40 protein-coding genes and 1 pseudogene are annotated in these 49,618 nt (G+C 69.2%); 26 read left to right on the forward strand and 15 right to left on the reverse strand.

Features of this window, described 5'->3' with window-relative positions; genetic code table 11:
* The first annotated feature begins 154 nt into the window (after positions 1-154).
* Both rarD and guaB read left to right on the forward strand, forming a co-directional pair.
* A complete protein-coding gene (rarD, locus tag BM287_RS03410) occupies positions 155-1,099 on the forward strand; it encodes an EamA family transporter RarD (RefSeq protein ID WP_244527851.1) in 945 nt (314 codons plus the stop codon).
* Between the two features lie 81 nt (positions 1,100-1,180).
* Positions 1,181-2,683 (forward strand): IMP dehydrogenase, encoded by a 1,503-nt coding sequence (guaB, locus tag BM287_RS03415; RefSeq protein ID WP_090035970.1) that lies wholly within the window; start codon positions 1,181-1,183, stop codon positions 2,681-2,683.
* A 66-nt stretch (positions 2,684-2,749) separates the two neighbouring features.
* On the opposite strand, the gene BM287_RS03420 is transcribed toward guaB, so the two are convergent.
* From BM287_RS03420 to BM287_RS03445, 6 genes are all read right to left on the reverse strand, one after another.
* Positions 2,750-3,907, reverse strand: a complete 1,158-nt coding sequence (locus tag BM287_RS03420; protein WP_090035972.1) for a MalY/PatB family protein — start codon at positions 3,905-3,907, stop codon at positions 2,750-2,752.
* An 83-nt stretch (positions 3,908-3,990) separates the two neighbouring features.
* Positions 3,991-5,067 (reverse strand): hypothetical protein, encoded by a 1,077-nt coding sequence (locus BM287_RS17755; RefSeq protein WP_090035974.1) that lies wholly within the window; start codon positions 5,065-5,067, stop codon positions 3,991-3,993.
* Positions 5,067-5,699 carry an ATP-binding cassette domain-containing protein gene (locus BM287_RS03430; RefSeq protein WP_244527852.1) on the reverse strand — a complete coding sequence of 211 codons (633 nt, stop codon included), beginning with the start codon at positions 5,697-5,699 and terminating at the stop codon, positions 5,067-5,069. Before BM287_RS03430 ends, BM287_RS17755 begins: the two co-directional genes overlap by 1 nt.
* 11 nt (positions 5,700-5,710) lie before the next feature.
* Positions 5,711-6,757, reverse strand: coding sequence for a peptidoglycan-binding domain-containing protein (locus BM287_RS03435; RefSeq protein ID WP_170857415.1), 1,047 nt, complete (start codon positions 6,755-6,757; stop codon positions 5,711-5,713).
* 26 nt (positions 6,758-6,783) lie between these two features.
* Positions 6,784-7,416 carry a hypothetical protein gene (locus BM287_RS17460; RefSeq protein WP_139230611.1) on the reverse strand — a complete coding sequence of 211 codons (633 nt, stop codon included), beginning with the start codon at positions 7,414-7,416 and terminating at the stop codon, positions 6,784-6,786.
* A gap of 13 nt (positions 7,417-7,429) precedes the next feature.
* Positions 7,430-7,714 carry a hypothetical protein gene (locus tag BM287_RS03445; protein WP_139230612.1) on the reverse strand — a complete coding sequence of 95 codons (285 nt, stop codon included), beginning with the start codon at positions 7,712-7,714 and terminating at the stop codon, positions 7,430-7,432.
* A 173-nt stretch (positions 7,715-7,887) separates the two neighbouring features.
* On the opposite strand from BM287_RS03445, the gene BM287_RS03450 reads away from it, so the two are divergent.
* The 7 genes from BM287_RS03450 to guaA all read left to right on the forward strand — a co-directional run bounded on the left by BM287_RS03450 (position 7,888) and on the right by guaA (position 15,791).
* Complete coding sequence (locus BM287_RS03450; protein WP_090035984.1) at positions 7,888-9,006, forward strand: GuaB3 family IMP dehydrogenase-related protein; 1,119 nt, start codon at positions 7,888-7,890, stop codon at positions 9,004-9,006.
* A 55-nt stretch (positions 9,007-9,061) separates the two neighbouring features.
* Entirely contained in the window at positions 9,062-10,855 is a 1,794-nt protein-coding gene (locus tag BM287_RS03455; protein WP_244527853.1) for a glycerol-3-phosphate dehydrogenase/oxidase, read from the forward strand.
* Positions 10,856-10,984: 129 nt separating this feature from the next.
* Entirely contained in the window at positions 10,985-11,518 is a 534-nt protein-coding gene (locus BM287_RS03460; RefSeq protein WP_244527854.1) for a cation:proton antiporter regulatory subunit, read from the forward strand.
* Positions 11,519-11,524: 6 nt separating this feature from the next.
* Entirely contained in the window at positions 11,525-12,838 is a 1,314-nt protein-coding gene (locus BM287_RS03465) for a cation:proton antiporter (RefSeq protein WP_090035988.1), read from the forward strand.
* 56 nt (positions 12,839-12,894) lie between these two features.
* Positions 12,895-13,704 (forward strand): SURF1 family cytochrome oxidase biogenesis protein, encoded by an 810-nt coding sequence (locus BM287_RS03470; RefSeq protein WP_090035991.1) that lies wholly within the window; start codon positions 12,895-12,897, stop codon positions 13,702-13,704.
* Between the two features lie 4 nt (positions 13,705-13,708).
* The gene (locus tag BM287_RS03475) at positions 13,709-14,158 is read left to right on the forward strand and encodes a DUF3817 domain-containing protein (protein WP_090035993.1); all 450 of its coding nucleotides are present in this window, start codon (positions 13,709-13,711) and stop codon (positions 14,156-14,158) included.
* 10 nt (positions 14,159-14,168) lie between these two features.
* On the forward strand, positions 14,169-15,791 hold the full coding sequence (guaA, locus tag BM287_RS03480) for a glutamine-hydrolyzing GMP synthase (RefSeq protein ID WP_244527855.1): 1,623 nt from the start codon (positions 14,169-14,171) through the stop codon (positions 15,789-15,791).
* A gap of 110 nt (positions 15,792-15,901) precedes the next feature.
* On the opposite strand, the gene BM287_RS03485 is transcribed toward guaA, so the two are convergent.
* Both BM287_RS03485 and BM287_RS03490 read right to left on the reverse strand, forming a co-directional pair.
* Positions 15,902-16,693 (reverse strand): Bax inhibitor-1/YccA family protein, encoded by a 792-nt coding sequence (locus tag BM287_RS03485; RefSeq protein WP_090035995.1) that lies wholly within the window; start codon positions 16,691-16,693, stop codon positions 15,902-15,904.
* A 35-nt stretch (positions 16,694-16,728) separates the two neighbouring features.
* Complete coding sequence (locus BM287_RS03490) at positions 16,729-17,280, reverse strand: hypothetical protein (RefSeq protein ID WP_090035997.1); 552 nt, start codon at positions 17,278-17,280, stop codon at positions 16,729-16,731.
* Between the two features lie 63 nt (positions 17,281-17,343).
* Between BM287_RS03490 and BM287_RS03495 the strand changes: the two genes are divergently transcribed.
* The gene (locus BM287_RS03495) at positions 17,344-18,411 is read left to right on the forward strand and encodes a glycerophosphodiester phosphodiesterase family protein (RefSeq protein WP_090035999.1); all 1,068 of its coding nucleotides are present in this window, start codon (positions 17,344-17,346) and stop codon (positions 18,409-18,411) included.
* 71 nt (positions 18,412-18,482) lie between these two features.
* The gene (locus BM287_RS03500; RefSeq protein WP_090036000.1) at positions 18,483-21,008 is read left to right on the forward strand and encodes an ATP-dependent helicase; all 2,526 of its coding nucleotides are present in this window, start codon (positions 18,483-18,485) and stop codon (positions 21,006-21,008) included.
* A 195-nt stretch (positions 21,009-21,203) separates the two neighbouring features.
* Here the strand turns inward: BM287_RS03500 and BM287_RS03505 are convergent, their stop codons facing one another.
* Together BM287_RS03505 and BM287_RS03510 are read right to left on the reverse strand one after the other, a co-directional pair.
* Positions 21,204-22,028, reverse strand: coding sequence for an oxygenase MpaB family protein (locus BM287_RS03505; protein WP_090036002.1), 825 nt, complete (start codon positions 22,026-22,028; stop codon positions 21,204-21,206).
* 63 nt (positions 22,029-22,091) lie between these two features.
* Entirely contained in the window at positions 22,092-23,756 is a 1,665-nt protein-coding gene (locus BM287_RS03510; protein WP_090036004.1) for a hypothetical protein, read from the reverse strand.
* A gap of 233 nt (positions 23,757-23,989) precedes the next feature.
* Here BM287_RS03510 and sucC point away from each other — a divergent pair, with 233 nt between their 5' ends.
* From sucC to BM287_RS03580, 14 genes are all read left to right on the forward strand, one after another.
* Positions 23,990-25,153 carry an ADP-forming succinate--CoA ligase subunit beta gene (sucC, locus tag BM287_RS03515; RefSeq protein WP_090036005.1) on the forward strand — a complete coding sequence of 388 codons (1,164 nt, stop codon included), beginning with the start codon at positions 23,990-23,992 and terminating at the stop codon, positions 25,151-25,153.
* A 17-nt stretch (positions 25,154-25,170) separates the two neighbouring features.
* Positions 25,171-26,058 carry a succinate--CoA ligase subunit alpha gene (gene sucD / locus BM287_RS03520; RefSeq protein WP_090036007.1) on the forward strand — a complete coding sequence of 296 codons (888 nt, stop codon included), beginning with the start codon at positions 25,171-25,173 and terminating at the stop codon, positions 26,056-26,058.
* A gap of 146 nt (positions 26,059-26,204) precedes the next feature.
* The gene (locus BM287_RS03525; protein WP_090036008.1) at positions 26,205-27,593 is read left to right on the forward strand and encodes a hypothetical protein; all 1,389 of its coding nucleotides are present in this window, start codon (positions 26,205-26,207) and stop codon (positions 27,591-27,593) included.
* Between the two features lie 55 nt (positions 27,594-27,648).
* A complete protein-coding gene (locus BM287_RS03530; RefSeq protein WP_090036010.1) occupies positions 27,649-28,866 on the forward strand; it encodes a cell division protein PerM in 1,218 nt (405 codons plus the stop codon).
* A 32-nt stretch (positions 28,867-28,898) separates the two neighbouring features.
* The gene (purN, locus tag BM287_RS03535) at positions 28,899-29,492 is read left to right on the forward strand and encodes a phosphoribosylglycinamide formyltransferase (protein ID WP_090036011.1); all 594 of its coding nucleotides are present in this window, start codon (positions 28,899-28,901) and stop codon (positions 29,490-29,492) included.
* Positions 29,489-31,135: a bifunctional phosphoribosylaminoimidazolecarboxamide formyltransferase/IMP cyclohydrolase gene (gene purH / locus BM287_RS03540; RefSeq protein WP_090036013.1), complete on the forward strand. Its 1,647-nt coding sequence runs from the start codon at positions 29,489-29,491 to the stop codon at positions 31,133-31,135. Before purN ends, purH begins: the two co-directional genes overlap by 4 nt.
* Positions 31,136-31,225: 90 nt before the next feature.
* Positions 31,226-32,293 carry a Glu/Leu/Phe/Val dehydrogenase family protein gene (locus tag BM287_RS03545; RefSeq protein ID WP_090036015.1) on the forward strand — a complete coding sequence of 356 codons (1,068 nt, stop codon included), beginning with the start codon at positions 31,226-31,228 and terminating at the stop codon, positions 32,291-32,293.
* Between the two features lie 25 nt (positions 32,294-32,318).
* Positions 32,319-33,518, forward strand: a complete 1,200-nt coding sequence (ddaH, locus tag BM287_RS03550; protein WP_090036017.1) for a dimethylargininase — start codon at positions 32,319-32,321, stop codon at positions 33,516-33,518.
* A gap of 99 nt (positions 33,519-33,617) precedes the next feature.
* Complete coding sequence (locus tag BM287_RS03555; RefSeq protein ID WP_090036019.1) at positions 33,618-38,057, forward strand: DUF7507 domain-containing protein; 4,440 nt, start codon at positions 33,618-33,620, stop codon at positions 38,055-38,057.
* A gap of 362 nt (positions 38,058-38,419) precedes the next feature.
* The gene (locus BM287_RS03560) at positions 38,420-40,279 is read left to right on the forward strand and encodes an ABC transporter ATP-binding protein (protein WP_090036021.1); all 1,860 of its coding nucleotides are present in this window, start codon (positions 38,420-38,422) and stop codon (positions 40,277-40,279) included.
* Positions 40,276-42,090, forward strand: coding sequence for an ABC transporter ATP-binding protein (locus BM287_RS03565; RefSeq protein ID WP_090036023.1), 1,815 nt, complete (start codon positions 40,276-40,278; stop codon positions 42,088-42,090). The genes BM287_RS03560 and BM287_RS03565 overlap by 4 nt, the downstream gene beginning before the upstream one ends.
* A 695-nt stretch (positions 42,091-42,785) precedes the next feature.
* Complete coding sequence (locus BM287_RS03570; protein WP_244527856.1) at positions 42,786-43,136, forward strand: response regulator; 351 nt, start codon at positions 42,786-42,788, stop codon at positions 43,134-43,136.
* Positions 43,137-43,140: 4 nt separating this feature from the next.
* On the forward strand, positions 43,141-43,824 hold the full coding sequence (locus tag BM287_RS03575; protein ID WP_244527857.1) for a response regulator transcription factor: 684 nt from the start codon (positions 43,141-43,143) through the stop codon (positions 43,822-43,824).
* Between the two features lie 4 nt (positions 43,825-43,828).
* Positions 43,829-45,667 (forward strand): sensor histidine kinase, encoded by a 1,839-nt coding sequence (locus BM287_RS03580; RefSeq protein ID WP_090036026.1) that lies wholly within the window; start codon positions 43,829-43,831, stop codon positions 45,665-45,667.
* A gap of 54 nt (positions 45,668-45,721) precedes the next feature.
* On the opposite strand, the gene BM287_RS03585 is transcribed toward BM287_RS03580, so the two are convergent.
* From BM287_RS03585 to BM287_RS03595, 3 genes are all read right to left on the reverse strand, one after another.
* Positions 45,722-46,069 carry a hypothetical protein gene (locus tag BM287_RS03585; protein ID WP_244527858.1) on the reverse strand — a complete coding sequence of 116 codons (348 nt, stop codon included), beginning with the start codon at positions 46,067-46,069 and terminating at the stop codon, positions 45,722-45,724.
* A gap of 136 nt (positions 46,070-46,205) precedes the next feature.
* A complete protein-coding gene (locus BM287_RS03590; protein WP_090036029.1) occupies positions 46,206-46,634 on the reverse strand; it encodes an MGMT family protein in 429 nt (142 codons plus the stop codon).
* Positions 46,618-47,070 carry a GNAT family N-acetyltransferase gene (locus tag BM287_RS03595; protein WP_090036031.1) on the reverse strand — a complete coding sequence of 151 codons (453 nt, stop codon included), beginning with the start codon at positions 47,068-47,070 and terminating at the stop codon, positions 46,618-46,620. The genes BM287_RS03590 and BM287_RS03595 overlap by 17 nt, the downstream gene beginning before the upstream one ends.
* Positions 47,071-47,215: 145 nt before the next feature.
* Between BM287_RS03595 and BM287_RS03600 the strand changes: the two genes are divergently transcribed.
* On the forward strand, positions 47,216-48,430 hold the full coding sequence (locus BM287_RS03600; RefSeq protein WP_090036033.1) for an NADP-dependent isocitrate dehydrogenase: 1,215 nt from the start codon (positions 47,216-47,218) through the stop codon (positions 48,428-48,430).
* A gap of 113 nt (positions 48,431-48,543) precedes the next feature.
* On the opposite strand, the gene BM287_RS03605 is transcribed toward BM287_RS03600, so the two are convergent.
* Both BM287_RS03605 and BM287_RS17760 read right to left on the reverse strand, forming a co-directional pair.
* Complete coding sequence (locus BM287_RS03605) at positions 48,544-49,026, reverse strand: DUF805 domain-containing protein (protein WP_090036034.1); 483 nt, start codon at positions 49,024-49,026, stop codon at positions 48,544-48,546.
* Positions 49,027-49,332: 306 nt separating this feature from the next.
* Positions 49,333-49,618, reverse strand: a pseudogene (locus BM287_RS17760) (IS3 family transposase); the annotation flags it as partial.

Genomic DNA, 49,618 nt, shown 5'->3' on the forward strand with positions numbered 1-49,618 from the left:
CGTGGGGGCGACATTCGTGACGAATGTGCCGGTGGAGGGTCGTGGGGGCGACATTCGTGACGAACGTGCCGGTGAGAGGGGGCCGCGGGGGCGAGATTCGTGACGAATGTGGTGCCCGGCGCGAGTGTCGGAGGCCGGAGGTAGAGTCAGGCAAGTGACAGCACCACAGCACGACCTCACCGCGCACCGCACCTCGGGGCTGATCTACGCGATCTCCGCGTACCTGCTCTGGGGCATCCTCCCCATCTACTTCCTGGCCCTGGTGCCGTCGGGGGCCTGGGAGATCGTGGCCTGGCGGGTGGTCTTCTCGCTCGGCTTCTGCGTGATCGCCTTGACCGTCATGCGCGCCTGGCGCATCTTCGGCCGGTTGCTGACCGACAGGCGCGTGCTGCTCACGATGGGCCTCGCCGGCGCCTTGATCTACGTCAACTGGCAGACCTACGTCATCGCGACCGTGAGCGGGCACGTCGTCGAGGCCGCGCTCGGCTACTTCATCAACCCCATCGTGACCGTCTTCCTCGGCGTCATCGTGCAGCGCGAGCGCCTCCGGGTCGCCCAGTGGGTGGCGGTCGGCGTCAGCGTGATCGCCGTGGTGGTCCTTGCGATCGGCTACGGTTCGCTGCCGTGGATCGCGCTCATCCTCGCCTTCTCCTTCGGCCTGTACGGCCTGATCAAGAAGCGGGTCGGCGGCCGGGTGGATGCTCTCTCCGGCTTGACTCTGGAAACGATGTGGCTCACGCCCGTGGCCGTCATCCAGCTGATCGTGGTCGGCGTCACGGCGGGACTCACGCTCGGCACGGTGAGCGTCTGGCACACCGTCCTGCTGGCGGGCGCCGGTGTCATCACGGCCGTTCCCCTCCTCTTCTTCGCCGCCGCCTCCCGCCGGCTGCCGCTGGTCTACATGGGGTTCATCCAGTACTTCGCCCCGTTCATCCAGTTCATCGTGGGCGTCGCCATCCTCCACGAAGCGATGCCGCCGGAGCGCTGGCTCGGGTTCGCGATCGTGTGGGTGGCGCTGCTCATCCTCAGCGTCGACCTGATCGTCGCGGCACGTCAGGGCAGGCGCGCGCCGGAGCTCGATCTCGCCGGCGTCGACTAGAGCCGGATCAGGCGGAATACCCGCCCAGGTTCTGCCGTTACCATTGAGCATCCACAGTGGCGCAACCTTGATAGGGGTGAGATGGATCAGGCGGATCCGTTCGGTTTCATCGGTTTGACCTACGACGACGTGATGCTCCTTCCCGGGCACACGGACGTCATCCCGAGCGAGGCTGACACCTCTACTCGCCTGACCAAGCGCATCTCGATGGCGACACCGCTGCTCTCGAGCGCGATGGACACCGTCACCGAGTCGCGCATGGCCGTCGCCATGGCGCGCCAGGGCGGCATCGGCATCATCCACCGCAACCTCTCGATCGAGGACCAGGCGGCGCACGTCGACAAGGTGAAGCGGTCCGAGTCGGGCATGATCACCAACCCGGTGACCACGACGCCCGATGCGACCGTCGAAGAGGTGGATGCGCTGTGCGGCCAGTTCCGCGTCAGCGGCCTGCCCGTGGTCGAGGCCGATGGCACCCTCGTCGGCATCATCACCAACCGCGACATGCGCTTCGTCTCGCCGTTCGAGCGCTCGACGACCGCCGTCCGCGACGTCATGACGCGACAGCCGCTCATCACAGCGCCGGTGGGCATCGATCCCGACTCGGCGGTCGCCATCTTCGCCGAGCACAAGATCGAGAAGCTGCCCCTCGTGGATGCGGACGGCAAGCTCCGCGGCCTCATCACGGTCAAAGACTTCGACAAGAGCGAGAAGTATCCCGACGCCACGAAGGACGAGGAGGGCCGGCTGCGCGTCGGCGCCGCGATCGGCTTCTTCGGCGACGCCTGGGACCGCGCGATGACCCTGGTGGATGCGGGCGTCGACCTCCTCGTCGTCGACACGGCCAATGGCGACAGCGCCGGCGTGCTCGACATCATCCGTCGCCTCAAGGCCGAGCCCCGCGCCTCGCACATCGACGTGATCGGCGGCAACGTGGCCACGCGTTCCGGTGCGCAGGCGCTGATCGATGCGGGAGCGGACGCGATCAAGGTGGGCGTCGGCCCCGGTTCGATCTGCACCACGCGCGTCGTCGCCGGTGTCGGCGTACCCCAGGTCACCGCGGTCTACGAGGCGTCCCTGGCGGCCCGCGAGGCGAACGTCCCGCTCATCGCCGACGGCGGCCTCCAGTACTCCGGCGACATCGCCAAGGCCCTGGTCGCGGGGGCGGACAGTGTCATGCTCGGCTCCCTGCTCGCCGGAACCGCCGAGTCCCCGGGCGACCTGGTCTTCGTCAACGGCAAGCAGTTCAAGAAGTACCGCGGGATGGGCTCGCTCGGCGCGCTGCAGACCCGCGGCAAGAAGACGTCCTACTCGCGCGACCGCTACTTCCAGGCGGATGTGCCGAGCGACGAGCAGCTGATCGCCGAGGGCATCGAGGGTCAGGTGCCGTTCCGCGGCCCGCTCTCCGCCGTCGCGTACCAGCTCGTCGGCGGCCTGCGTCAGTCCATGTTCTACGTGGGCGCGCGCACCATCCCGGAGCTGAAGTCGCGCGGCAAGTTCGTCCGCATCACCGCGGCCGGCCTCAAGGAGTCGCACCCGCACGACGTGCAGATGGTGGTCGAGGCCCCGAACTACCGCCGCTGAGCGGGCGAGGAGCAGACCTCGGCGGGAGGGCGCGGCGACGATCGCCGCGCCCTCCCGCCGTTTCCGTCAGCGGCCGGCGAGGGCTGCAATGCGGTCGATCGCCTCGGTGAGGACTTCCGGCGAGCAGGCGAGGTTGAGGCGGACGAAGCCCGCGCCTTGCGCGCCGAAGTCCTCACCGGCGACGAGCGCGACCCGTGCCTCCTCGAGGATGCGCTTCGCCGGGCGATCGCCCCAGCCGAGCTCGCGCAGGTCGAGCCACGCCAGGTAGCTGGCGTGCGGCTCGCGGTAGCGGACGTGCGGGAGCCGATCGGTCAGGAGCACAGAGAGCAGCATCCGGTTCGCCTCGATCGCATGGAGCGCCCCGTCCAGCCACTCCTGGCCGGAGCGGTACGCGGCTTCGTTCGCGATGCGCCCGAACAGACTGGTGCGCACCTCCACCTCGACGGGCAGGGCATGGATGCGCTCCGCCTGCTCCGCGGAAGCCGTCACGAAGAGTGCGCACTTCAGGCCGGCGAGGTTCCAGGCCTTGCTGGCGGAGTGGGCGGCGATGCCGATGCGCCGCGCCTCCTCCGAGACGGACAGGAACGGGGTGAAGGTCGCATCCGAGTGCGTGAGCGGCGCGTGCACCTCGTCGCTGACGACGGACACGCCGTGGTGCGCGGCCAGCGCCGCCACGGCCTCCAACTCGGCGCGGGGATGCACGAGACCGAGCGGGTTGTGCGGATTGCAGAGCAGGAACGCCTTCGCACCGCCGGCGAACGCGCGCTCCAGGCCGGCGAGGTCGAGAGCCCAGCCCGCGCCGTCCGCGCCGCCCTCGAGCAGCGGGACCTCCTCGACGACGCCGCCGGCCTCCGGGATGAGCTCGAAGAACGGCGGGTAGACGGGAGGCGTGATGACGACCCGGTCGCCCGGCTCGATCAGGGACCGCAGCGCCTCGACGATGACGACGCTGACGTCGGTGGTCGTCCGGGTCCGCGCCGGGTCGACCGTCCAGTCCCAGCGGGTCTGCGCGTAATCGGCGAACGCGCGCTTCACGCGGTCGTCCGGCCCGATGTAGCCGGTGTCGCTGCGATCGATGGCGGCGTGCAGCGCCTGGGCGATCGGAGCCGCGAGCGGATAGTCCATCTCGGCGACGAAGAGCGGCAGGACATCGTCGGGATACTCGCCCCACTTCTCGCTGGTGCGCTGGCGGAGGCGGCTGAGAGGTTCGGCTTCGACGGTCACCCCACCACCTTCCCACGGGTTGCCGGCGCGGGCGAAGGCTTCCGGCCGGCGGGCCTGTGGGCGGGCCGCCGGGCGTGCGGCGTTCAGCGGGAGAGGAAGTAGCTGTACAGCATGCGTCGCCGCAGGGCGAGGACGCTGACGAGCGCGCCGACCATGGTGGCGACGGTGGCGCATCCCATCAGGCGAAGAGCGCCCAGGAAGAGCGACAGCGCCGTCGGGACCTCCTCGGAGGCTGCGACCACCCAGAACGCTGCGCCTGTGAGCGCCACTGCGGCACTCAGCCACGCTGTCGTCTCGATGACGATCTGCGTAGCGAGAGCCGGCTTGCCGACTCCAGCGTGCAGGGCGCCGATCAGCTCGAGCCGCCTGATGCGGACCGTGAGCGCGCCCATCGCCAGGCCGAGGACGACCTCGGCGCTGAGGATCCACTCGCGCAAGAGAGCGCCTCCCGAGCGGTCGAAGGCGATACCGCGTGTTGTGTTGAGAGCTCCGATGGTGGCCTGCGTGCGGTCGTCTCCGGTCGGCGTGTCGGCGACCGCGGAGAGCAGGGCTTGGACCTGCGGATTCTGTGGCCAGACAGTGATCCAGCACTCGTCGAAGGCTCCCGTCACTGGAACCTCGCTCACCATCGCGTAGGCGAGGGCCCTGTCCCTGCCGTCGTCGGGATATGGGAACACGCCCGCGACCGTGGCATCGTCAGCGCCCAGCGGGAGGATTGCTCCTTCGCGTGTCCCGAGGTCGGCGGCGAGCGGGCCCGAGACCCAGGCGCCCATGGGCTGCGGGGTACTCACTCCGAGCACTGCGGCCAGCCCGGTGGTTGCAGCGAAAGCGGATGCCGGAGCCTCGGGCAGTGTGGAGATCACGGCGTCCGGCAGCCGGCGCAGAGCGCCCGCCGCCTGCACTCCCGGAACCTGCGCAAGGAGCGCGCAGCGCTCGCCGTCCACCATTCCGCCTGCTTTGAGCACGAGCGTGCTGGCGCCGGACGCCTGGAAAGCGACCGCTTCGTGCACCGCTGTCTGGGTCAACGACATCCCGGCGAAGGCGAGGCCACCGGCGGTCAGAATGAAGGCTGTCGCGAGTGTCGTAGCCCGGGTCACTCCGGAGCGGAGGTTCAGCCACGCCTCGCGGATCAGACCCGCCAGGGGGAGACCGCGACGCATCAGGCGATCACCACAGCGGGAACATTCGATCGGATGGCCTCGAACTGACCGGGAGCGAACCGGCCGAGGTCGAGTGTGCGCGAACACGCGGCGACGGTATGGGCATCGTGGGAGGCGACCACGACGATACAGCGATCGTCGGCGACATTCCGGAGGACCCGATTCACGCTGGACGCCGCCAGCAGGTCGAGCTGCGCCGTCGGCTCATCGACCAGGAGAAGATCGGGGCGGACCGCGATCGCCCGAGCGAGCATGAGCCGCTGAGCCTGTCCACCCGAGAGGTGCCGGTAGGGCGAATCGGCGACCTCTCCGAGCTCGAACATGACCAGGATCTCCGCTGCGCGTCTCCGAGCGGCCGCGAGCGAGTGACCATTCGCGAGAAGCGGCAGGATGACGTGGTCGAGGGCCGACCGGCGGGCGACTCCGAGTGGATTCTGGAATACCCAGGACACGGTGGCGATGCCGTCGCGTTCGATCTGCCCTGTCGTGGGGAGGCGCCACCCGGCGATGAGGGAGAGCAGCGTGGACTTGCCCGCACCGGAGGGGCCCGTGAGGGCCACCATTTCGCCGGGCCGGAAATCCAAGTCCAGGTTCTCGAACAGGACGTTTCCCGAGCCGAACCGATAGCTCACCCCTGTCGCTCTCAGCCGCACTGCCGCCCCGAAGAGCGGTGGGCGGATTCTCCGTCGAGCTCGACGACGGAGACCGATGCTCCATTCGTCACCCGGACATAGGCCTTGCCGAGGCTCGAGGAAAGGATTCTGACCGGGATCGGGTTTCCGCGAGACATCAGGCAGGCATTCGGATCACGCACCGCGAACAGCGAGCTCGGCGGCACGACGGTTGCCTCGATAGGGTCCTGGAGACGGACAGGCAGAATGACTCCCGCCTTCCTGTCCGAGGCCGCCCAGGCGGAATACTCCGGGCTGGCTTGCAGTGCAGACAAGAACTCCGGGGAGGCGACGCTCCCCGTGGGATCGATGACCCCGGCGACGTCGCCGATGGTGGCCACCCGGGGTCCGAGATCCGCGGAGGCTGATACCGTGTCCGGGAGCGTGACGCGTTCGATGCGGCCGACAGTGGTGGCGAAGCCGCTGCCGCCCGCGACGATATCGCCGAGCCGGAGAGGGCAGCTCTCCGGTACGGCCTGTTCGGCGGGAAGCCAGACGACGTCGGCCTGTGCCAGCCCTCGCGGAGGGTCTGCGCGGCCGGCCTGCGTCCACAGACCAGCGACCGCGGCGTCTGTTGCGGCGTCGAACCGGCCGGTGGGCTCGGGAAGGCTGCCCAGACGTTTCAGCTCCGCTTGCAGCGCCGTCACATCGTCGCCTCGCATTCCCACGCTGAGGTCGCGCCAGAGCGGAAGCGAGGTCGCCAGAAAGAGGACCGGGGTGTTGTCCAGGCTGAGCGCAGAGGCTCCGGAGGCGATCGGGACCCCGGCCTGACAGGTTGCGCTCGTCACCCTCCCGGTGCGCAGCAGCGACAGTTCCGGTCCCGGGGAAAGGTGGGGGGTCAGCTCGACCTGGCGCTCGTCGTCGAAACTCTGGGTGGCCACAGGGACGGCGGTGACCGGTGAACTCGACGCGAGCACAGCGGGTTCCGGCGGGGAGGGTACGAGCACCCCCACGGCGAAGCCGAGAACGAGCACGATCGCGAAGAGCACGACCGCTGCGGATCCAAACGGCAGTCGCATCCGCAGCCATCGAACGTTCCACAGTTTCATTTTTGGACCTGGGGGTTCAGGTTGCACCGATCGACCCGGTGGTCGTTCCGGTTGAAGGAATACACGCCGGTCTTCGACTCCTGATCGAATCGCTCCGGCGTGTAGTCGTTTCCGACAACTCCGAGCCGTCGATAGCAATCGACCATAAGCGTGGCATAGTCCTTGTTCGTCGGATTCTGGATGACCTCCGCGTACAGCGCCTCGATGTAGTCGGTGGTTTCAACACCGCATTCGCCGACAACCGTCCCCGCGGAGTCTTGTGTGTATCCGATGCGTGCCTTTACCGAGTAGCTCCCGGGATTGCCGTAGCTCACAGTTGCGGTGAACCCGCGGCCTGTCATGCAACTCACCCATCGTCTCTGTGCTTCGGACAGTTCCGCCTTGTCGACGACACCATCAGCGAGAACCTCCCTCTGGAAGTCACTCGTCGAGTTCTTGTACGCCTCGGCGAATTCGTTGGCAAAGGGTCCGGAGAATTTCGGAAGGGGACCGGCGTAGGCGGTTGTTCCCGCGGTCGGCGTCTCGTCGTGCTGTGGGTTGGCGGCCTGAGCGCAGCCCGCCAACCCACATGCTGCCAAAAGCACGCCGACACAGAGCCGCAGGGGGGCGGTTTTCCGTATCGTCGTCATTCCTTCCGCGCAATCAGATTGCGTAATTCACGCGCTGATTGGCCGGCTTGGAGTAGCACGCGCTCATCGTCGTCCAATAGCCACGTCCAGCCTTGTTGCCGTAGATCCAATTCCCGTTCGAGGTCAGGGCGCCCTGGATCCATGAACAGCTGTTGTTGTACGCCTGCACGTAGCTGGTGGCGGTCACGTTCGAGAACGCGCAGGACGCAGCCTGGGCGGCGGGCGCGGTGGCCACGCCTCCAATGATCCACCCGGCGGCGACGCCAATCATGCCAAGGGTTGCGGTCAGTTTTCGCATGTTCACTCCTTCGCGTGGACTGCCGAGGTCCCGACAGTGGTGAACAACCTATTCCACCTTAGGTATATTAAGCAACAGTTGAAATACATGTATTAGCGCAAGTAGCCACCACGAGCTGAGCCGGGCGCACCTGTGGCCCGCCACGCGCGCGGCCTAGACTGAACCGCGTGAGTATGGAGATCGAGATCGGCCGCGCCAAGCGCGCCCGCCGTGTGTACGCCTTCGACGACGTCGCCGTGGTTCCGAGCCGGCGCACCCGCGACCCGGAGGACGTCTCGGTCTCGTGGACGATCGACGCGTACCAGTTCGCGATCCCCTTCCTCGCCGCTCCCATGGACTCGGTCGTCTCGCCGACCACCGCGATCATGATGGGCCAGCTCGGCGGCCTCGGCGTCCTCGACCTCGAGGGCCTCTGGACACGGTACGAGGACCCGGAGCCGCTGCTCGCGGAGATCCGGGAGCTTCCGGCCGAGCGCGCGACCAACCGCATGCAGGAGATCTACTCCGAGCCCATCAAGCCGGAGCTCGTCACCCGTCGTCTCGCGGAGATCCGCGAGGGCGGCGTCACGGTGGCCGGGGCGCTGTCGCCGCAGCGCACCCAGGAACTGTACGAGACCGTGGTGGAGGCGGGCGTCGACCTGTTCGTCATCCGCGGCACCACGGTGTCCGCCGAGCACGTCTCGAAGAACGTCGAGCCGCTCAACCTCAAGAAGTTCATCTACGAGCTGGATGTGCCGGTCATCGTGGGAGGCGCGGCCACCTACACCGCTGCGCTGCACCTGATGCGAACCGGTGCGGCCGGTGTGCTCGTCGGCTTCGGCGGGGGAGCCGCCTCCACCACCCGCTCGACCCTGGGCATCCATGCGCCCATGGCCACCGCGGTCGCGGACGTCGCCGGCGCTCGCCGGGATTATATGGACGAGTCCGGCGGCCGCTACGTGCACGTCATCGCCGACGGCGGCCTCGGGAGCTCGGGCGACATCGTCAAGGCGATCGCCTGCGGCGCGGACGCGGTGATGCTCGGGACGACGCTCGCGCGCGCCACGGACGCACCGGGCGGCGGCTGGCACTGGGGCGCTGAGGCGCACCACGCGCAGCTTCCGCGCGGCAATCGCGTCGCGGTGGGCCAGGTCGCGCCGCTCGAGGAGATCCTGTACGGCCCGGCTCCGGTGGCCGAGGGCTCTGCGAATCTCGTGGGAGCCTTGCGCCGCAGCATGGCCACGACGGGATACTCGGATGTGAAGGAGTTCCAGCGCGTCGAGGTCGTCGTCGCGCCCTACACGACGCGGTAGCACAGGGTGCGGTAGGTGCAGTCCGGCCGACGGCGGCCGGGGAGGGAGAGAACGAATGACAGATTCAGCTCCGGGCGGCAACAGGAACGCCACCCCCGCCTCCCACCCGGCCGTGACGTACCCGTCGCGGCTCGGTCCTGCCGAGCGCGCGGCCGCGATCTCGGCGCTCAAGAACACCGAGCTCGACATCCTGGTCGTGGGCGGCGGCATCGTCGGCGCGGGCTCGGCCGTGGACGCCGCGACGCGCGGCCTGACCACGGGCCTCGTCGAGGCGCGCGACTTCGCCTCCGGAACCTCCAGCCGCTCCTCGAAGCTGGTGCACGGCGGCATCCGCTATCTCGAACAGCTCGACTTCCGGCTCGTCCGGGAGGCCCTCATCGAGCGCGGCCTGCTGCTGCAGCGCATCGCGCCGCACCTGGTGAAGCCGGTGCGCTTCCTGTACCCGCTGCACCAGCGCGTGTGGGAGCGCTTCTACGTGGGCGCCGGGATGATGCTGTACGACATCTTCTCCTACACCGGCGGGCGCCCTCCCGGCGTCCCGCACCACCGGCACCTGAGCAGGCGGCAGGTGCTGAACGCCATCCCGTCGCTGAACAAGAACGCGCTCGTGGGCGGGATCACGTACTACGACGCCCAGGTGGATGACGCCCGCTACGTCGCGAACCTGGTCCGCACTGCGGCGCACTACGGCGCGCACGTGGCTCCCCGCGTGCGGGTCGAAGGCTTCATCAAGGTCGGCGAGCGCGTCGTCGGCGTGCGGGCGCACGACCTGGAGACCGACGAGCGGTTCGACATCCGCGCGAAGCAGGTCGTCAACGCGACAGGCGTGTGGACGGACGACACCCAGGCGATGGTGGGCGAGCGCGGCCAGTTCAAGGTGCGCGCATCCAAGGGCATCCACCTCGTCGTGCCGCGCGACCGGTTCCAGTCGAAGATGGGCCTGCTGCTGCGCACGGAGAAGAGCGTGCTGTTCGTCATCCCGTGGGGCCGCCATTGGCTGATCGGTACGACCGACACCGACTGGCACCTCGACAAAGCGCACCCGGCGGCGACCGCGGTCGACATCGACTACCTGCTCGCGCACGTGAACGAGGTGCTGAACGTCCCGCTGACCCGAGAGGATGTGGAGGGCGTCTACGCCGGACTGCGTCCGCTGCTCGCCGGCGAGTCCGAGCAGACGTCGAAGCTCTCGCGCGAGCACCTGGTCGCCCACTCGGTGCCCGGCCTCGTCGTGATCGCCGGCGGCAAGTGGACGACGTACCGCGTGATGGCGAAGGATGCCGTGGATGCCGCGGTGAGCGCGCTCGACGGGCGCATCCCCGAGTCCACCACGATGGAGATCCCGCTGGTCGGCGCGGAGGGCTACCAGGCGGCGTGGAACCGCCGGTACCGGATCGCGCAGGAGTCGGGGCTGCACGTCGCGCGGATCGAGCACCTGCTGAACCGGTACGGAACGTTCGCCGAGGACATCCTCGCGCTCATCCGCGAGGACCCGTCCCTCGCCGACGCGCTGCCCGGCGCCGACGACTACGTCGGGGCGGAGGTCGTCTATGCGGCCACCCACGAGGGCGCCCTGCACCTGGAGGACGTGCTCGCTCGACGGACGCGCATCTCTATCGAGGCGTGGGACCGCGGCGCGTCCGCGGCCCCGGTCGCAGCCTCCCTGATGGCGCGGGTGCTCGGCTGGGACGCCGGCCGGGAGGACCGCGAGGTGCGCACGTACCTCAAGCGCGTCGAGGCCGAACGCGCCAGCCAGCTGCAGCCCGACGACGAGTCCGCCGACCGCATCCGGCTCGAGGCCCCCGACATCGTCGAGGTGGATGCCGCAGCGGCGAAGTCGCAGTCGTAAGCCCCGCGCGGCCGGAGTTCGGAGGCCGGGCGGCCTTCCGCGGAGAGCGATCTCCCGGAGGGCCGCCGCGCGCCTCCGGGTAGACTGGAACCGCACCCCAAGGCCGGCGGACCCGGCGGATGGAGACGGATGATGGTAGACGTTCGACGGGTCAAACTGCCCGGGGTCGGGGTGCTGCACACGTTCGTGACCGACGACGGCGGCAAGGTCGGCGTCATCGCGCACCGCTCCGGTCACAGCGACCTGATCACCTTCTCGGACCACGAGGACGGGGCCGACGTCACCAAGGTCTCCCTGCGGCTCAACGAGGACGAGGCGCACACCCTCGCCGAGCTGCTCGGCGGCACGCAGATCACCGAGGCGCTGACGGCGCTCGATCAGATCCCGGGCCTCAGCATCGACTGGTTCACCGTCGACTACGACGACTACATCGCCGGGCAGCAGCTCGGCGCCCCCGGCGACCGCGGCTTCGTCGGGCTCACGGTCGTCGCGGTGGTGCGCGGCGACTCCGCGAACCCGGCGCCCGCTCCCGACTTCAAGGTCTTCCCGGGGGACACCCTCGTGGTGGCCGGGACGCCGGAGAAGGTCGCGAAGGCGTTCTCGTTCTTCCGCACGGGCGAGGTCGCCCACCGGGTCACCGCCGACGCGCCGCCCGGAGGCTGATCGACGATGCATCTCGGCGCAGACCTCATCGTTCTCGGGATCCTCCTGCTCGTCGCGTACGTGCTCGGGCGCCTCGGCCGGCTGGTGGGTCTCCCCGCGATTCCGATCTACATGATCGTCGGCCTGCTCGCCAGCCCGCACACCGGCTGGTTCCCCCTCAACTTCGACAGCAGCTACATCGAGCTCATCGCGATCTTCGGGCTCATCCTGCTGCTCTTCACCCTGGGCCTGGAGTTCGATCAGGACGAGTTCTTCGGCAATTTCGGCAAGCTGATCGTCTCCGGCGGCTCGTACATCCTCCTCAACATGGGCGTCGGGCTGGCATTCGGCTTCTGGGTCGGGTGGGGGACCCGGGAAGCGCTGATCATCGCCGGGATGACCGCCACATCCTCGTCCGCGATCGTCACCAAGCTGCTCATCGAGCTGCGGCGGCTCGCGAACAGAGAGACGCCGATGATCCTCGGCGTGACCGTCGTCGAGGACATCTTCATCGCGATCTACCTGGCCATCGTGTCGGTGGTGCTGAGCGGCGAGACCGACTTCTGGCCGGTCGTCGGGAAGCTCACGGTCGCGTTCGTCTTCCTGGTGGTGATGTTCGCCCTCGCCCGGTTCGGCGGCCGGTTCGTCTCGCGGCTCTTCCGCACGAAGGACGACGAGCTGTTCACCATCCTGTTCTTCGGCTTCGCGGTGCTGTTCGCCGGCGTCGGCGAGGTCCTCGGCGTCACCGACGCGATCGGCGCGTTCCTGATCGGGCTGGTCCTGGGCGCGACCAGGTTCCGCAACAAGATCGAGCACATCGCGATCCCGCTGCGCGATCTCTTCGCGGCCTTCTTCTTCCTGAACTTCGGGCTGGCGCTGAACCCCGGCCTGTTCCCGTCGGTCCTCGTCCCCGTCCTGCTCGCGGTGCTGATGACGATCGTGCTCAACATCGCCGCCGGGCAGTTCGTGGCGTGGATCAACGGGATGGGCGTCCAGGGCGGCATCAACACCACCGCGATCCTGCAGAACCGTGGAGAGTTCGCGCTCATCCTCGCGACCCTGTCGCTGTCGGCCGGGCTGGATGCGCGCATCCAGCCGTTCGCCGGTCTCTACGTGCTCATCATGGCCGTCGCCGGCCCCATCCTCGCAGCGAACTCCGAGAGGATCGGTGCGATGATCCTACGGGCCGGCCCGAGGCGCCGGCGCGAACGGAAGAAGAGGCACGCCCCCATGATCGACGAGGAGATCGCGCTCGTGGATGCGGCCACGGCCGACGTCGACCGGATGGTCGAGCAGGCGATGCTGCAGCAGGACGCCGGCGGAGAACGGGAACGGGACTGACCATCGAAACGACCACGGGAGCGTCGACGTCCACCGGCGAGACGACCCTCTTCCAGATGATGCTGCGCCCCCGCTGGATCGGCGCGCTGGTGTTCGCGCTGCTGCTCGCGGCGGGATTCGCCGCCCTGGGGCAGTGGCAGCTGCAGCGTGCGGTCGACTCCGGCAAAGCGGTCGAGGCGCCGACCGAGACGGTGCTCCCGCTCGCGCGCGTGGCGACCCCCGGTGCTCCGCTGCACGACATTGCGGTCGGCCAGCTGGTCGAGTTCACGGGTTCCTTCGTGCCCGGCGACTATCAGCTGCTGCACGGCCGGCTCAACAAGGGCAGAAGCGGCTGGTGGGTGGTCGGCCACGTCAACATCGAGCGCGGCGACGGCAGCCGTGCCGCGCTCGCCGTCGCACGCGGCTGGGCTCCCGACGAGGCGTCGGCGAAGGCCGCTGTCGCGCGGCTGGCCGAGGCGCCGGAGACGCCCCAGCGGGTCGTCGGCCGCATCCTCCCCGACGAGCAGCCGGAAGTCCCGACCGACAAGCTGAAGGACCCGACAGGGATGCGGACGCTCGGCATCGGCCAGCTCTACAACCTGTGGACGGGCGTCGACGGGATGGACGTGTACGCCGGCTACGTCGTCGAGCGCGGCGCCCCGGACGGCCTGGTGCAGATCGACTCTCCGCCGCCGATCGCCCAGACCGAGCTGAACTGGCTCAACGTGTTCTACGCCGCCGAGTGGGCCATCTTCGCCGGATTCGCGGTGTTCCTCTGGTTCCGGTTGGTGAAGGACGCCAAGCAGCGCGAGGACGAGGAGCGGGAGCCGGCGGCGCAGGCTGTGCTCTCCGCCAAGAACGGGGCCACCGCAGGGAACGTAGAATAGCTGCATGCCCCTCGCCCCGAAGCTCGAAGACTTCCCGAAGATCCGCAGGGCGCTCCGGTTCTACCAGGTGTTCGCGTACGTCACCGGCATCATGCTGCTCCTCCTCTGCAGCGAGATGGTCGTGAAGTACGGGCTCGGCTACGAGCTCTACGCGTTCAGCAACTACGGCGTCTTCACGTTCGTGCCGGTCAAGAACGCGGTCGCCCCGACCGGTGTGGATCTGAGCACCGGCATCCTGATCGCTCACGGCTGGCTCTACGTCGTGTACCTGTTCTCGGACTTCCGGCTCTGGACGCTGATGCGCTGGCCGTTCGCGAAGTTCGTCATGATCGCCCTCGGCGGCGTGGTGCCGTTCCTCTCGTTCTTCGTGGAGGCGCGCATCACCAAGCAGGTGCGGTCCTACCTGGCCGGCCGGGAGGCCGAAGCCGCGATCCCCGTGGAGGCGACAAATTAGCGGAGAATCCATGAGTGCAGACCCTGCGTTCACCGATGTCCTGAGCGGGGCCGACTCCGCGAACCCGTCCGGGCCCGTCCTCGTCGTCGATTTCGGCGCGCAATACGCGCAGCTGATCGCCCGCCGGGTGCGGGAAGCGAACGTGTACTCCGAGATCGTGCCGCACACGGTGACGGCTGCCGAGATCGCGGCAAAGCGCCCCTCCGGCATCGTGCTGTCCGGCGGACCCTCATCGGTCTACGAGGAGGGCGCACCGCGGCTCGACGAGGCGATCTTCGACCTCGGCGTGCCGGTGCTCGGCATCTGCTACGGCTTCCAGATCATGGCGACCGCCCTGGGCGGAGAGGTCGCGAAGACGGGGCAGCGGGAGTACGGGTCGACGGCCGTGCGCATCGCCGACGGCGCCCGGTCCGGCAGCCTGCTCGACGGGCAGCCGGAGGAGCAGACCGCCTGGATGAGCCACGGCGACTCCGTCGCCCGGGCGCCCGAGGGCTTCGAGGTCCTGGCGTCGACCGAGGGGACGCCGGTCGCGGCGTTCGCCAACGACGCACGCCGCCTGTACGGCGTGCAGTGGCATCCCGAGGTCAAGCACTCGACGTACGGGCAGGCGGTGCTGGAGAACTTCCTGCACCGCGCAGCCGGCATCCCCGCCGACTGGAACAGCGGCAACGTGATCGCCGACCAGGTGGCCGCCATCCGTGCGCAGGTCGGCTCCGGCCGGGTCATCTGCGCGCTCTCCGGCGGCGTCGACTCCGCCGTCGCCGCTGCGCTCGTCCACGAGGCGGTCGGCGACCAGCTGGTGTGCGTCTTCGTCGACCACGGACTGCTCCGCAAGGACGAGGCGCGCCAGGTCGAAGAGGACTACGTCGCGGCCACCGGGGTGCGCCTCGTGACCGTGAACGCGCAGAAGCAGTTCCTGGATGCGCTCGCCGGCGTCAGCGACCCGGAGACCAAGCGGAAGATCATCGGCCGGGAGTTCATCCGCGTCTTCGAGAAGGCCCAGGCCGACCTGATCGCCGAAGCGGCGAGCGAGGGCGACCCGATTCGGTTCCTCGTCCAGGGAACGCTTTACCCGGACGTGGTCGAGTCCGGCGGCGGTGCCGGAACCGCGAACATCAAGAGCCACCACAACGTGGGCGGGCTGCCGGAGGACCTCCAGTTCGAGCTGGTCGAGCCGCTCCGCACCCTGTTCAAGGACGAGGTGCGAGCGATCGGACGCGAGCTGGGACTTCCCGAGGCGATCGTCGGCCGCCAGCCGTTCCCCGGGCCGGGTCTCGGCATCCGCATCGTCGGAGAGGTCACGCAGGAGCGCCTCGACCTGCTGCGCGACGCGGATGCGATCGTGCGGGCCGAGCTGACGGCCGCGGGCCTCGACGCGGAGATCTGGCAGTGCCCCGTGGTGCTGCTCGCGGACGTCCGCTCGGTCGGCGTCCAGGGCGACGGTCGCACCTACGGGCACCCGATCGTCCTGCGGCCGGTGTCGAGCGAGGATGCGATGACCGCGGACTGGACGCGCCTCCCGTACGAGCTGCTCGCGAAGATCTCGAACCGCATCACCAACGAGGTGGACGGTGTGAACCGGGTCGTGCTCGATGTGACGTCGAAGCCGCCGGGAACGATCGAGTGGGAGTGACACTGCGTAGCAGCCGCTCCTGAAGCGACAGAAGGGCCGCCGTGCGATCGCACGGCGGCCCTTCTGTGTCCGGCGCTCTGTCGCGGGTGGGCGACAGTTGCGGGAGAGCGTCAGTTGCGGGAGAGGGCGAAGATGCGCAGCAGCTCCAGGTAGAGCCAGACGACGGTCACCATGATGCCGAAGGCGCCGGCCCAGCCGTAGGCGCGCGGGGCGCGGTTCTTGACCCCGCGCTGGATGGCGTCGAAGTCGAGCACGAGCGAGTACGCGCACATGATGACGACGAGGACACCGATCACGAGCCCGAGCGGGATGCCGAAGATGTGGAACGATCCCCGGAGACCCCACGGGTCGTTCACGGCTCCGGTGACGATCAGCACCAGGTTGATGATCGAGAACAGGAAGTAGCCGATCATGGCGACGAGGAAGATCTTCGTCGCGCGCGCCGACGCCCGGATCTTGCCGCTCGCGAAGAGCGCCAGCGTCACACCGACGACGACGACCGTGCCGATGACCGCCTGGATGACGACTCCGCCGGCGAAGGCCTCGTAGAACCGGGAGATGCCGCCGATGGCGACACCCTCTGCCGCGGCGTACGCCAAGGTCAGGCCGGCCGACGGCAGCTTCTTGCGGTTGCGGAAGATGTTGACGAAGGCGAGCACGAGACCCGCCACGAGGCCGAGGATCCAGAGACCGGGGACGATCCAGCCGACGGCCGCGCCCACGAGGAGGACGGCGAAGGCGGCGACGGTCTTCCGGATGGTGTCCTCGACCGTCATCCGGTCGGTCTCGACCGCGGTCGCCGAGGGGGCTTCGTACAGCTCCTGCAGCTGCTCGGCGGAGGCCGTGGTGGGCGTGTTGCGGAAGGCGGGGCTCTGAGAGAAAGCCGGGTTGGACGTTGCCATGATTCCTCGCTAGGTCGGACGACGGGAGGTCGTGTTCAGTCCAATCTATTCGTTTCTTTTCTGAGCGTTCTGACAGATTGCCATGAATCCCATCGGACGGCGATCCAGCGGGCGAGCCATGCGGACGCGGCGACTACCACGCTGGTGGTCAGGATGGTGACCCAGCCCTCCTGGTAGTCGTGCACGAAGCCCGGCAGGACGACGCTCCACACCACCGGGAGGGCGAGAGCGGCGAACGCGGGGAGGGGACGCAGCCGCACGAGCAGCCAGGCGGCGAGGGCGATCGCGTAGCACCAGGCGAATCCTGAGCCGCCGAGCATCAGCCAGGTGAAGCCGAGGACCGGAACGGGCACCGCCACACGCCGTCCGATGGTGGAGGGCAGGATCGCCCATCCCGCCGGCTGCATCAGCGAGCCGAGGAGGAGCAGGGGGAGGCTGTACGCGGTCGTTCCGAGGATGCAGGCCGTCCCGACGACGATCAGCGTCAGCCCGACGATCAGCCGGGGGCGATACGCGCCCCAGCGCAGGGTGAGCAGCGACGCCGGCTCGACCCAGCGGGTCTGCGTCGCGGGCGGGTCGGCGGGCACGGGTCGATTCTGGCATCCCCCGGGTGCGGTCGGCGGCAGGAACGCGCGGGCTAGGATCGGCCCATGCGTGCGCGAACGGCCCCGATGGTCATCGGACACCGGGGTGCGCCGGGCTACCGGCCGGAGCACACGCGCGGCTCGTACGAGCTCGCGCTGCAGCTGAGGGCGGACGCCGTGGAGCCGGACATCGTCGCCACGAAGGACGGCGTCCTGGTGCTGCGGCACGAGAACGAGATCTCGGGCACCACCGACGTCGCGGGCCATCCCGAGTTCGCGGATCGGCGAACGACCAAGGAGATCGACGGCGTCGCCCTGACCGGCTGGTTCACGGAGGACTTCACCTGGGACGAGTTGTCGACCCTGCGTGCGCGGGAGCGCATCCCGGCGCTGCGGCAGAACAGCTCGACGTTCGACGGCCACTATCCGCTGCTGCGCCTGCGCGACCTGCTGGAGCTGATCGAACGCGCCGGCGAGGCCCCTGGACGCTCTCCGGGCCTTGTCGCCGAGCTGAAGCACGCGACGTACTTCGAAGCCGCAGGGCTCCCGCTCGACGAGCTGCTCCTCGCGGAGTTCGCGGAGGCGGGCTGGTCGGATCGCCCGGGCGTCGTGGTGGAGAGCTTCGAGCGCACGGTCCTCGGGCAGTTGCACGCCCGCGGCTTCCGCGGCCGCCGCGTCTACCTGCTGGAGGGTGCGGGCGCTCCGGCCGACCGGGTCGCCGCGCTCGGCTCCTCCGCGCCCGGCTACGACAGCGATCTGACGCTGCGCGGCCTCTACGCGCTCGGCTCGGCGGCGGCATCCCCCGGCGACCGCGTGGACGGGATCAGCGTCGAGACCTCTCAGGTGCTCTCCTCCGGCTCGGTCTCGGTAGCGCTCTTCGGCGAGGACGATGCCGCGGAGGTCGGCGCGGTGACCTCCGACCTCGTCGATCTCGCGCACTCGGCGGGCCTCGCGGTGTTCTGCTGGACGCTGCGGCCGGAGAACGGGATGCTGCCCCCCGAGTTCCGGACGGGTGGGCCCGAGGCGGAATGGGGCGATTGGCGCCGCTTCTTCTCGATCCTCCTGCACTCCGGTGTGGACGGGGTCTTCGCCGATCATCCCGACCTCGCCGTCTCGGTCCGCGACGGACTCTGAGGCGTGATCCGCCGCCGCTCGGGCGGCTCCCGGCCGAATGACGGTGGCGGCGACTAAAATCGACTGCAGACATGACGAGCCTCCCTGACGCCCCGCAGACCACCCCCTCCTCCGTTCCGATCATCCTGGACGGATGGCAGGGCGACGGCGTCGACGAACGGGCGGGAGCACGAGATACCGGCGCCTCCGGAGCGGATTCCGGGAAGGCCGGCTCCGGCCATTGGGGCCCGAGCGACCGTCTGTTCGCCGGTCTCAACCCGCAGCAGCGGGTGGCGGCCGAGTACCGGGGCCAGGCGCTCCTGATCGTCGCCGGCGCGGGGTCGGGAAAGACGAGCGTCCTCACCCGGCGCATCGCGGGACTCATCGAGGGTCGTGAAGCGTGGCCCAGCGAGATCCTCGCGATCACGTTCACGAACAAGGCAGCCAACGAGATGCGCGAGCGCGTCGAGCAGCTGGTCGGCGGCAAGGCGCAGGGGATGTGGATCTCGACCTTCCACTCGGCCTGCGTCCGCATCCTCCGCCGTGAGGCGGAGACGATCGGCAAGACGTCGAGCTTCACGATCTACGACTCCGGCGATACCCGGGCGCTGCTGAAGCGCATCATAAAAGCGCTCGATGCGGACACCCTCGGCTTCACGGTCGGCAGTGCCGCGAACCGCATCTCCAAGCTCAAGAACGAGCTGACGGATCTGGAGACCTTCGCCCGCTCGGCGAACCTCAGCGATCCGCAGGAGGTGATGTTCCTCGAGATCTTCCGTCAGTACACGCGCGAGCTGCGCCGCGCGAACGCCTTCGACTTCGACGACCTGATCGCCGAGACCGTCTTCCTGTTCCGTGCCTTCCCGCGCGTCGCCGCTCTCTATCAGAGCCGGTTCCGCCACATCCTGGTCGACGAGTACCAGGACACCAACCATGCCCAGTATTCGCTCATCCGCGAGCTGACGATGCCGGTCGCTCCCGACATCGTCGACGACCTGGAAGCCCACGGACGCAATGTCCGGCCGCTGCGTGACGCCGCCGGCGTCATCCCGAGCGCATCCCTCACCGTCGTCGGTGACTCCGACCAGTCGATCTATGCCTTCCGCGGCGCCGACATCCGGAACATCGTCGAGTTCGAGCGGGACTTCCCGGGCGCGAAGGTGGTGCTGCTGGAACAGAACTACCGGTCGACGCAGAACATCCTGAGTGCGGCGAACGCCGTCATCTCGAACAACTTCGACCGCAAGGACAAGAAGCTGTGGACGGCCGTGGGCGACGGCGACAAGATCGTCGGCTACACCGGGTACTCCGGTCACGACGAGGCGCAGTTCGTCGCGGACGAGATCGAGAAGCTGCACTCGGCCGGGATGGACTACAAGGACATCGCGGTCTTCTACCGCACCAACGCCCAGACGCGAGCGCTGGAGGAGATCTTCATCCGCTCGGCGCTGCCGTACAAGGTCATGGGCGGCACGAAGTTCTACGAGCGGGCCGAGATCAAGGACTCGATGGCCTACCTCATCACGGTCGCGAACCCCGACGACATGCTCGCACTCCGCCGCATCCTGAACACGCCGAAGCGCGGTATCGGTCCGGCGACGGAGACGCAGTTGGCGAGCTACGCGGAGGACAACGGATTGACCTTCCGCGCCGCGATGCGCGACGCCGGATCGCTGGGCCTGGGGCCGAAGGTGACCAACGCGATCCTTCAGCTCTCGAACCTTCTCGATGAGGCGGCGGCGAAGATCGATCCGTCCAACCCTGCTGGAGTCTCGTCCGTGGCCGACGTGCTCACGTTCCTGCTCGACGGCAGCGGATACCTGGAGGCGCTGCGCAACAGCCGCGATCCCCAGGACGAGGCCCGCGCCGAGAACGTCGACGAGCTGGTGGCGGTGACGCGCGAGTTCGGCCGCAACAACCCGGACGGGTCGCTGGTGGACTTCCTCACCGAGGTCTCGCTGGTGGCCGCCGCGGACGAGATCGACGATTCCAGCGGATCCGTGTCGCTCATGACCCTCCACACCGCGAAGGGGCTGGAGTACGACGCGGTATTCCTCACGGGAATCGAGGAGGACCTGCTTCCGCATCGCATGTCGGCGAACGAGCCGGGTGGCCCGGCGGAGGAGCGGCGGCTCTTCTATGTCGGCATCACGCGTGCCAAGAAGCGCTTGTTCCTGTCCCTCGCCATGACCCGTGCCCAGTTCGGCGAGACCGCGGTGGCCATGCCCAGTCGCTACCTGCACGAGATCCCCGCCGACCTGATCGATTGGCGGCAGTCGCCGGGTGCGGCCAATGGCCGGGGAGGGACGCAGTCCCGTGCTCTCAACGCCCGCCGTCCCGGCATCGAGGGCGGCTCCGGCTGGAACGACAGTCTCTCGGCCGCGCCCTTCCGCCAGGAGCGCCCGAAGGCCGAATGGCCGAATCGGGTCACCGGCAAGGTCCGCGACAACGGCGACCTCGAGCTCGCACCCGGCGACCGCATCCGGCACGCCGACTTCGGCGAGGGACGCGTCATGCAGGTCACCGGCCAGGGGGCGAAGCGTGTCGCGCACGTGCAGTTCGAGAAGGCGGGCGCCAAGAAGCTCCTGATCAAGATCGCCCCGATCGACAAGCTCTGACGAGACCCGGCCCCGCCTTCTCGGTGGCTTCGGCAGGTGAAGGAGATTCGGACGAATACCGTTCGAATCTCCTTCACTACTGCCATTCGAAGGAGATTCGACGCCCGATCTCCTTCGATAGCCGCACCACTCGCCGGCACCCTCCGCCACCCGCCGGCACCCTCCGCCACCCGCCGGCACCCTCCGGCCGCCTCCCTAACGCTGGGCGGTCCCCTCGCCCGACCCCACGGTGCGGCGAAGCCGCGCCAGGTACCGGTCGCGTGGGAGGTGCCTCAGGCGCAGCGGAAGGCGCGGGTAGACCGCCGCCGTCCAGCGGATCGCCCGGTCGAACCGTCGTTGCCGGCGCTCGCTCCAGGGCAGGTGGAACTCGTGCCGCAAGCGCTCCGGAAGCAGTCCCGCCGTGACCAGCCGCACGACGGGGAGCAGCCAGCGGAGCCACCACGGCGCGTGCCGGGGATGCAGGATCTGCCGCGACACGGCCAGGACCTCCGGTTCCACGCGGAGGCCGGCCATCATCCGCTCCCAGTAGCCGTCGAAGTCCGACCGCGTAGCCGGCCACCGACCCTCCGTCAGCTGGAGACGGGACAGGGCGCGGGCGAACTCCCGATATGCCTCGTCGGCCTGCGCCGCCGTGAGATCGCCGAAGACGCGCCGGTGCAGCTCCATCATCGTCTGGTACAGCGTGGACGCGACCCAGAGCTGCAGCTCGGGGTCGTACGCGCTGTAGGCGGGCCGGCCCGGAGTCGCGTCGCCGTGCACCGGGACGTGGGCCTGGTTGACCACTCGCTGCATCGCCGCGAGTTCCCTCGGGGTACCGAACATCGCCGCGGAGAGATAGAGCATCGTTGCGTCGAACCGGTCCATCAGCCGCTCGGAGAAGTCGCTGTGCTCCACCACCCCTCGCCCCACGGCGGGATGCGCGATCTGGAGGAGCAATGCCCGGCCCCCGCCGGCCAGAGTCAGCGCTTCGGATGCGATCTGCGTCGCCCGGACGGGCCGGTCGCGTCGGATGATGGCCACGACGCCATGGTGCCGTGCCCTCCTGCGAGTGGGCGGAAAGAGCACCGGTGCTACTGCCCGCGATCACACCCATGTCGAACGTCCACGGCGAGGCCCGGAAAGCCGCCGGCCGAACAGCCAGCGGCCCGACAGCCATCGGCCGGACAGCCGCCGGCCGGAACGCCGTGCGGGTCGTCCAGGACCGGATGTGCCATCGAGCCCGGCAGGTACCCGTGATCGTGCAGAGCGGCGTCCGTGCCGACGGCCCCTGCGGGACATGCGCAGCCGTCCGGCCACGAGGAGAGCCGCGCCGCTGATACTCGCTCCGGTGCCCCACAGCGTCGGTGCGAGGATGTCCGTCCCCGTGTCGGCGAGCTGTGCCGCCGTCCCGGCCGGATGCGCATCCACTACCGCGAGGCCCGCCGCGGGAGTGGTCCCCATCGCCGCGGGCGTCTGAGCATGCGTGACCTCCGAGGCGATCCCGAATGCCGACGTCCAGGGCTGCAATCGCGTGCCGCCCGCGGACGGGTCCGTGAGCGACGGGTCGATCCGCTCCGTCCAGACGTAGTAGCCATCCGCCGGAAGGGCGCACGGCGGAGTCGTGTATTCGCCGATTCCGGTCACCGTCGTCTCGACCGTGCACACGGTGGGCGCTCCGTCGGGAACCGTCTCTTCTCGGGCGATCGGGTCAGCGAAAGGCCCGTGCAGCGTGCTCTCGACGACCGCCGTTACGGGTACCAGTCCCTCGTCGGAGGATGTCACCCCCCAGGTGGGGAGGAGCCCGTCCCCGTCGTCGACCGTCACAGCCAGCCGGTCCGTCACCGGAGCCCCCGGAAGCGCCACCGCAGCAGAGGTCTGCGTCTCCACCCGAGGCTGGAAGGGCAGGGGTGACGGTCCCGTCGCGGTCGCCTCGGCATGGGCCGTGGCAGTCGACGGCTGGGCGATCAGGACCGCCTGCGCATCCACCGTCGGCAGGGCGACGGTCAGCCGGTCGCCGTACGGCAGGTTCCCGGTCGCCGCGGTCGCGCTGCTGGCGACACTCGCCTCCGTTCCCGTGGGGTGGATGGCGACATCGGTTCCCGAGGGAATGGTCGCGATCGCCGTGCCGTCGTCGAACGTGGCACCGGTGAGGGTGACCGAGACGGGATGGGCGCCCGCGGCGAGCAGGTCAGGGCCGGCCAGGCGGTCGACGGTCAACTCCACCCGGACGCGGCCGGGCCCGTTCTCCGCCAGCTCGATGACGACCGCGGCCCGGATGCCGGTCGACCCCCGCGTGGTCGCCTCCGCGACCATGTCGAGGGCTCTGGCGTACACGGCGTCCGTGTCCGCCCCGGCGCGACCGGCGTGTGCCTGCGCGTCCGCCTCGGACATCCCGGCGTACATCCACGTCGCCAACTGGCCGGCGGCGGCGGTCAGGCGATCGCCGCTGCCTGCCCAGCTCCGGGCGATGTAGGCGAAGACGGCCGACTGCTCGGGCGTCCACCATCCCATGCCCGCGGGATCGGCATAGCTGTACTCCAGGCCCACAGGCGCACGCTTCCCGGGATTGAGGCAGAAGCCCACGGCGCCGTCGTCGAAGTGGTAGGCGCCGATCCAGAAGCCATCGGGGGAGAGATAGCCGGGCCCGTGGCCGTCTGCAGACAGGGCCCGCGCGGGCGTGGCGCAGAGGACGCTCTGCAGGATGCCGAGGAAGACGGCCAGTCCGGCGAGACAGAGGGTGGTGATGAGGGTGAAAGGTCGATGGGTCATGGATCAACCGTCGCCGGGGACGCGCTCTCCTGACCCGTCACGCGGGGCATCGGTGGAGAACTGCGTCGCCGAGACGAATGTGAGCACATCGTGCGGTTACGGGCCGTCCAGCCGGAGGGACTAAAGTTCGTCGTGGCGAATTTATCTCGGCGTCGAGCTATCTCCCGTCGGACCGCCAGGAAAAGTCGATCGGCAGCCACGAGCGCACCGGAACACCAGCGGATTGGATAACCGTGGATCTATACGAGTACCAGGCCAGAGACCTGTTTGAGAAGTACGGGGTCCCGGTGCTTCCGGGCATCGTCGCGGACACGCCGGAGGAGGTGCGCGCAGCGGCCGAGAAACTCGGCGGTGTCACCGTCGTCAAGGCGCAGGTGAAGGCCGGCGGACGCGGCAAGGCCGGCGGCGTCAAGGTCGCGAAGAACCCGGACGAGGCGGAAGAGGCGGCCAAGGCCATCCTCGGCCTCGACATCAAGGGCCACATCGTCCACCGCGTCATGGTGGCCGGCGGGGCGCGCATCGCCCGCGAGTTCTACTTCTCGGTGCTCCTGGACCGGGCCAACCGCTCGTACCTGTCGCTGACCAGCGTCGAGGGCGGCATGGAGATCGAGCAGCTCGCGGTCGAGAAGCCGGAGGCGCTCGCCCGCATCGAGGTCGACCCGCGCGCCGGCCTCGACCACGGCAAGGCCGTGGAGATCGCTCAGGCCGCCGGATTCCCCGAGGAGCTCGTCGAGAAGGTCGCCGACGTCTTCGTGAAGCTCTACGCGGTCTACACCGGCGAAGACGCGACACTCGTCGAGGTCAACCCGCTCGTGCTCACCGAGGAGGGCGACATCATCGCTCTCGACGGCAAGGTGAGCCTGGACGAGAACGCCGGATTCCGCCACCTCTACCACGAGGCTCTGGAGGACAAGGCCGCCGCCGACCCGCTGGAGGCGAAGGCCAAGCAGGCCGACCTGAACTACGTGAAGCTCGACGGCGAGGTCGGCATCATCGGAAACGGCGCAGGCCTCGTCATGTCGACTCTGGATGTCGTCGCCTACGCCGGCGAGAAGCACAACGGCGTGAAGCCCGCGAACTTCCTCGACATCGGCGGCGGCGCCTCCGCGGAGCTCATGGCCGCCGGCCTCGACGTCATCCTGAACGACCCCCAGGTCCAGAGCGTCTTCGTCAATGTCTTCGGCGGCATCACTGCCTGCGACGCGGTCGCCAACGGCATCGTGAAGGCTCTGGAGATCCTCGGGGACGAGGCCAACAAGCCCCTCGTGGTCCGCCTCGACGGCAACAACGTCGACGAGGGCCGCCGCATCCTCCGGGAGGCGAACCACCCCCTGGTGACGCTGGCACTGACCATGGACGAGGGCGCCGACAAGGCCGCCGAGCTGGCCGCGAAGTAAGCGAAGGACGAACGAGAATGTCAATCTTCCTCAACAAGGACTCCAAGGTCATCGTCCAGGGCATCACCGGAGGCGAGGGCACCAAGCACACAGCGCTCATGCTGAAGGCGGGCACCCAGGTGGTCGGCGGCGTGAACGCGCGCAAGGCCGGCACGACCGTCACCCACGGCGACGTCGAGCTTCCGGTGTTCGGCACGGTCGTCGAAGCCATCGAGAAGACCGGCGCGGATGTCTCGATCATCTTCGTGCCGCCCGCGTTCGCGAAGGATGCGATGGTCGAGGCGATCGACGCCGAGATCCCGCTGCTCGTGGTGATCACCGAAGGCATCCCGGTGCAGGACTCCGCCGAGGCGTGGGCGTACGCCAAGGAGAAGGGCAACAAGACCCGGATCATCGGCCCGAACTGCCCCGGCATCATCACGCCCGGCGAGTCGCTGGTCGGCATCACGCCCGCCAACATCACGGGCAAGGGCTCGATCGGCCTGGTCTCGAAGTCCGGAACCCTCACCTACCAGATGATGTACGAACTGCGGGACCTCGGCTTCTCGACCGCGATCGGCATCGGCGGCGACCCGGTCATCGGCACGACGCACATCGACGCGCTCGCCGCGTTCGAGGCCGACCCGGAGACGAAGGCGATCGTCATGATCGGCGAGATCGGCGGCGACGCCGAGGAGCGCGCTGCGGACTTCATCAAGGCGAACGTCACGAAGCCGGTCGTCGGCTACGTTGCGGGCTTCACCGCGCCCGAGGGCAAGACCATGGGCCACGCCGGCGCGATCGTGTCCGGTTCGGCCGGCACGGCTCAGGCCAAGAAGGAGGCCCTGGAGGCCGCGGGCGTGAAGGTCGGCAAGACGCCGTCCGAGACCGCAGCCCTGCTCCGCGAGGTCTACGCGGCGCTGTAGGCGCATCCACTCGGAAGGGCCGGATCCGTTCACGGATCCGGCCCTTCCGCGTTCGTCCACAGGTCGGCGAACACTCTGTCCGCGCCTCCGCGCACGGCGTTACAGTGAGCGCACCCGGACGCGCCGGCCGACCTGGAGGGAGTGCGATGGCTGATCCGACGAACGCGGAACTGATCGAGCGCCTCTCCCGGCTGGAGGCCGAGAACGCGCTCCTGCGCGGGCAGGTCGCCGAGCAGGCGGCTGCCGGTCCTGTCGCCGCCGATGTGGTCCCCGCCCCCGCGAAGCACCGGAGAAGCTGGGGATGGACGCTGCTGGCGACGGTCCTCATCGTCGTGGGCGCCCTCCTCGCGCCGCTGGCCGTCGTCGCATCCTGGGCGAAAGTGGAGCTGACGGACACGGACACGTTCGTGGCCACCTACGCCCCGCTCGCGCACGATCCGGGCGTCCAGGGCTTCATCACCGATCAGGCGGTGAAGGCGGTCCAGCAGCACGTCGACATCCCCGGCGTGACCTCTCAGGTGATCGACGGGATCACGCAGCTGGGAACCGGCCCGGTCGCCACCAAGGCGCTGGATTCGCTGAAGGGGCCGCTGGCGCAGGCGATCGTCTCGCTCATGCGCTCCACGGTGCAGCGCTTCGTGACCTCCGACGCGTTCTCCCAGGTCTGGGAACAGGCATTGCGGACAAGCCATGACCAGTTCGTCGCCACGATGGAGAACGATCCGAAGGCCGCCGTCACGGTCGGGTCCGACGGCTCGGTCGGCATCCAGCTCGCACCGATCGTCGCGCGGGTGAAGCAGTTGCTCGTCGATCAGGGGCTCACCTTCGCATCGCAGCTCCCCACGGTGGATCGGACGATCACCGTGGCCCAGACCTCCGCCATCCCCACGCTCCAGCAGTTCTACGGGCTGTCCGTGGCCGCAGGCACCTGGCTGTCGTGGGTGGCGCTCACGCTGCTCGCCCTCGGCGTCGTGGTCGCGCGACGGCGCTCGCTCGCGCTGGTCTGGGCGGCCGTGGGTCTCGGACTGGCGATGGCGCTGACCCTGGCGGCCCTCGGCGTGGCCCGCCTCGTCTTCGTGGCGCAGGCATCCCCGTCGCTGATCCCGGCCGCATTGGCGCAGTCGCTGTTCTCGACCGTGACCGGCGCGATGATCGCGACGGCGGTCGCCGTGCTCGTCCTCGCGCTCTCCGTCGCACTCGTCGGCTGGTACGCCGGCCCGTTCGCCGCGCCACGGCGGTTGCGCGGCTTCTTCGGGGCAGGCGCATCCCGGCTGCGGGATGCGGCCGAGCGTCACGGCATCAGCACGGGGCGCACCGGCGAGTGGATGTACACCCAGCGCGTCCTCCTGCGTGCCGTCGTCGCGGTGATCGCCGCAGCGGTCGTGCTGTTCGTCCGGCCGCTCACGGCCTCCCTGGTGGTGTGGACGCTCGTTCTCGCCGTCCTGGTCGTGGTCGTCCTCGAGCTCGTGGAGCGGCCGGTCGTCGCGGTCCAGGAAGCAGCGGACGACGACACGCCCGTCATGACCGTCTCCTGAGCGTCGAAGTGTCGGCCGCGTCCGCGGTCCGCGCGCCGGTAGGCTCCGTTCGGTCATGAGTCGCACAACCGTCGCCCTGCTCGCCGCGCTGGAGGCGCTCATCGTCGCCGCGGTGGGCCTCGGCATCTGCCTGGTCCCCATCACGATCCTCTGGGCCGCGCAATACCAGCTCGGAGCCGACTTCGGGGTCGTCTGGCGGTCCGCAGCGGATGTGTGGCTCGTCGGTCACGGCGTCAACCTGACCGTCGCTCTCGATCCGCAGACCGTCGCCCGGCTGGGGCTGCCGGGAGCGGGCGTCCCGTTCCAGGTGACGATCGCGCTGCTGGGCTTCGCGGCCCTCACTGCGGGATTCGGAGTGCGCACCGGCATGCGCGCCGCCGGCACGCCGCAGCCTGCCGTCGGTGCGCTGAGCGCCCTGGTCGCCTTCGCCGCGATCTCGACCGTGGTCGTTCTGTCGGCGGGGTCCGCGATCGTGCAGCCGTCGCTCTGGCAGGGCATCGTGCTCCCTCCGTTCGTCTACGCCGTCGGCATCGCCGCAGGCTTCGGCTTCGCGGCGCTGAGACGGCCGCGCGAGGAGGAGGCGCCGGCGGCGCTCCCGACCCTGCGCGCCCAGGCGCTCGCCGTGCCCGGGGCGCTCCGTGCGGGAGCCGTCGCCGCCGTGCGTGCCGGCACCGCCGCGACCGCGATGGTGATCGGCATCGCGGCGCTGATCGTCGCCGTTCTGCTGTTCGGGAACTACGGCACGATCATCAGCCTGTACGAGCAGCTTCAGACGGGCATCGCCGGGGGAGCGGCCCTGACGATCGGGCAGCTCGCGATCCTGCCGGACGTCGTGGTGTGGATGGCGTCGTGGCTCGTCGGGCCCGGCTTCGCGATCGGCACGGGTTCGTCCGTCAGCCCGCTCGGCACCGCACTGGGCCCGCTGCCCGGGGTGCCGGTGTTCGGCGTCATCCCGCCCGGCGGCTACAGCCTGGGTCTTGTCGGCATCCTGGTCCCCGTCCTCGCCGGCTTCCTCGCCGCCGTCCTTCTGCGTTCGACGACCTCGATGCAAGGCGTGGAGGGCGTCCGCGCCAAGCTCCTGGTGGCCCTCGCGATCGGCGTGGTCGCGGGCGTCGAGCTCGGGCTCCTGGCGTGGTGGTCCTCCGGCGCCCTCGGCCCCGGCCGCCTGCACGACGTCGGCCCGAATCCCTGGCTCGTCGCAGGGATCTCCGCGGCGGAGGTCGCCGTGGCGGCCGCGATCGGCCTGGCCGCGGGAGCGCGCACCCGCCGGTAAGGGGTGTCCCCGGCCCCCACTAGGCTGGTTGCGTGCTCTCGATCGTTGTCCTCATCTCCGGCGGCGGATCCAACCTGCTGGCCCTGCTGGAGGCGGCGGAGGACGCGGAGTTCCCCGCACGCGTCGTCGCCGTCGGCGCCGACCGCGACGCGGAGGGCTTCGAGCACGCCGAGCGGTTCGGCATCCCGACCTTCACCGTGCCGTACACCTCGTACCCGAGCCGCGAGGAGTGGGGTGACGGCCTCCTGGAGCAGATCCTGCAGTGGGAGCCCGACCTCACCATCCTGTCCGGCTTCATGCGGCTGGTGCCGCCGCGGGTCGTCGAGGAGCTCTCGCCGGACCTGATCAACACCCACCCGGCCTACCTGCCGGAGTTCCCGGGTGCTCACGCGGTGCGCGACGCGCTCGCCGCGGGCGTGACCCAGACGGGCGCGAGCCTCATCGTCGTCGACAACAGCGTGGACGGCGGCCCGATCATCAGCCAGGAGCGCGTGGAGGTGCTGCCCGGCGACACCGAGGCGAGCCTGCACGAGCGCATCAAACCCGTGGAGCGACGGCTGCTCATCGACGCCGTCCTCGACATCGCCAACGGACACATCGACCTCGAGGAGCTTGCCCGAGCATGAGCGGACCCCGTCACGACGCCAGCCAGTACCGGGAGCGGGACCTGATCCCGATCCGCCGAGCCCTCATCTCGGTCAGCGACAAGTCGGGACTCCTCGAGCTGGCGCACGCGCTGGCGAGCGCCGGCGTGGAGATCGTCTCGACCGGATCGACGGCTCAGACCATCCGCGATGCCGGTCACGCGGTGACCGACGTCGCGAGCTTGACCGGCTTCCCGGAGTCGCTGGACGGGCGGGTGAAGACACTGCACCCGGCCATCCACGCCGGGATGCTCGCCGATCTGCGTCTCGGGTCGCACGAGGAGCAGCTGAAAGAGCTCGGCATCGAGCCGTTCGAGCTGGTCGTCGTGAACCTGTACCCGTTCGTCGAGACGGTCGCCGCAGGCGCCGTCGGCGACGATGTGGTGGAGCAGATCGACATCGGCGGACCGGCCATGGTCCGTGCGGCGGCGAAGAACCACGCCAACGTCGCCATCGTCGTCTCGCCCTCCGACTATGCGGGCATCGTCGGGGCGGTCGCGGCCGGCGGGACCACGTTCGAGCAACGTCGCGAGCTGGCATCCCGGGCGTTCGCCCACACCGCCGCCTACGACGGAGCCGTCGCGGCCTGGTTCGCCGGCGAGGCGCCGTCGAACGACGTCGCCGACGCGGCCGAGGCCGCCGCCGACGACGCCGCCGCCGCATCCGCAGAGTTCGGCCCGCAGTGGGAGGCGCGTGCCGAACGGAAGCAGACGCTCCGCTACGGCGAGAACGCGCACCAGGCGGCCGCCCTCTACGCCGACCCGGCCGGGCGCGGCATCGCACAGGCGACGCAGCTCGGCGGCAAAGAGATGTCGTACAACAACTACGTGGATGCGGATGCCGCCCTGCGCAGCGCCTACGACTTCCACGAGCCGGCCGTCGCGGTCGTCAAGCACGCGAATCCGTGCGGAATCGCGATCGCCGGCGACATCGCGGAGGCCCACCGCAAGGCGCACGAGTGCGACCCGGTGTCGGCGTACGGCGGCGTGATCGCCGCGAACCGCACCGTCTCCCTCGCCATGGCGGAGACCATCAAGGGCATCTTCACCGAGGTGCTCATCGCCCCGGGATACGAGCCGGAGGCGCTGGAGCTGCTGCAGACCAAGAAGAACCTCCGCATCCTGCAGTTGCCGGACGACTACGCGCGCGCCGCCACCGAGTTCCGCCAGATCTCGGGCGGCGTGCTGGTACAGGAGGCGGACCGCTTCGACCCCGAGGCCCTGGTGACCTCCGCCTCCGCCGGCTGGACGCTCGCCGCCGGCGAGGAGGCGGACGCCGCGACCCGCGCCGACCTCGAGTTCGCCTGGAAGGCGTGCCGCGCGGTGAAGTCGAACGCCATCCTCCTCGCCCACGACGGCGCCTCCGTCGGCGTCGGCATGGGCCAGGTGAACCGTGTCGACTCCTGCACGCTGGCGATCACACGCGCGGGCGACCGCGCGGCCGGTTCTGTCGCCGCCTCGGATGCGTACTTCCCGTTCGCCGACGGCGCGCAGCTCCTCATCGACGCCGGGGTGAAGGCGATCGTGCAGCCGGGCGGATCCATCCGCGACGAGGAAGTGATCGCCGCGGCGAAGGCCGCAGGAGTGACCATGTACTTCACCGGCGAGCGGCACTTCTTCCACTGATCGCGTTGCCTCCGTGACGGGCTCGCGGGAGAATGGAGGGCGGTCCACAAGACCGCACCATTGTTACCGCGATCCCACGAGGAGACACCGATGTCCGTCCTGCCCCCATCCCCGTTGCCCGGCGAACTGCCGCACGAGACACTGCACGTCGTGAAGGGGAGGCGGAGCGGCCTCACCATCAGCATCGCGGTGCACTCCACCACCCTCGGTCCCGCCTTGGGCGGCTGCAGGGTGTGGACGTACGACTCCTGGCAGGAGGCCGTCGCCGACTCGCTGCGCCTGGCCGAGGGGATGACGTTCAAGAACGCCGCCGCCAGCCTCCATCGTGGAGGCGGCAAGGCCGTCATCCACCTTCCGCGCGGCACCGTGCTCTCCCCGACGGAGCGGTACGAGGCGATGCTCGACCTCGGCGACGCCGTCGAGACGCTCGGCGGCGCCTATATGACCGCGGAGGATGTGGGCACGAGCGCCGACGACATGGCGGTCGTGGCCACCCGCACCGCGCACGTCTGCGGGCTGCCGCCGTCGCAGGGCGGCGTCGGCGAGCCGAGCGACGCCACGGCCACCGGCGTCTACGCCGGCCTGCAGGCCACGCTGGAGCGCGCCTTCGGCGACCGGGCCGTGGCCGGACGCCGGGTCACCGTGCTCGGGCTCGGCCACGTCGGCTCGATCATCGCGACGCGCCTGGCGAGCGAAGGCGCGATCCTGACCGTCACGGATGTGAACCCGGCCAAGCGCGCGCTGGCGGACGCCCTCGGCGCTGCCTGGACCGAGCCGGAGGAGGCGCATCGCGTCGAAGGCGACCTGTTCGTCCCGGCCGGGGTCGGCGGAGTGCTGACCGGACAGGTCATCGACGAGCTGCGGGTCGCCGCGGTCGTCGGACCGGCCAACAACCAGCTCGCCGAGCGCTCGGGAGCCGAGCGGCTCGCCGCGCGCGGCATCCTGTGGGCGCCGGACTTCGTCGTCAACGCAGGCGGCGTGATCTTCCTCGACATGATGGGCGAGGGCGTGACTGCGGAGGCGACCGAGGAGCGCGTGGAGCGGATCGGGGACACGGTCGCCGGGATCTTCCGCACGGCCGACGAGCGTGGGATCACCACCCTCCAGGCCGCGGAGGAGCTCGCTCTGGGACGGCTGCGGGAACCAGCGAACGCATAGCGGGGCTCCGCTAGGGTGGGGTCTCATGACGTCTTCCTGGGGCCGCCGCCTCATCGCCTCCTTCTCGTCCGCCCTCGCAACCGCCGCCATCGGCTTCGTCGCTGCGACGTTCGTGATCCTGGTGGCCAGCCAGCTCCAGTCCAGCGCCCTGACGAACGCCACGCCGTATGTCGGCTGGAACGCGCTCGTCGCGCTGATCCTCGGCTTCGCGGCGGCGCTGCTCGGGGCGATGGACCGGCGCTGGATCGCCGTGGTGACGGGCATCGTGCTCGCTCTGGTGAGCACGGTGCTCGGCACCCTGATCCTGTTCACGGTGCTGAGCGTGCCGTTCTCGGGAAGCACCTGGGGTCAGCTCTTCCAGTCGTTCATCGGCATCAACCTGCCGTTCTGGCTGGCCGTCGCCGTGGCCTTCCCGACCGCAGGGCACGCCGTGTTCCACGCGGTGGAGGGCGGAGAGCGGGGCGAGCGCCGCATCGCGCTGGTGCGCATCCCGGCCGCCAACCTCGCCGAGGGACTGATCACGCACATCGACCCGCAGGAGATCGACGCCGAGCTCGCCGACACGCAGTGGGACGCCTACGTCGCCGCCCTCTCCGCGGCCGGCTGGCGGACCGTCGAGGTCGCTGCCGCCGATCGGATGGCCGACTCGGTCTTCGTCGAGGACACCGCCGTCGTCCTCGGCGAGACCGCCGTCATCGCCCGCCCCGGCGCCGAGTCGCGCGAGGGAGAGACCGCCGGCACGGAGGCTGCGCTGCGGGCGCAGGGCCTGCGGCTCGAACGCATCGAGGCGCCGGGGACCCTGGACGGCGGAGATGTGCTCAAGGTCGGCTCGACCGTGTACGTGGGCCGCGGGGGCCGCACGAACGCGGAGGGCGTGCGCCAGCTGCGCGCCCTGGCCGGGCCGCTCGGCTACGACGTGGTCGCGGTGCCGGTCACGAAGGCCCTGCACCTGAAGACCGCGGTGACCGCGCTTCCCGACGGCACCGTCATCGGCTACGAGCCGATCGTGGACGACCCGCGCGTCTTCGAGCGGTTCCTCCCGGTGCCCGAGGCCCACGGCACGGCGGTCGTCGTGCTCTCCGACGACACCGTGCTGATGTCGTCGTCCGCACCGAAGTCGGTCGCGCTCGTCGAGGATCTCGGCTACACCGTCATCCAGGTGGACATCTCCGAGTTCGAGAAGCTCGAGGGCTGCGTCACCTGCCTCTCCATCCGGATCCGCTGACCCACCGGGACCGCTTCCCCGCCCGACTGTCTTTCGCAGCGTCCTCGCTCTGGACCACCATGTGGCTCGTATCCCTGCCGCATACCGGATCGAGGACCGATGTTCACTTCACGGGACGGGCGTCTGCGGACGTCGGCCTTCGGGCTCGCAGCGATTCTTCTCGTGGCGTCGGCCGTGGCACTCGGGGCGCAGCCGGCGGCGGCGGATGTCACGCCCGTCTCGACCGTCTACAAGACCGGCACGGATCCGGCGACCGGCAGCTCGGCGGCCTCACCCGGTTCGCCCGGCGGCCAGCGCTCCGGGCAGACGCACCCCGGCGACACGATCGACTGGGTGATGAACTACTCCAACTCGACGGGGGCGGACGCGGCGGTCGATGCTCGTGATGCGCTGACCGGCGCCGGAACGTACGTGAACGGCTCCCTCGTCGTGCCGCCGGCCCAGATCCCGGAGGAGCCGTTCCAGGCTCAGTACTCCTCGAACGGAGGCGGCACCTGGCAGCAGGGCGCTCCTCCGGCGGGCGCGACGGGAGTCGGCTTCACCGGCGGGGCAGCACCCGCGGTCAACGGCCTTCAGAAGCAGTTCAGCCAGCAGTTCCAAGTTCCCTCCGGAATCACCATCAACCAGACGGGTGGCGACGCTTACAACGGTGTGGTCGCCCAGGTGAACGGCCAGTATCAGATCTATACGGCCTATCACCACAACACGGGGACGGGCTATCTGCTCTGCACGACGGCGACAGGCAACGTGTGTCCTGGCTGGCCGGGCACCAACTCCTATGCATCCACCCAGGTCGGTGCACCCCTCGGTACGGGGCCGTTCACCAGCATGGCGACCACCTGGCAGAACGGGACCTTCCTCTCGGGAACGACGCTCACCTGGGAAGCGCAGGCGCGCACTGTGGACGCGACCGGGCTGTATCCCGTCGGGATGATGTGCCTCGACATCGTCACGCTCGTCAGCTGCGGCTTCCACGTGATCGCCCACGTGACCTTCCCGCCGTACTTCGCCGGCACCAACCCGTTGATCAGCGGCACGGGCCTCGCGGCGTCGGACGGCAACGACTACTTCGTCACGGCGGACGGCGACATCCTGTGCTTCAACCCGACGAGCTTCGTCCCCTCGGACACGAGCTCGACCGGGCTCTGCGGAACGTTCCACATCCCCGGTGTGGCCGGGACCGATCGGCCGCCGCTCACACTCACCGTCGGCAACTACGTGTTCGCGGGGCTCATCGCCTCGCCGACCGCCGCCGGCCCCACGATGTACTGCTATAACGTCGTGACGGGCACCTTGTGCCCCGGCTACCCGGTGGCTGTGCCGACCGGTGTTCCGGCGGGCGCAGCGTTGCACGGTGCTCTCGCCCCCATCCTCGACGGTGCAGGCGCTGTCACGGGCGTCTGCTCCCTGCAGTCGGGGGTGGCAGGCAACTGCTGGAATCTGGCGGGGGGAAGCGTCCCCTCCCCGTACCCGACCAGCGCAGGATTCCATGATTCGTTCAGCGGCGACACCCTCGTCGTCGGCACCAAGGTGTATCCGCCGGTCAACAGCGACAATTCCGTCGGCTGCTTCGACTTCGCCACCATGGTGGGCGGGCAGGTCCAGCCCTGTGCCGGGTTCACGCCGCCGAGCAATCCGACCAACTACACCTCCCGCCAGGTCGCCGGTATTCCCGGATGCCTGCTCGCCGCGGGCGATGGCCGGGTGATGAACACCTTCGATGCCACCACAGGCGGTCCGTGCGCGTCGACCTTCTCCTCCGCAACGGTGAACCCGATCGCCTCGTACTGCGGTTCCGGCGCGGCCGGGTTCCACTCGTGGAATTCCGTAGAGATCGACGGCCTTCCGTCGACGTCGTACGGATCCGCGGTCGTCACGGTATTCAACAGCAACGGTCAGGTCGTCGCGGGCTTCGACCACGTGCAACTGCCGAACGGCGTGACCACACTCGACATCTCCTCGATACCGAAGACGGGGGCCACAGCGAGTCTCACTGCGCAGGTCGAACTTCTCGGCGTCACCGATGCGAACGCGGTGACTCTCGGCCGTGCCGCGGTGACCTGGAACGGCGACCCGGTGCAGGCCTGCTTCCAGACGATCGCTCCGCCGGTATCGTGCGGTGTCTCCGGAGTGGTGTCCAACGACGTGACGATCACCACCAACGGAACGGGTGGCTCGGACACAGGCAACAGCTCGGGGCCGACGTCGTTCACCAACACCAACCCCGCCGGCGCGTGCGTCGTCGATTTCGCCAAGTCGGCCTCGCCTCCGACGGCGAGTCCCGGGCAGACGGTGACCTGGACCATCTCTGTGACGAACAACGGCACAGTGGCCTTCGATGCAGCGAACCCGGCGACCTTCACCGACGACCTCTCGAACGTGCTGAACAACGCGACGTACAACGACGACGCCACGGCTTCCGCCGGCACGGTCAGCTATGCGGCCCCCGTCCTGACGTGGTCCGGTCCGCTTGCGGTCGGGGGGTCCGCGACGATCACCTACACGGGGACGGCCAACGCGACGAACACCGGTTCCGACCTGGTGAACACCGTCGTATCGGAGAGTGAGGGCAGCAACTGCACGGCCGCCCAGCCCGCAGCGGTCTGCACGCAAGATGTGCCTGTCCTGGGTGTGACCCTGGTCAAGTCCGTCGACCCGGCGACGGTGGCGCGAGCGGGGGACACGGTGACGTACTCCTACCTGGTGACGAACATCGGAAGCCAGCCGCTCAGCGGGATGACGATCGTGGAATCGGCGGCCGATTTCACCGGGACGGGTGGCTTGCCTGTGGCCACCTGTCCCCTCCCCACGCTGAACCCGAACCAGTCCGAGACCTGCACGGCGACGTACACGATGACGCAGGCGGATGTGGACGCGGGATTCGTGGACAACACGGCGACTGCCGAGGGGACGGCGCCGGGTCAGCCGGCGCCGACGGTGTCCAACGACTCGTCGGCTCACGTGACGGCTCCCGCCGCCCCGAGCCTGACGCTGGACAAGACGGTCGCGCCGGCGACCGTCGCAGCAGCGGGGGACACCGTCACCTACAGCTATCTCGTGACGAACAACGGCACCGTGACGCTGAACGCCATCACGATCCTGGAGTCCGCCGGTGCCTTCACCGGGACAGGCCCGCTGCCCGTTCCGTCCTGCCCGCAGCCGTCTCTGGCGCCGAACACCTCCGAGACCTGCACGGCGGCCTACACGGTGACGCAGGCAGATGTCGACGCCGGCTTCGTCGACAACACCGCTACGGCGCAGGGCACGGCGCCCGGAGCCACGACGCCGACGGAGTCGAATGAGTCCAGCGCTGCGGTGACCGCGCCGGCGAATCCCGCGCTCACGCTGGTGAAGAGCGTGTCGCCCGCGACGGTGACGTCGGCGGATGACCTGGTCACGTATTCCTATCTGGTCACCAACACCGGCAACGTGACGCTGCACGACATCGACATCCGCGAAGACGCCGCCGGATTCAGTGGGACCGGTCCTCTTCCGGTCGCGGTCTGCCCGCTCCCGGTCTTGGCGCCGAGCGACTCCGAGACCTGCACGGCGAACTATCGCGTGACGCAGGCGGACGTCGACGCAGGCGAGGTGCTGAACACGGCGACAGCGCTCGGCACGCCTCCGGGTGACACCGTCCCCGTCGAGTCGGCGCCCGACGACGCGGTGGTCACGGCGACGGCCAGCCCAGCCCTCTCGCTTGTCAAGTCGGCGACTCCGGGCACGGTCCATCGCTCCGGCGACGCGGTCACCTACAGCTACCTGGTGACGAACACGGGGAACGTGACGCTGACCGCCATCGGGATCACCGAATCGGCCGCCGGCTTCACGGGAACGGGAACGCTTCCGGTGGCGACCTGCCCGCAGTCCGAGCTGGCTCCGGGTCAATCGGAGACGTGTACCGCCGACTATCAGGTCACGCAGGCGGATATCGATGCCGGCCGGATCCTGAACTCGGCGAGCGCACACGGCACGCCCCCTGGGGGTGCAGCAGCGATCGAGTCCGCGCCGGACGACGCGGTGGTGATCAGCGAGCCGATCGCGGGAATCGCCGTCGTGAAGAGCGTGTCGCCCACTGCTCTGCCCGCAGCGGGGTCCACGATCACCTATCGCTACATCGTCACGAACACCGGCAGTGCGCACCTGACCGCGGTCGCGGTGCTGGAGTCCGCAGCGGACTTCAGCGGGACCGGGCCGCTCCCGGCCCCTGTCTGCCCGAAGACCGCTTTGGCCCCGGGTGAGTCCATGACCTGCACCGCCGATTACGTGGTCACGTCCGCGGACGAGGCGGCGCGAGTGGTCAGCAACGTCGCTCGCGCACAGGGCCTCCCTCGTGGGGCGACCGACCCGATCGTGTCCGCCCCCTCGGAAGCCGTGATCGAGGCGGCTCCGGTGGTGCTTCCGGGCCAGCCGGCGGTACTTCCGGGGCTCGCGTCGACCGGGTCCATGCTGGGCATCGGCGGCCTGCTGGTGGCGATGGGTCTCATTGTGGCCGGTGGCGTCCTGGGGCTGACGCGACTGCGAGCTCGTCGTCACTGAGACATCCAGCAAATTTTCTCTTGCGCTTTTCGGGAACCTGGCAATAAGCTGTAGGGCTGCCTTGTCGCGGCATAACGGACGTGTACATCGAGGCTGGGAGGACGCCATGACGACGATCGAGACCGCACGAAAGCTCACCGTGCCCGGGTTCGTCGCTGCCGTCACGGCCGACGCCCGACCGTCCGGGCGGTAGCTCTCCGCCCCTCGCCGCGCGCCGCCGCGCACGACACCCGGGAACGACTGCAGACGCTCCCCCGCATCCCCACCACGAGACCCGCCATCCTCGGCGCGTCTTCGGCGACTCCTCCGCGTGCTCGCCGCCGGCTCCACGACGTCGGACACTCACAGAAAACGGATCATCCATGTCTGTCGCCCAGACTCCGAACACTCAGACTTCGAAGACCACCGCGAAGCGGAAGAGCACCGCGCGCATCCTGCTGCGCATCCTCCCGTTCGCGAAGTCCGCTGCGCCCCGCATCGTGCTCGGCATGGTGGCCGCGCTGCTGGCGAGCCTCGTCGCCCTGAGCATCCCGCAGGTGCTGCGCTGGCTGGTCGACGGCCCGCTCTCGGCCGGTGACCCGGCAGCCGTGTGGCCTGCGGCCCTGCTCGTGGTCGGGCTGGGTGCGGCGGAGGCCGTGTTCATCTCGCTGCGCCGCTGGTTCGTGCTGACCCCGGGCACCCATGTGGAGGCGCGGATGCGGAACGCGCTGTACGCGCAGCTGCAGGATCTGCCGGTCGCCTTCCACGACCGCTGGCCCAGTGGGCAGCTGCTGTCGCGCGCCGTCAGCGACCTGAGCCTGATCCGCCGCTGGCTGTCGTTCGGCATCGTGCTGCTGGTGGTCAATGTCGTCACGATCGTGGTCGGGTTCGCCATCCTGATCGGCTGGAACTGGATCCTCGGGCTCATCTTCCTGGTGTGCTCCATCCCGCTCTGGATCTACGGCTTCGTGTTCGAGAACAAGTACTCCGTCATCGCGCGGCGCAGCCAGGATCAGGCGGGCGACCTGGCGACGGCTGTCGAGGAGTCGGTGCACGGCATCCGCGTCCTCAAGGCGTTCGGCCGGGGCAAGCACGCGCTGAAGAGCTTCGAGTCGCGCGCCGAGCAGCTCCGCGGCACGGAGATCGCCAAGGCGAAGGCCATCGCGGGAATCTGGCTCTGGCTGCTGCTGGTCCCGGATGTCGCGTTCGGCATCTGCCTGGTCGTCGGGGTGTGGCTCTCGGCGCAGGGTCAGCTGTCCGTCGGCGAGCTGGTGGCGTTCTTCGCCACGGCGACCGTGCTGCGCTTCCCGGTCGAGTCCATCGGCTTCCTGCTGTCGATGACGTTCGACACCCGCACGGCGGCCGACCGCTTCTTCGACGTGATGGACGAGGTCAATGCGATCACCGATCCCGCAGACCCCAAGCGCATCGCCGAGCCGCGCGGCGAGCTCGTCTTCGACGATGTGCACTTCCGCTACCAGGACTCGCCGGAGCGCTTCCCGGACCTGCTCGACGGAGTCCGGCTGACGGTGCGCCCGGGGGAGACCATGGCGCTGGTCGGTCTCACCGGCTCGGGCAAGTCGACGCTGACCGCCCTCACCACCCGGCTGTACGACGTCACCGGCGGTGCGATCACGGTGGACGGCGTGGACGTGCGCGACCTGACCCGGTACGACCTGCGCAAGGCGATCGCCATGGCGTTCGAGGACGCGACGCTGTTCTCGGCATCCGTGCGCGACAACGTCCTGCTCGGCCGCGACGACCTCGACCCGGACTCCGCTGAGGCGGAGCGCGTGCTCGCCGAGGCACTCGATGTGGCGCAGGCCGGCTTCGTCTACGGCCTGCCCGAGGGCGTCGAGACGAAGGTCGGCGAGGAGGGGCTCAGCCTGTCCGGGGGACAGCGGCAGCGTCTCGCGCTCGCGCGGGCCGTCGCGGCCGACCCGAGCATCCTGGTGCTCGACGACCCGCTGTCGGCGCTGGATGTGGACACGGAGGCGCTCGTCGAGGCGGCGCTGCGGCGGGTGCTCGCGTCGACCACCGCGCTGATCGTCGCGCACCGCCCCTCCACGGTGATGCTCGCCGACCGGGTCGCCCTGCTGGAAGACGGCCGGGTGACCGCGGTCGGCACCCACCATGAACTGCTCGCCACCAGCGAGCACTACCGCTTCGTCATCTCCAGCCTGGAGGACGAAGAGCCGGACAACGATACGACTGGCGAGATCCTCGAGGAGGCGAACCTGTGAGCACGACGACAGTGCTGGGCGTCGAAGGCGAAGAGCGCAACGACCTCAGCAAAGAGGAGAGCCGGCAGGTCCGGCGCCGTTCGCTGCGCCTGCTGGGCTCGCTGCTGCATCCACTGCGGATGCGGCTGCTGCTGACGGCGATCGTGGTCGTGGTGAGCACGGCAGCCCAGGTGGCCGGTCCGGCGCTCATCGCGTTCGGCATCGACAACGGCCTGCCGGCCCTGCTGAAGCAGGACTGGCTCCCGCTGGCGGCCGCCGGCGTCGCCTACCTGTTCACGGGCGTCATCGGCGCTGCCCTGATCGCGTGGTACACCGTCCTGAGCGCGCGGATCAGCCAGGCCATCCTGCTCGACCTGCGCAAGCGGGTGTTCCTGCACACGCAGAAGCTGTCGCTGGAGTTCCACGAGTCGTACACCTCCGGCAGGATCATCTCCCGCCAGACGAGCGACCTCGACTCGATCCGCGAACTGCTCGACTCCGGCATCAACCAGCTGGTGCAGGGCTTCCTGTACATGCTGTTCATCGCGGTCGCGCTGTTCTCGATCGACGGGGTCAGCGGTCTGGTGCTGCTCGGGTCGCTGGTGCCGCTGTACTTCCTGACGCGCTGGTTCCAGAAGCGGTCGCAGGCGCTCTTCCGCATCTCGCGGGTGGCGTCGGCGAAGGTGATCGTGCACTTCGTGGAGACGATGACCGGCATCCGCGCGGTCAAGGCGTTCCGGAAGGAGAAGCGCAACGAGAAGGAGTTCGGCGGCCTGGTCGAGGAGTACCGGGATGTGAACGCCCGCGTCATCCAGCTGTTCGGGATCTTCGACCCCGGGCTCGTGATGATCGGCAACGTGACGGTCGGCGTCGTGCTGCTCGTCGGCGGCTTCCGCGTCGCCGACGGCGCTCTCCCGATCGGTGTGCTGCTCGCGGTGCTCCTGTACACGCGGCGGTTCTTCGACCCGATGGAGGAGATGGCGATGTTCTACAACTCCTACCAGTCGGCCGCGGCGGCGCTGGAGAAGATCTCGGGCGTCCTCGAAGAGGAGCCCAGCGTCCCGGACCCCGTGAAGCCGGTCGACCTGTGGTCGGCGGAGGGCCACGTGCGCTTCGACGGCGTGACCTTCGCCTACAAGAAGGACCGGGTCATCCTGCCGGAGTTCACGCTCGACATCCCGGCCGGGCAGACCGTTGCGCTGGTCGGATCGACCGGCGCAGGCAAGTCCACGCTGGCGAAGCTGATCTCGCGGTTCTACGACCCGAGCGAGGGACGGGTGACGCTGGACGGTGTGGATCTGCGCGATCTGCACCCGAAAGACCTCCGCCGCGCGATCGTGATGGTCACGCAGGAGGCGTACCTGTTCAGCGGGTCGGTCGCGGACAACATCGCCCTCGGCAAGCCGGACGCGTCCCGGGAGGAGATCGTCCGGGCGGCGAAGGCGGTCGGCGCGCACGAGTTCGTCGAGGGCCTGCCCGACGGGTACGACACCGACGTGAACAAGCGGGGAGGCCGGGTGTCCGCCGGACAGCGGCAGCTGATCTCGTTCGCCCGGGCGTTCCTGGCCGACCCGGCCGTGCTGATCCTGGACGAGGCCACGAGCTCTCTCGACATCCCGAGCGAGCGGCTGGTCCAGGAGGCGCTGCAGACGCTGCTCTCGGACCGCACGGCCGTGATCATCGCGCACCGCCTGTCGACGGTCGCGATCGCCGACCGGGTGCTCGTGATGGAGCACGGACGCGTCGTCGAGGACGGCACGCCCGACGACCTGATCGCCGGCACGGGACGCTTCGCGCAGCTGCACGCGGCGTGGCGGGACTCGCTGGTGTAAGGCCGGCATTCGTCACGAATGTCGCCCTGGGGTGAGGGGGAGTGCGCATTCGTGACGAATGTCGCCCTAACGCGAGGGGGAGTGCGCATTCGTGACGAATGTCGCCTTGGGGTGTGGGGGAGTGGACATTCGTGACGAATGTCGCCTTGGGGTGTGGGGGAGTGGACATTCGTGACGAATGTCGCCTTGGGGTGTGGGGGAGTGGACATTCGTGACGAATGTCGCCTTGGGGTGTGGGGGAGTGGACATTCGTGACGAATGTCGCCCTGGGGTGTGGGGGAGTGGACATTCGTGACGAATGTCGCCTTGGGGTGTGGGGGAGTGGACATTCGTGACGAATGTCGCCGACGGGCGGCCCGGCGCAGGGCGATCACGACGAGCGGCAGCTCCTGCGCGCCGACCGTGCCGCCGACGACGAAGGGGAGGCGGTCCGCCGTGGTCGCGCGGCCCTCGCCACTGCGCCCGCCGCAGCAGACGGAGCGCCGGTCGGGCCCGCGGCTCGGGTCACGGGGAATCGCCTTCTTCTGGGTAGGTCGTCGGCCGCCGGTCGGGCGGAGGAACCTCACCGTTCGGGTCGGTGAGGTTGTCTCACATCCTGTCCCTGCCTGGGCCTGGCCCGCATCCGGGGGTCCACCTCATTCCGTTTACGTGGAGGCACGGATGAACACCGGGACCCGTGCGGTCATCATGGAGCCATGTTGTCCCTCCGGGTGGTGATCGTCGACGACCACGAGCGGTTCCGCGAACAGGCCGCCGAACTGCTCCGGCTGCACTGCTTCACGGTCGTCGGGGACTGCGACACCGCGGCCCGGGGGGTCGAATTGAGCCGCCGTCTCACACCCGACGTGGTCCTGCTCGACGTCGGCCTGCCCGACGCGAGCGGTTTCGACATCGTGCCCGAGATGCGGGCGACCGGGGCGGCTGTCGTGCTCACGTCCAGCCGTTCGGCCCAGGACTACGGCAGACGCGTGGCCGACAGCGGCGCGGAGGGGTTCATCAATAAGGACGAGTTGACCGGTGAGGCGATCCGCACCCTGCTAAGGTAAGCGCGTGAGCGGGGGACAGACAGAGGGTTCTCGCGCGCTCCGGGTGGCCGTCGCCGACGACGCAGTGCTTCTGCGCGAAGGGATCGGGCAGATCCTGCGTGCGGGCGGCATGCAGGTCGTCGTGTCCGTCGATACCGCTGAGGAGCTCCTCGCCGCGGTCGCGGAGGAGGACGGGATCGATGCGATCGTCCTCGACATCAAGATGCCGCCCACGCACACCGACGAGGGGCTGCGTGCGCTGGAGCGTCTCCGCGCCGGCGGTTCGAGGGCCGGCGTCCTGCTCCTCTCGATGTACACGACGGCGTCGTACGCCATCCGCGCCATGAGTGCGGGAAGCGGAACCGGTTACCTGCTGAAGGATCGCGTCGCCGACGCCGACACACTGGTGACGGCCGTCCGGACGGTCGCCCGCGGGGGATCCGTCGTCGATCCGGAGGTCGTCCAGTTCCTCGTCTCCGCGCGATCGTCCGAGGCGGCCGTCGAGGCGCTGTCCGCTCGCGAGCGCGACGTCCTGCGGCTGATGGCCGAGGGCAAGTCGAACGCGGGCATCGCCACCGAGCTGCACCTCAGCCTCCGCACGGTCGAGTCGCACATCGGGCACATCATGGCGAAGCTGGGGGTGGAGGACTCGGCCGAAGGGCACCGCCGGGTGCTCGCCGTCCTGCGCTTCCTCGGCCGGGACGTCTGAGCTCATGGATCTCGCGCGCCCGGTGTCCGCGCGCTCCACTCCCGCGCCTCCCGAGCGGGAGGCCGAGCTTCGGCGACCGGATGCGGGGCGTCTCGGGCTCCGAGCGCTGGCGCTCACCGTCGCGCTCGCCTCCAACGTCCTGGCGCAACTGCTCAGCGCTGTCACGGACGACTACGGCCCCCGGCCGTCCGGAATCGGCTGGGCGATCGTCTTCGTCGCCGTCGCCGTCGACTACCTCGTGTGCGCGGTGGTCGCCTGGCGTATCGTGCGCAGCCCCGTCCCCGGCTGGCTGATGGTCGGCGCCGCCCTGTTCTGGTCGGCGGGGGCCTGGTACCCGATGGTGCGGCCGTGGGGATGGGTCTGGCCGTGGATCGAAGGAGTCACCGACCTGTGGGCCGTGCTGGTCGGGCTTCTCGTGCTCTGCTATCCGACAGGGAGGCTGGCCCGCCGCTTCGATCGGATCGTCGTCCTGGTGGTGTCGGGCGCCTTCCTGGTGCGGCTGGGCGGCATCCTGCTGTTCGCGTCGCCGGAGCCCGCCGTGTGCGGATGCGCCTTCAACCCGTATGCGGTGCTGCCGAGCGACACCGCCGATTTCTGGCTCGGGCTGGCGTGGCGGTTCGTCGGCCTGGCCCTGATGCTGACGGTTGCCGCCCGGCTCATCGCGCGGTGGTTCACCAGCTCGCTTCCGGCCCGCCGCGTGGCCTTCGTCATGCCGCTGGCCATCCTGCTGTGGTGCTTCGGCACGGTCCAGGAGTCGTTGAGCTTCGCTCTGCACTGGGACGGCGGCTGGCTCCAGTTCGTCCCTCCGGTCGCGATCGCGCTCATCCCGCCCGCTTTCGTCGGCGGTGTGCTGTACGCGAGAGGGCTTCGCTCGCGCGTGGCCGACTTGGTCATCGTCGCGCGTGACAAGGTGGATCGGGGGCTCTGGGAGTCGAGTCTGGCCCGCACCCTCCACGATCCGTCCCTGCGTGTGTTCTGGTGGGACGAGCCGCTGCAGCGCTACCAGACGAGCGACGGAGAACCGGCATCGGATGCGGGGCTCACCCAGCGGCCCGGCCGTTCCACCCTCGCGATCGACTCGGATCAGGGACCGATCGCGCTCATCGAGCACGACGTCGCCCTCACCCAGGATGACCGGCTGCTCGACGCTGTCTCCTCGGCTCTGCTCCTCTCGGTCGACAACGACCGGCTCCGGGAACGGCTGGAGCGCACCATCCACGAGTTGCGCGAGTCCCGCCTCCGCATCGTCGAGGAGGGCTATCTGGCCAGACGCAGGCTGGAGCGCGACCTGCACGACGGCAGCCAGCAGCAGCTCGTCTCGCTGGCGATCAGCCTCCGCATCGCGACGGCCAAAGCCGAGGCGCACGGAGACGAGGAGCTCGCCGTGGACCTGCGACGTGCAGCGGGCCAGCTCGGCGATGCGCTGCGGGAGCTCCGCGAACTGGCTCGCGGCATCCACCCGACCGTGCTGACCGACGGCGACCTCCGCTCGGCGATCGAGGAGCTCGGGATGCGCAGCCACCTGCCGGTCGAGGTCCACATCGACATCGGGGAGCGTCTGCCCGATGTCGTCGAGGAGACCATCTACTACTGCGTCTCGGAGTGTCTCGCCAACGCGGCGAAGCACGCGCACGCCCGCAACTGCAGCGTGCTCGTGACGCGCACCGACTCCACCGTGGCGGTCGTCGTGAAGGACGACGGACAGGGCGGGGCGAGGATCGAGCCGGGCGGAGGGCTGGAGGGTCTGCGGGACCGCGTCGAAGCGGTCTCCGGCCGCGCAGACGTCCGCTCGGTGGAGGGGCTCGGCACGATCATCGAGCTCACCATCCCCGTGCTCGCCTGAGGCGGGGACGGCGCCCGCCCGCGTCTGCTTCGGCAGGCGTCCGCGCGGTGACGGCTACTTCGTGGCCGCCCGCGCGGCCCAGACCTGCTGACCGATCGCGAAGGCGGACCAGCCGCCGGGGCAGCCGGCCGACTTCGGCGGGATGCCGTCCACCGGCCACCAGCTGTCCTGGATGGTGGGCTTCAGCGTCGCCACCTGCGTCTTGCACACGTTCGGAACGAGCAGCGCCTTGGACGTGTAGGTCATGATGGCCGACCCGTCCTGGGTGTCGTAGTCGAGACGGATGAGCGTCGCGTCGTCCGGAACGAACTTCGGGGAGCCGACGATGGCCGTGTTCGCGGCCTTCATGTCCTTCGCGGTGTCCCAGATCTCCGACTCCACATGCGGTGCGAATGCTGTCACGACGGAGCACCCGGACAAGGCCAGGGCAAGGGCGGACGTCGTCGCGATGACTCCAGCGGTTCGGATGCGGGGCACGGCAGCTCCAGGGGAAAGGGACAGGGATGCACTAGAAGTGAACACTACGGAACTGAACGAATCATCGGTCGGAGGGATGATTCCGGCCGTTCTCCCCGGAGGGCTCCGGCTCCGGTTCCGACTCCTCGAACAGTACCGGGCTGAGCCGTGCCGCGCGCATGTCGATCCGGAAGGCGGCGCCGGCGCCGCGGAGGAGCGGCGTGCCTTCGGCCCGGTAGTGCTCCAGCGCGAGGTGCTCGTGCTTCACAGGGGGATGCCCGCCGGCTCGCACGACGCGCCACCACGGAACCTCGCTGCCGTAGAACGCCATCACCTGCCCGACCATGCGTGCCGCGCGCGATCCGAGCGCCGCCGCCACATCCCCGTAGGTCATCACGCGGCCGGGAGGGATGGCGTCGACGACCTCGAGGACCCGGTCCACGAAGGAGTCCGGATGGCCGGACGAACCCGGACGGTCGGACGAGTCCGGACGGTCAGAGATCGAGGGCACCGATCGTCTCGCCGTACTGCGTCTCGCCCACGGGCTTGAAGCCGCTGCGCAGGAAGAACTGCTCCGGACCCAGCTCTCCGGACTCCCAGATCACGTGGAGCCGCTGGTGGCCGCGGGCCCGCGCCTCGTCGGCCAGCGCGCGGACGGCGAACGTGCCGATTCCGCGGCCCTGGTCGTCGGCGTCGACGTTGATGCGCCAGAGGATCGCCTTGAACTCCTCGTGCTCTGCATTGGGGTCGAAGTTGCCCATGATGAAGCCGACCACCTCGTCGCCGTCGAGCACGACGCGCTGCCACGACGTGTTCGGATCGGCGACCGCGGCCGCGGCCGAGTAGGACACAGGAGCGATGAACTGCTCCTGGCCCGGCTTCAGTGTCAGCGCGTTCGCCGCCACGACGGTCCGCGCGCTCAACTCTTCCAGTCTCAACTCAGCCATGACGAAAGGGTAACGTGCGGGAGCGACTGCGGCATAGTCGCGCGCAGCCGACGATTCGCCGAGAGAAACTGTCTCGATGTCAAGATAGTTGTCGCACTCGGGTAAGCTGACGGAGGCTTGAAACGGCAGACACCCCAGGAGAACCATGGACAAGATCAAGGTTGACGGAACGGTCGTCGAACTCGACGGCGACGAGATGACGCGCATCATCTGGAAGGCGATCAAAGACTCCCTCATCCACCCGTACCTCGATGTGAACCTCGAGTACTACGACCTCGGAATCCAGAAGCGCGACGAGACCGACGACCAGATCACGATCGACGCGGCCCACGCCATCCAGAAGCACGGCGTCGGCGTGAAGTGCGCAACGATCACGCCCGACGAGGCGCGCGTCGAGGAGTTCGGTCTCAAGAAGATGTGGAAGAGCCCGAACGGCACGATCCGCAACATCCTCGGAGGCGTCGTCTTCCGTGAGCCGATCATCATCTCCAACATCCCGCGGCTGGTCCCGGGCTGGAACAAGCCGATCGTCATCGGCCGTCACGCCTTCGGCGACCAGTACCGCGCGACCGACTTCACGTTCGACGGCCCGGGCACACTGACCATCAGCTTCCAGCCGAACGGCGGCGGCGAGGCGCAGAGCTTCGAGGTCTACCAGGCTCCCGGCGCCGGTGTCGCGCTCGCCATGTACAACCAGGACGAGTCCATCCGCGACTTCGCCCGCGCGTCGTTCAACTACGGCCTCGACCGCCAGTACCCGGTGTACCTGTCGACCAAGAACACCATCCTGAAGGCGTACGACGGCCGCTTCAAGGACCTCTTCCAGGAGGTCTTCGACACCGAGTACAAGCAGAAGTTCGACGCCGCCGGCCTCACGTACGAGCACCGCCTGATCGACGACATGGTCGCCTCCAGCCTCAAGTGGGAGGGCGGGTACGTCTGGGCCTGCAAGAACTACGACGGCGATGTCCAGTCCGACACCGTCGCCCAGGGCTTCGGCTCGCTCGGCCTGATGACCTCGGTGCTGACCACCCCGGACGGCTCGGTCGTCGAGGCGGAGGCGGCGCACGGCACGGTGACCCGTCACTACCGCCAGCACCAGCAGGGCAAGCCGACCTCGACCAACCCGATCGCCTCGATCTTCGCCTGGACGCGCGGCCTCGCGCACCGCGGCAAGCTCGACGGCAACCAGGACCTCATCGACTTCACGCACACCCTCGAGGACGTCGTGGTGAAGACGGTCGAGCAGGGCAAGATGACCAAGGACCTCGCACTCCTGGTCGGTCCCGAGCAGGCGTTCCTCACCACGGAGGAGTTCCTGGAGGCGATCAGCGACAACCTGAAGGCTCGCGTGGCCTGACGCACTCGCGAGACCTGACGCACTCGCGAGACCTGACGCACTCGCGAGACGCACGAAGGAGGCCCCGGGGACGATGTCCCCGGGGCCTCCTCGTCGCTGGTGCGATCGATCCGCTAGGCGCGCGGACGGTCGAAGCGGGCGCCCTCCGGCTTCGAGGGGAGCAGCGTGAGGACGAGCACGATGATGCCGCCCACGAACGGGATGAAGCCGAGGAAGAAGAACGGCCCGGCGAGGTTGGCGTCGTGCAGGCGTCGCCAGGTCAGGGCGAGCTGCGGGACGATCGTGGCCAGCCACCAGACGATGAGCACCACGAAGAGGACCCAGTAGAGCGGCCCGAGGGTCGCCGTTCCATCGCTGTTCACGCTCGCGCCGACCATCCCGAGGCTGAACATCAGGATGTAGAGCACGACGTCGACGATGAAGTATGCGAGGAACCACCACCAGTACTCGCTGCGGCTGGCGCGGCCGGTGAAGTCCGCATACTTCTTGAAGAAGCGCTGGATGGACTGCCCGAAGGAAGCGCCGTAGAGCGGCGCCCAGAGCGGGGTCTCGCCTGCGGATGCAGGCGGAGCGGTCGGATACTGGGGTGTCGTCACGATGGGTCCTTTCCAAGACACGTGTTCGGGTGAGGCGCCCAACAGTCAAGCGCATGAGAGTGAACTGCAGGTACAGCGTGACTCGGCGTGTCCTCCATCCGATCCCGCCAGCGGCCCAGCGGGTACGCGCGACATTCGTCACGAATGTGCACCTCCGGGCGGCTGGGCGCGACATTCGTCACGAATGTGCCGTCACTGCTGGCTGAGCGCGACATTCGTCACGAATGTGCCGTCACTGCCGGCTGAACGCGACATTCGTCACGAATGTGCACCTCCGGGTGGGTGAACGCGACATTCCGGGCTGTGTCAAGCTGCGTGGAGTCGTTGGGTGGGGGTGTTGATGCCGACGAAGCCGGCTGGCTTTGGGGTGTTGGGGTGGTGGCGGAAGCGTTCGGGGTGGGCTTGGTAGTAGGCGTGTTGGACGTTGTGGCGGTGTTGCCAGTGGCGGTGCCAGCTGCCGTCGTGGACCTGGTCGGGTGAGAACAGGGCGATGCCGGAGTGTTTGTGGTGCTGGTTATACCAGGGCACGTAGGTGTCCATGAACGCCCGGGCTTGCTCGATCGTGTCGAAGATGCCGGGGTAGTTGGGGCGG

The organism is Leifsonia sp. CL147 (assembly GCF_900114565.1).
GTDB lineage: Bacteria > Actinomycetota > Actinomycetes > Actinomycetales > Microbacteriaceae > Leifsonia.

Excerpts from the sequence above, each read along its gene's own strand:
- guaB (WP_090035970.1), top strand. The coding sequence starts at position 1,181 with ATGGATCAGGCGGATCCGTTCGGTTTCATCGGTTTGACCTACGACGAC.
- BM287_RS17755 (WP_090035974.1), bottom strand. The coding sequence starts at position 5,067 with ATGCGTCGCGGTCTCCCCCTGGCGGGTCTGATCCGCGAGGCGTGGCTG.
- BM287_RS03435 (WP_170857415.1), bottom strand. The coding sequence starts at position 6,757 with ATGCGACTGCCGTTTGGATCCGCAGCGGTCGTGCTCTTCGCGATCGTG.
- BM287_RS17460 (WP_139230611.1), bottom strand. The coding sequence starts at position 7,416 with ATGACGACGATACGGAAAACCGCCCCCCTGCGGCTCTGTGTCGGCGTG.
- BM287_RS03445 (WP_139230612.1), bottom strand. The coding sequence starts at position 7,714 with ATGCGAAAACTGACCGCAACCCTTGGCATGATTGGCGTCGCCGCCGGG.
- BM287_RS03450 (WP_090035984.1), top strand. The coding sequence starts at position 7,888 with ATGGAGATCGAGATCGGCCGCGCCAAGCGCGCCCGCCGTGTGTACGCC.
- BM287_RS03455 (WP_244527853.1), top strand. The coding sequence starts at position 9,062 with ATGACAGATTCAGCTCCGGGCGGCAACAGGAACGCCACCCCCGCCTCC.
- BM287_RS03460 (WP_244527854.1), top strand. The coding sequence starts at position 10,985 with ATGATGGTAGACGTTCGACGGGTCAAACTGCCCGGGGTCGGGGTGCTG.
- BM287_RS03465 (WP_090035988.1), top strand. The coding sequence starts at position 11,525 with ATGCATCTCGGCGCAGACCTCATCGTTCTCGGGATCCTCCTGCTCGTC.
- BM287_RS03470 (WP_090035991.1), top strand. The coding sequence starts at position 12,895 with ATGATGCTGCGCCCCCGCTGGATCGGCGCGCTGGTGTTCGCGCTGCTG.
- BM287_RS03475 (WP_090035993.1), top strand. The coding sequence starts at position 13,709 with ATGCCCCTCGCCCCGAAGCTCGAAGACTTCCCGAAGATCCGCAGGGCG.
- guaA (WP_244527855.1), top strand. The coding sequence starts at position 14,169 with ATGAGTGCAGACCCTGCGTTCACCGATGTCCTGAGCGGGGCCGACTCC.
- BM287_RS03485 (WP_090035995.1), bottom strand. The coding sequence starts at position 16,693 with ATGGCAACGTCCAACCCGGCTTTCTCTCAGAGCCCCGCCTTCCGCAAC.
- BM287_RS03495 (WP_090035999.1), top strand. The coding sequence starts at position 17,344 with ATGCGTGCGCGAACGGCCCCGATGGTCATCGGACACCGGGGTGCGCCG.
- BM287_RS03500 (WP_090036000.1), top strand. The coding sequence starts at position 18,483 with ATGACGAGCCTCCCTGACGCCCCGCAGACCACCCCCTCCTCCGTTCCG.
- BM287_RS03510 (WP_090036004.1), bottom strand. The coding sequence starts at position 23,756 with ATGACCCATCGACCTTTCACCCTCATCACCACCCTCTGTCTCGCCGGA.
- sucD (WP_090036007.1), top strand. The coding sequence starts at position 25,171 with ATGTCAATCTTCCTCAACAAGGACTCCAAGGTCATCGTCCAGGGCATC.
- BM287_RS03525 (WP_090036008.1), top strand. The coding sequence starts at position 26,205 with ATGGCTGATCCGACGAACGCGGAACTGATCGAGCGCCTCTCCCGGCTG.
- BM287_RS03530 (WP_090036010.1), top strand. The coding sequence starts at position 27,649 with ATGAGTCGCACAACCGTCGCCCTGCTCGCCGCGCTGGAGGCGCTCATC.
- purH (WP_090036013.1), top strand. The coding sequence starts at position 29,489 with ATGAGCGGACCCCGTCACGACGCCAGCCAGTACCGGGAGCGGGACCTG.
- BM287_RS03545 (WP_090036015.1), top strand. The coding sequence starts at position 31,226 with ATGTCCGTCCTGCCCCCATCCCCGTTGCCCGGCGAACTGCCGCACGAG.
- ddaH (WP_090036017.1), top strand. The coding sequence starts at position 32,319 with ATGACGTCTTCCTGGGGCCGCCGCCTCATCGCCTCCTTCTCGTCCGCC.
- BM287_RS03555 (WP_090036019.1), top strand. The coding sequence starts at position 33,618 with ATGTTCACTTCACGGGACGGGCGTCTGCGGACGTCGGCCTTCGGGCTC.
- BM287_RS03560 (WP_090036021.1), top strand. The coding sequence starts at position 38,420 with ATGTCTGTCGCCCAGACTCCGAACACTCAGACTTCGAAGACCACCGCG.
- BM287_RS03570 (WP_244527856.1), top strand. The coding sequence starts at position 42,786 with ATGTTGTCCCTCCGGGTGGTGATCGTCGACGACCACGAGCGGTTCCGC.
- BM287_RS03580 (WP_090036026.1), top strand. The coding sequence starts at position 43,829 with ATGGATCTCGCGCGCCCGGTGTCCGCGCGCTCCACTCCCGCGCCTCCC.
- BM287_RS03595 (WP_090036031.1), bottom strand. The coding sequence starts at position 47,070 with ATGGCTGAGTTGAGACTGGAAGAGTTGAGCGCGCGGACCGTCGTGGCG.
- BM287_RS03600 (WP_090036033.1), top strand. The coding sequence starts at position 47,216 with ATGGACAAGATCAAGGTTGACGGAACGGTCGTCGAACTCGACGGCGAC.